The organism is Hymenobacter bucti (assembly GCF_042681145.1).
Taxonomy (GTDB): Bacteria; Bacteroidota; Bacteroidia; order Cytophagales; family Hymenobacteraceae; genus Hymenobacter; species Hymenobacter bucti.
Genome location: NZ_JBHUFD010000006.1, coordinates 1 through 57,005 on the forward strand (window position 1 = coordinate 1; position 57,005 = coordinate 57,005).

General features: G+C 61.3%; 49 protein-coding genes and 3 tRNA genes (1 of these 52 running past the window's edge). 28 read left to right on the plus strand and 24 right to left on the minus strand.

What is annotated here, in order from left to right:
• Positions 1-99 precede the first annotated feature (99 nt).
• The 5 genes from ACFSDX_RS16470 to ACFSDX_RS16490 all read right to left on the minus strand — a co-directional run bounded on the left by ACFSDX_RS16470 (position 100) and on the right by ACFSDX_RS16490 (position 5,687).
• Positions 100-957 (minus strand): nuclease A inhibitor family protein, encoded by an 858-nt coding sequence (locus ACFSDX_RS16470; RefSeq protein ID WP_382315487.1) that lies wholly within the window; start codon positions 955-957, stop codon positions 100-102.
• A gap of 151 nt (positions 958-1,108) precedes the next feature.
• Positions 1,109-1,582, minus strand: a complete 474-nt coding sequence (greA, locus tag ACFSDX_RS16475; RefSeq protein ID WP_382315489.1) for a transcription elongation factor GreA — start codon at positions 1,580-1,582, stop codon at positions 1,109-1,111.
• Between the two features lie 245 nt (positions 1,583-1,827).
• Complete coding sequence (locus ACFSDX_RS16480; RefSeq protein WP_382315491.1) at positions 1,828-2,769, minus strand: NAD(P)-dependent oxidoreductase; 942 nt, start codon at positions 2,767-2,769, stop codon at positions 1,828-1,830.
• A 375-nt stretch (positions 2,770-3,144) separates the two neighbouring features.
• Complete coding sequence (gene rsmA / locus ACFSDX_RS16485) at positions 3,145-3,921, minus strand: 16S rRNA (adenine(1518)-N(6)/adenine(1519)-N(6))-dimethyltransferase RsmA (protein ID WP_382315493.1); 777 nt, start codon at positions 3,919-3,921, stop codon at positions 3,145-3,147.
• A gap of 104 nt (positions 3,922-4,025) precedes the next feature.
• Complete coding sequence (locus ACFSDX_RS16490; RefSeq protein ID WP_382315495.1) at positions 4,026-5,687, minus strand: M1 family metallopeptidase; 1,662 nt, start codon at positions 5,685-5,687, stop codon at positions 4,026-4,028.
• A 119-nt stretch (positions 5,688-5,806) separates the two neighbouring features.
• On the opposite strand from ACFSDX_RS16490, the gene ACFSDX_RS16495 reads away from it, so the two are divergent.
• From ACFSDX_RS16495 to ACFSDX_RS16560, 14 genes are all read left to right on the plus strand, one after another.
• Positions 5,807-7,264, plus strand: a complete 1,458-nt coding sequence (locus ACFSDX_RS16495) for a leucyl aminopeptidase family protein (protein WP_382315496.1) — start codon at positions 5,807-5,809, stop codon at positions 7,262-7,264.
• A gap of 6 nt (positions 7,265-7,270) precedes the next feature.
• Positions 7,271-7,528 (plus strand): Imm32 family immunity protein, encoded by a 258-nt coding sequence (locus ACFSDX_RS16500; protein ID WP_382315498.1) that lies wholly within the window; start codon positions 7,271-7,273, stop codon positions 7,526-7,528.
• 110 nt (positions 7,529-7,638) lie between these two features.
• Positions 7,639-8,787 carry an FAD-dependent monooxygenase gene (locus ACFSDX_RS16505; protein ID WP_382315500.1) on the plus strand — a complete coding sequence of 383 codons (1,149 nt, stop codon included), beginning with the start codon at positions 7,639-7,641 and terminating at the stop codon, positions 8,785-8,787.
• A 109-nt stretch (positions 8,788-8,896) separates the two neighbouring features.
• Positions 8,897-9,946, plus strand: a complete 1,050-nt coding sequence (pdxA, locus tag ACFSDX_RS16510; RefSeq protein WP_382315502.1) for a 4-hydroxythreonine-4-phosphate dehydrogenase PdxA — start codon at positions 8,897-8,899, stop codon at positions 9,944-9,946.
• Between the two features lie 77 nt (positions 9,947-10,023).
• Complete coding sequence (locus ACFSDX_RS16515) at positions 10,024-10,317, plus strand: type II toxin-antitoxin system HigB family toxin (protein ID WP_382315504.1); 294 nt, start codon at positions 10,024-10,026, stop codon at positions 10,315-10,317.
• Between the two features lie 20 nt (positions 10,318-10,337).
• On the plus strand, positions 10,338-10,706 hold the full coding sequence (locus ACFSDX_RS16520; protein WP_382315506.1) for a helix-turn-helix domain-containing protein: 369 nt from the start codon (positions 10,338-10,340) through the stop codon (positions 10,704-10,706).
• A gap of 123 nt (positions 10,707-10,829) precedes the next feature.
• Complete coding sequence (locus ACFSDX_RS16525; protein ID WP_382315508.1) at positions 10,830-11,393, plus strand: YceD family protein; 564 nt, start codon at positions 10,830-10,832, stop codon at positions 11,391-11,393.
• Between the two features lie 56 nt (positions 11,394-11,449).
• Positions 11,450-11,683 (plus strand): 50S ribosomal protein L32, encoded by a 234-nt coding sequence (gene rpmF, locus ACFSDX_RS16530; protein WP_144850195.1) that lies wholly within the window; start codon positions 11,450-11,452, stop codon positions 11,681-11,683.
• 122 nt (positions 11,684-11,805) lie between these two features.
• Positions 11,806-12,747 (plus strand): phosphate acyltransferase PlsX, encoded by a 942-nt coding sequence (gene plsX / locus ACFSDX_RS16535; protein WP_382315510.1) that lies wholly within the window; start codon positions 11,806-11,808, stop codon positions 12,745-12,747.
• 57 nt (positions 12,748-12,804) lie between these two features.
• Positions 12,805-13,797, plus strand: coding sequence for a beta-ketoacyl-ACP synthase III (locus ACFSDX_RS16540; protein WP_382315512.1), 993 nt, complete (start codon positions 12,805-12,807; stop codon positions 13,795-13,797).
• A gap of 97 nt (positions 13,798-13,894) precedes the next feature.
• On the plus strand, positions 13,895-14,458 hold the full coding sequence (gene efp, locus ACFSDX_RS16545; RefSeq protein WP_382315514.1) for an elongation factor P: 564 nt from the start codon (positions 13,895-13,897) through the stop codon (positions 14,456-14,458).
• A gap of 137 nt (positions 14,459-14,595) precedes the next feature.
• Positions 14,596-15,072, plus strand: a complete 477-nt coding sequence (gene accB, locus ACFSDX_RS16550) for an acetyl-CoA carboxylase biotin carboxyl carrier protein (protein WP_382316167.1) — start codon at positions 14,596-14,598, stop codon at positions 15,070-15,072.
• A gap of 183 nt (positions 15,073-15,255) precedes the next feature.
• Positions 15,256-16,599 (plus strand): acetyl-CoA carboxylase biotin carboxylase subunit, encoded by a 1,344-nt coding sequence (gene accC, locus ACFSDX_RS16555; protein ID WP_382315516.1) that lies wholly within the window; start codon positions 15,256-15,258, stop codon positions 16,597-16,599.
• A 78-nt stretch (positions 16,600-16,677) separates the two neighbouring features.
• Positions 16,678-17,034 carry a hypothetical protein gene (locus ACFSDX_RS16560; RefSeq protein ID WP_382315518.1) on the plus strand — a complete coding sequence of 119 codons (357 nt, stop codon included), beginning with the start codon at positions 16,678-16,680 and terminating at the stop codon, positions 17,032-17,034.
• Between the two features lie 5 nt (positions 17,035-17,039).
• Here ACFSDX_RS16560 and ACFSDX_RS16565 read toward each other — a convergent pair whose 3' ends face one another.
• Positions 17,040-18,725, minus strand: a complete 1,686-nt coding sequence (locus ACFSDX_RS16565; RefSeq protein ID WP_382315520.1) for an ABC1 kinase family protein — start codon at positions 18,723-18,725, stop codon at positions 17,040-17,042.
• A gap of 148 nt (positions 18,726-18,873) precedes the next feature.
• Between ACFSDX_RS16565 and ACFSDX_RS16570 the strand changes: the two genes are divergently transcribed.
• The gene (locus tag ACFSDX_RS16570) at positions 18,874-19,416 is read left to right on the plus strand and encodes a DinB family protein (protein ID WP_382315522.1); all 543 of its coding nucleotides are present in this window, start codon (positions 18,874-18,876) and stop codon (positions 19,414-19,416) included.
• Positions 19,417-19,440: 24 nt separating this feature from the next.
• Here the strand turns inward: ACFSDX_RS16570 and ACFSDX_RS16575 are convergent, their stop codons facing one another.
• Both ACFSDX_RS16575 and ACFSDX_RS16580 read right to left on the minus strand, forming a co-directional pair.
• Entirely contained in the window at positions 19,441-19,845 is a 405-nt protein-coding gene (locus ACFSDX_RS16575) for an acyl-CoA thioesterase (RefSeq protein WP_382315524.1), read from the minus strand.
• Positions 19,846-19,957: 112 nt separating this feature from the next.
• Entirely contained in the window at positions 19,958-20,695 is a 738-nt protein-coding gene (locus ACFSDX_RS16580) for a class I SAM-dependent methyltransferase (protein WP_382315526.1), read from the minus strand.
• Positions 20,696-20,799: 104 nt separating this feature from the next.
• On the opposite strand from ACFSDX_RS16580, the gene ACFSDX_RS16585 reads away from it, so the two are divergent.
• Positions 20,800-20,958, plus strand: a complete 159-nt coding sequence (locus ACFSDX_RS16585; protein ID WP_382315527.1) for a DUF2256 domain-containing protein — start codon at positions 20,800-20,802, stop codon at positions 20,956-20,958.
• 92 nt (positions 20,959-21,050) lie between these two features.
• Positions 21,051-21,446, plus strand: a complete 396-nt coding sequence (locus ACFSDX_RS16590; RefSeq protein ID WP_382315529.1) for a hypothetical protein — start codon at positions 21,051-21,053, stop codon at positions 21,444-21,446.
• Positions 21,447-21,513: 67 nt separating this feature from the next.
• On the opposite strand, the gene ACFSDX_RS16595 is transcribed toward ACFSDX_RS16590, so the two are convergent.
• From ACFSDX_RS16595 to ACFSDX_RS16645, 11 genes are all read right to left on the minus strand, one after another.
• The gene (locus ACFSDX_RS16595) at positions 21,514-22,359 is read right to left on the minus strand and encodes a molybdopterin-dependent oxidoreductase (RefSeq protein WP_382315530.1); all 846 of its coding nucleotides are present in this window, start codon (positions 22,357-22,359) and stop codon (positions 21,514-21,516) included.
• Positions 22,360-22,466: 107 nt separating this feature from the next.
• Positions 22,467-23,150: a cytochrome b/b6 domain-containing protein gene (locus ACFSDX_RS16600; RefSeq protein WP_382315532.1), complete on the minus strand. Its 684-nt coding sequence runs from the start codon at positions 23,148-23,150 to the stop codon at positions 22,467-22,469.
• Between the two features lie 35 nt (positions 23,151-23,185).
• Positions 23,186-25,978: an alpha-L-rhamnosidase-related protein gene (locus ACFSDX_RS16605; protein ID WP_382315534.1), complete on the minus strand. Its 2,793-nt coding sequence runs from the start codon at positions 25,976-25,978 to the stop codon at positions 23,186-23,188.
• Positions 25,979-26,244: 266 nt separating this feature from the next.
• Complete coding sequence (locus ACFSDX_RS16610; RefSeq protein ID WP_382315536.1) at positions 26,245-26,784, minus strand: GNAT family N-acetyltransferase; 540 nt, start codon at positions 26,782-26,784, stop codon at positions 26,245-26,247.
• Between the two features lie 108 nt (positions 26,785-26,892).
• A complete protein-coding gene (gyrB, locus tag ACFSDX_RS16615) occupies positions 26,893-28,914 on the minus strand; it encodes a DNA topoisomerase (ATP-hydrolyzing) subunit B (protein WP_382315538.1) in 2,022 nt (673 codons plus the stop codon).
• 273 nt (positions 28,915-29,187) lie between these two features.
• On the minus strand, positions 29,188-29,823 hold the full coding sequence (locus tag ACFSDX_RS16620; RefSeq protein ID WP_382315540.1) for a gluconate 2-dehydrogenase subunit 3 family protein: 636 nt from the start codon (positions 29,821-29,823) through the stop codon (positions 29,188-29,190).
• 14 nt (positions 29,824-29,837) lie between these two features.
• Positions 29,838-31,583 carry a GMC oxidoreductase gene (locus tag ACFSDX_RS16625; RefSeq protein ID WP_382315542.1) on the minus strand — a complete coding sequence of 582 codons (1,746 nt, stop codon included), beginning with the start codon at positions 31,581-31,583 and terminating at the stop codon, positions 29,838-29,840.
• A gap of 14 nt (positions 31,584-31,597) precedes the next feature.
• Complete coding sequence (locus tag ACFSDX_RS16630; RefSeq protein ID WP_382315544.1) at positions 31,598-32,284, minus strand: 3-keto-disaccharide hydrolase; 687 nt, start codon at positions 32,282-32,284, stop codon at positions 31,598-31,600.
• A gap of 617 nt (positions 32,285-32,901) precedes the next feature.
• Positions 32,902-32,978 (minus strand) — tRNA-Arg (locus ACFSDX_RS16635).
• 16 nt (positions 32,979-32,994) lie between these two features.
• Positions 32,995-33,068: transfer RNA gene (locus tag ACFSDX_RS16640), tRNA-Pro, on the minus strand.
• 93 nt (positions 33,069-33,161) lie between these two features.
• Positions 33,162-33,249 (minus strand) — tRNA-Ser (locus ACFSDX_RS16645).
• Between the two features lie 282 nt (positions 33,250-33,531).
• Between ACFSDX_RS16645 and ACFSDX_RS16650 the strand changes: the two genes are divergently transcribed.
• The 5 genes from ACFSDX_RS16650 (at position 33,532) to ACFSDX_RS16670 (ending at position 40,518) form a co-directional block, all read left to right on the plus strand.
• A complete protein-coding gene (locus tag ACFSDX_RS16650; protein WP_382315546.1) occupies positions 33,532-34,533 on the plus strand; it encodes a VWA domain-containing protein in 1,002 nt (333 codons plus the stop codon).
• A complete protein-coding gene (locus tag ACFSDX_RS16655) occupies positions 34,530-35,573 on the plus strand; it encodes a tetratricopeptide repeat protein (protein ID WP_382315548.1) in 1,044 nt (347 codons plus the stop codon). The genes ACFSDX_RS16650 and ACFSDX_RS16655 overlap by 4 nt, the downstream gene beginning before the upstream one ends.
• Positions 35,574-35,668: 95 nt before the next feature.
• Complete coding sequence (locus tag ACFSDX_RS16660; RefSeq protein ID WP_382315550.1) at positions 35,669-36,850, plus strand: acetyl-CoA C-acyltransferase; 1,182 nt, start codon at positions 35,669-35,671, stop codon at positions 36,848-36,850.
• A 127-nt stretch (positions 36,851-36,977) separates the two neighbouring features.
• Positions 36,978-38,444, plus strand: a complete 1,467-nt coding sequence (locus ACFSDX_RS16665) for a toxin-antitoxin system YwqK family antitoxin (RefSeq protein WP_382315552.1) — start codon at positions 36,978-36,980, stop codon at positions 38,442-38,444.
• 190 nt (positions 38,445-38,634) lie between these two features.
• Positions 38,635-40,518 carry a prolipoprotein diacylglyceryl transferase family protein gene (locus ACFSDX_RS16670; protein WP_382315554.1) on the plus strand — a complete coding sequence of 628 codons (1,884 nt, stop codon included), beginning with the start codon at positions 38,635-38,637 and terminating at the stop codon, positions 40,516-40,518.
• A gap of 72 nt (positions 40,519-40,590) precedes the next feature.
• Here ACFSDX_RS16670 and ACFSDX_RS16675 read toward each other — a convergent pair whose 3' ends face one another.
• The 5 genes from ACFSDX_RS16675 to ACFSDX_RS16695 form a co-directional block, all read right to left on the minus strand.
• The gene (locus ACFSDX_RS16675) at positions 40,591-43,170 is read right to left on the minus strand and encodes a type IA DNA topoisomerase (RefSeq protein ID WP_382315556.1); all 2,580 of its coding nucleotides are present in this window, start codon (positions 43,168-43,170) and stop codon (positions 40,591-40,593) included.
• 268 nt (positions 43,171-43,438) lie between these two features.
• Positions 43,439-43,897, minus strand: coding sequence for a hypothetical protein (locus tag ACFSDX_RS16680; protein ID WP_382315558.1), 459 nt, complete (start codon positions 43,895-43,897; stop codon positions 43,439-43,441).
• A gap of 91 nt (positions 43,898-43,988) precedes the next feature.
• Positions 43,989-44,906, minus strand: coding sequence for an EamA family transporter (locus tag ACFSDX_RS16685; RefSeq protein WP_382315560.1), 918 nt, complete (start codon positions 44,904-44,906; stop codon positions 43,989-43,991).
• Positions 44,907-45,159: 253 nt separating this feature from the next.
• Positions 45,160-45,555, minus strand: a complete 396-nt coding sequence (locus tag ACFSDX_RS16690) for a hypothetical protein (RefSeq protein WP_382315562.1) — start codon at positions 45,553-45,555, stop codon at positions 45,160-45,162.
• A 202-nt stretch (positions 45,556-45,757) separates the two neighbouring features.
• Positions 45,758-47,689, minus strand: a complete 1,932-nt coding sequence (locus ACFSDX_RS16695) for a TonB-dependent receptor plug domain-containing protein (protein ID WP_382315564.1) — start codon at positions 47,687-47,689, stop codon at positions 45,758-45,760.
• A 159-nt stretch (positions 47,690-47,848) separates the two neighbouring features.
• Between ACFSDX_RS16695 and ACFSDX_RS16700 the strand changes: the two genes are divergently transcribed.
• From ACFSDX_RS16700 to ACFSDX_RS16725, 6 genes are all read left to right on the plus strand, one after another.
• Positions 47,849-48,283 (plus strand): hypothetical protein, encoded by a 435-nt coding sequence (locus ACFSDX_RS16700; RefSeq protein ID WP_382315566.1) that lies wholly within the window; start codon positions 47,849-47,851, stop codon positions 48,281-48,283.
• A gap of 607 nt (positions 48,284-48,890) precedes the next feature.
• Complete coding sequence (locus ACFSDX_RS16705; RefSeq protein WP_382315567.1) at positions 48,891-50,567, plus strand: glycoside hydrolase family 28 protein; 1,677 nt, start codon at positions 48,891-48,893, stop codon at positions 50,565-50,567.
• A 128-nt stretch (positions 50,568-50,695) separates the two neighbouring features.
• Positions 50,696-52,606 carry a glycoside hydrolase family 88 protein gene (locus ACFSDX_RS16710; protein WP_382315569.1) on the plus strand — a complete coding sequence of 637 codons (1,911 nt, stop codon included), beginning with the start codon at positions 50,696-50,698 and terminating at the stop codon, positions 52,604-52,606.
• An 83-nt stretch (positions 52,607-52,689) separates the two neighbouring features.
• Complete coding sequence (locus ACFSDX_RS16715; RefSeq protein ID WP_382315571.1) at positions 52,690-54,378, plus strand: sodium/sugar symporter; 1,689 nt, start codon at positions 52,690-52,692, stop codon at positions 54,376-54,378.
• 80 nt (positions 54,379-54,458) lie between these two features.
• On the plus strand, positions 54,459-56,105 hold the full coding sequence (locus tag ACFSDX_RS16720) for a glycoside hydrolase family 43 protein (RefSeq protein ID WP_382315572.1): 1,647 nt from the start codon (positions 54,459-54,461) through the stop codon (positions 56,103-56,105).
• A gap of 60 nt (positions 56,106-56,165) precedes the next feature.
• Positions 56,166-57,005, plus strand: partial view of a pectinesterase family protein gene (locus ACFSDX_RS16725; protein WP_382315573.1) — the 5' portion only. 150 nt of this gene lie beyond the right edge of the window; the window shows 840 of its 990 coding nt (coding positions 1-840); it begins with the start codon at positions 56,166-56,168; its stop codon lies beyond the right edge, outside the window.

Genomic DNA, 57,005 nt, shown 5'->3' on the forward strand with positions numbered 1-57,005 from the left:
GCCCGGCGTTGTTGAGAATGCACCTGCTCAACAACGCCGGGCGGGGGCCAGCCCCGCACCCTATGCCAGGACGATTATAGTTGAGCGCAGAACCTCGCCCTAGCTCTCCGTCAACACCGTTTTGAACCCCGCCAGCCGGCCGGCCGCGTCGCGGCCCAGCGCATAGGCGTGCACCTGCGGCCCGGTGCCGATGCGGTACACCTGCGTGCCATCCAGCTCCTGCTTCATGTAGAGTTGCAGCGCTTTATAGCGGTTGGCGATGTCTACGCCGGCCTTGCCCGTATCAGCCGTTTGGTTGCGGAGAAACACCGTCAATTCCACCTTCTCGACTTTGGCTCCGGCCGGCTCACCTAGGGCTTGCAGCAGTTGCGCATCGGAGAGGTCGCCCACGGGGGCGGCGTAGCTCACGGCCTCAAGTGGCGCTTCCGATTCGCTGCTGAATATCAGGCCGTCGGTCAGCTTTTGCAGTTGGGCCAGGGTAGCATCGTTAGGGTCGGCGGGCGCGGCGCTGCTGCGGGCAGCCGAAGCGGTAGCCGCGGCGGGCGCGGGCAGGCCGCTACCGCCCGGCACCTGGGCCGCGATGGCGGCGGCCAGCTCCTGCATGCGCGCGGCGGGCACGGTTATTTTGGGGTTGGCGAAGTTCATGTCCGCCACCTTGTTCATCGGGATGAGGTGAATGTGGGCGTGCGGCACTTCCAGCCCAATCACGGCCACGCCGATGCGCCGGCAGGGCACGGCCGCCTGCACTGCCTTAGCCACGCGCTGGGCAAAGACGTGCAGCGCCGCCAGCGCCTGGGGCGTCATGTCGAAGATGTAGTCGATTTCCTTCTTGGGAATGACGAGCGTGTGGCCTTCGACCAGCGGCGTAATATCGAGAAAAGCCAGATGGTCAGCGTCTTCGGCAACCTTATAGGCGGGTAGCTCGCCCGAAACGATGCGGGAAAATATGGTGGGCATTGGGGGTTAGCCGTTGGCTTATAGCTGTTAGCCGTTGGCTCCCAGCAATGAATGATGCCGCTAATAACGACAAAAGGCCGCTGATTCGCTCAGCAGCCTTTTCCATACTATGCAGCTAACGGCTACTAGCCAAAAGCTAACAACCCAAAAACTACCGGCCTACTTCCAGAATCTCGAACTGGAGCTTACCGGCGGGCACGATGATTTCGGCCAGGTCGCCGGCTTCCTTGCCCAGCAAGCCTTTGCCGATGGGCGACTTGATGGAGATTTTGCCAGCGGCCAGGTTAGCTTCTTCCTCGGCCACCAGCACGTAGTCGAGCACCATGTTATTCTTGAGGTTCTTCAGCTTCACCTTGCTCTGAATGAGCACTTTGCTGAAGTCCATATTGGTCTCGTCTAAGACGCGGGCGTTGCCTACTACTTCTTCGAGCTTCGATATTTTTAGTTCTAGCAGGCCCTGGGCGTCTTTGGCGGCGTCGTACTCGGCGTTCTCGCTCAGGTCACCTTTGTCGCGGGCTTCGCGCAGGTCTTCAGCGGCCTTGGCGCGGCCCCGCACTTTGAGGTCCTGAAGTTCGTCTTTCAGCTTTTGCAGGCCCTCGGCGGTGTAATAATTAATAGTAGCCATAAGTGTTCAGGACTGTTTTCGCGGAGCGGGTGGGTCTGGTAAAAAAGAAAGAGAACGGCTGGCACTTGGCCAGCCGTTCTCCCCCATTGGTTAGGCAAAGATACGATAAAAGTTGGTGCTTGGTGCCTGGCGGGTAGTGCCTGGGGTATAGTGCTTGGTGCCTGGTGCTTAGCGCTGAACAGCTGATACTTGCTCGCCAAACCCCAAAGGTCAAGCCCCAAATACCGGGTACTAAACACCGCAAACTAGGCCCCAAGCACCGCCTGAATCTTAGCCACCAGCACCTCATTAATACGCTGGTAGCTCTGGTGCGTCCAGCCGCCGATGTGGGGCGAAAGCACCACGTTAGGGGCCGCGCGCAGGTAGTCGAAGCTGGCCTGCTGGGCGGGCGTGAGGGTAGCAAGCTTCTCGTTGGCGAGCACGTCGAGGGCCGCGCCGCGCACCTGGCCGCTTTGCAAGCGGGCCACCAAGGCGGTTTGGTCGAGCACCTCGCCGCGGGCCGTGTTCACGAGCCAGATGTGGTGCGGAAAGGCCGCCAAAAACGCCTCGTTCACGAACTCGTGATTGGCCTCAAAATACGGAATATGGATGCTGAGCACCTCGGCGCGGGCTTGCAGCTCGGCCAGCGGTACCAGCTCGGCGTTGCCGTCGGTGAGCACGGCCGGGTCGTGGTCGTGGGCCAGCACCGTGCAGCCGAAGCCGCGCAGACGCTTGGCAAACGCGCGGCCCATGTGGCCGTAGCCGAGCAGGCCTACGGTTTTGGTACCTAGCTCCTCACCGCGGTTGGCTTCGCGGTGCCACTCGGCGCGGCGCACCTCGGCGTCGGCCATCACGGTGTGGCGCAGCAGGGCCAGCAGCTGGCCCACGGCAAATTCGCCCACCGCGTCGCGGTTGCCCTCGGGAGCGTTCACGAGCGTTACGCCCGCGGCGGCCAGGGCCTCTTCGTCAATGTTATCGACGCCGGCGCCGGCGCGGGCTACGTAGCGCAGCTGCGGCCCGTGGGCCAGCAGCGCGGCCGTGATGCGCATTTTGCTGCGCACCATCAGGCCGGTGTAGGGCTTGGCGGCGAGGGCGGCGGGCACGTCGGCAACCGCCAGTTTAGGTTGATAATCACCCTCGACGCCGATGCTGCGCAGCATGGGCAAGAGCGAGGCGTGCATTTCGTCTATTATCAGGCAGAGGTTCATTAACTCAGTAATTATTATACAGTGACTTAAGCTGCAACGAGTCCCCTGTCAACTGAAACACTTTTTGCTTGCAAACAGATTCGGTCAAGGGGCCTATTCGGGCGCTGCGGGCATCTTCGGCCGTAACAGCAGCCACCGGAAATAGGTAGCAACTATCCTCATAAGATGCCACATAACCTTTGGCTATTCCAACTACTGAGGGCGCACCTAATTCTACAGGTCCTAGCTGTGGGTCATCAAAATATAGCCTCTCATCGCCATCTTCTGTAGGTGCAGTGTAGTAACGTCCTGCTACTAATGTCTTTTCAAGATGAGAACAGCTACTACTAGCCGCCAGTAGCAAGAGAGTACAGGCCCTTAATACCATCTGTATTTTTACTGTTGCGCCACCAGATTCGTCAGCATCACAAACTCCGCTACGCCCAGTTGCTCAGCGCGCTTATCAAAAATATCCCCGCTCATGGCCTCGCTCGACAGCCCTAGGGGCTTCAAGGCATTGCGCAAGGTCTTGCGGCGGGTCGAAAAGGCCTGCTTCACCACCCGAAAGAACAGCTTCTCGTCACAGTCCAGCTTTTCGGTGGCGTTGCGGGTGAGGCGCACCACGGCCGATTCGACCTTGGGCGGCGGGATGAACACGTGCGGCGGCACCGTAAACAGGTACTCGATGTCGTAGTAGGCTTGCAAGAGCACGCTCAGAATGCCGTAGGTTTTGGAGCCAGGAGGCTCGGCCAGGCGCTCAGCCACTTCCTTCTGAATCATGCCCACCACCTCGCGCACCTGCTGCCGGCTGGCCAGCACCTGAAAGAATATCTGGCTGCTGATGTTGTAAGGAAAGTTGCCGATAATGGTCAGCGGCGCGTCCGGAAACATCGTTTCGAGGTCCTGCTTAAGGACGTCGGTGGCGTAGATGCGCGGCGCCAGCGCCGGGTAGTGCTGCCCTAGGTAGGCCACCGACTCCGGGTCAATTTCGACCACGCTAGTCTGGTAGGCTGACTTTTCGAGCAAATACTGCGTGAGCACGCCCATGCCGGGGCCGATTTCGAGCACCTCGCGCACGCCATCGGGCAGGCGCAGGCTCTCCACGATGCGGCGGGCAATATTCGGGTCGGACAGGAAATGTTGACCTAGGTGTTTTTTGGGGCGTACAAGCATCGCAGATTTAACGGATTTAACGGATTGCGCGGATACGCTTGCTGCGCAAGCTGGCTATGCTGGCAGATGAGATGGGGTAATGGGTTTGGCTTGGACATTTTTAATCAATCCATCAGCACGCCCACGTAGTAGTCAAACGTGTCGACCTCCACATTGTCTTTGGTGGCGCCGGGCAAATCGAGCGGGGCCCACTTGGTAGTCGGCGTCACGAAGCGGTACTCGCCGCCCTTGGTGCGCAAGCGCACGGGCAGGTCAAAGCCCGGTACCGAGGCCACCCAGCGACCTAGAAGCTGGTTTTTCTCGATGCGCATTTCCAGCACCGGCAGCTCGCCGTGCTGTAAGTACTGCGCGAAAACCTTGCTGAAATCGTGGCCCGACTCCTTGTTGATGTAGTCGATAACCTGCTGGCCGGTCACGGTTTGGTGGTAGAACGTTTTGCCCAGGCCGCGCAAGATATTGCGCCACTTGGTATCGTCATTGATGGCCGTGCGCAGCATGTTGAGCAGGCTGGCGCCCTTGTCGTACATGTCGCCCGAGCCTTCCTTGTTCACGCCGTAGGGACCTAGGATGGAGCCGTCGTTTTGGATGTTGCGGCGCTGGCCGTGCAGGTACTCCTGGCCCGCCTGCTTGCCGTAGTGCGTTTCCACAAACAGGCCTTCAGAGTAGCAGGTAAAGCTTTCGTGCACCCACATATCGGCGATGTCCTTAGTGGTGATGTTGTTACCAAACCACTCGTGCCCGCTTTCGTGGATGATGATGAAGTCGAATTTATCGCCCCAGCCGGTATTCGAGCGGTCGCGCCCTAGGTAGCCGTTTTGGTACTTATTGCCATAGGCCACCGCGCTCTGGTGCTCCATGCCAAGGTGCGGCGTTTCTATCAGCTTATAGCCATCCTGATAAAAGGGATACGGCCCAAACCACGCTTCCATGCTCTTGAGCATGGGCTTCACGTTGGCGGCAAACTGCTTTTTGGCTTTCTCCAAGCTTTCGGGTAATACCCAATAGTCGAGCGTTAGCGGCCCTTTCTCGCCCTGGTACACGTCGGAGAAGTGCGCGTAGTTGGCCACGTTCAGGGCCACGTCGTAATTGTTGATGGGATTGCGCACGGCCCAATCGAAGCGGGTGTAGCCGCCGGCCAGCTTCTTGGTGCCGCGCAACCGGCCGTTCGACACATCCTTGAGGCCAGCCGGCACGGCCACGCTGATGAGCATACTGTCTACCTCGTCGGCCTGCTGGTCCTTGGTGGGCCACCAGATGCTGGCGCCCACGCCCTGGCAGGCGGTGGCTACCCAGGGCTGGCCCTGCGCATCTTGGGCGAAGACCACGCCACCATCCCAAGGCGCCTTTTTGGCAATAGTTGGGAAGCCCGAATACTCCACCGTAAACTCGTCGCGGCTACCCTGTTTGATGGCCTGCGGAAAGGTCACGAACACGGCGTTGGCTTCGCGTTTGTAGGGTAGCTCGCGCCCGTGGTACAGCACTTTACCCACCTCTAGGTTGGCAAACAGGTCGAACTGCAAGCGCGTAAAATCCTGGGTGGCGGTGAAGCGAAACAGGTTTGAGCCACTGAGAAACTTGCGCGCCACGTCGAGCTTCACATCGAGGTGGTAGTAATTGATGTCGTAGCAGGTGCGCAGCGCTGGCTGCCCGCCGCGCAGCGAGTCGGCGCGGGTAAAGGTGGCCTTGGGCTGCATCAGCTGAGCTGAGGCCAGCAATGGTAACCCCCAGATTAGCAGCAGTAATCGCCAGGTTTTTTGAGAAAACATAGAAGTTGTAAAACAGAGCGATGCTCCGTTAGGGCGTTTGGGCGCGGGCCATGCGAAAACGGAGTGCCACTCCGTTTCACATACCTTCACGCCAAAGTTACGTTTCTATTAGTCGCACTATGTCGCTCCAGCTCGCCCACGCCACTACCGCCCCGGCCCAGTCTACCCAGGTGTTTGTGCTCCCCCTAGGTGCCACCGCCCTGCCCGAGCCCGCCACTACCGACCTGCCCGCCGAGGCCCGCGCCTACGTCGATAGCGCCCTAGCAGCCGGTCAGAAGTTTGTCGCGCTCAATCACTTTTCGCACCAGCACTATTTTGTGGTGCTCGAAGAAAAGCGCACGCCCGACCTCACCCTCGAAGCCCTGCGCCAAGCCGGCCACCAGCTGCACGCCGCCCTCAAAAAGGAAAAAACCGCCGAGGTTTTTATCCAGAACCTGAGCTCAACTACCGGCGCCGCCCGCGCGCTGGCCGAGGGGTTGTTCTTGTCAGCCTACCAGTTTGCCGGCTACAAAACCGATGAGAAATCCCGCGCCGCCGCGTCGCTCACCACTATCACGCTAGTCGGCGACGCCCCCACCGAAACCCAGGTCACGGAGCTGCAAAACTTGCTGGAAGGCGTCGCCTTCGCCCGCGACCTCGTCAATGCGCCCGTCAACAAGCTCAACGCCCAGCAGCTAGCCGAGCGCCTAGCCGAAGCCGGCGACGCGTCCGGCTACCACACCGAAATTCTCGACCTGGTCAAAATCGAGAGCCTGCGCATGGGCGGCCTGCTCGCCGTGAACCTAGGCTCGCCCGAGCCGCCCACTTTTAGCATTCTGGAGTGGAAGCCCGAGGGCGCGCAAAACGAGCGTCCCTACGTGCTCGTGGGCAAAGGCGTGGTGTACGACACCGGCGGCCTTAGCCTCAAGCCCACGCCCAACAGCATGGACATGATGAAGTGCGACATGGCCGGCGGCGCGGCCGTGGGCGGCGTACTCTACGCGCTGGCCAAGAACAAGGTACCGCTCCACGTCATCGGCCTGGTGCCCGCCACCGACAACCGTCCCGGCGGCCTCGCCTACGTGCCCGGCGACGTGCTCACCATGTTCTCGGGCCTCACGGTCGAAGTCAAAAATACTGATGCCGAAGGCCGCCTGCTGCTGGCCGATGCCCTCAGCTTCGCCAAGAAATACCAGCCCGAACTGGTTATTGACCTCGCCACCCTCACCGGGGCGGCTGTGCGGGCCATCGGCACCGAAGCCGCCGCCGTCATGGGCACTGCTCAGACCGACACCACTGCGCAGCTCCTGGCCGCCGCCCACCGCGTGCACGAGCGCTTGGTCGAGTTTCCGCTCTGGGACGACTACGCCGACCACATGAAGTCGGACATCGCCGACCTCTCCAACTTAGGCAAGGCCGAAGCTGGCCATATCTCGGCCGCCAAATTCCTGGAGCGCTTCATCGAAGGCACGCCGTGGCTGCACCTCGACATCGCCGGGCCCGCGTTCCTCACCGCGCCTGATTCGTACCGCGGCAAGGGCGGCACCGGCATGGGCGTGCGCTTGTTGTATGAGTTCTTGACTAAGCAACTGGCTTAACTACTGATGGAAGTCACGTTAGACCTGCCCAACAATCCCTATAACTTCACGTTTACTTGGGTTGGTAATCATGAAATAAAGGTTGACTTAGGCCACGATGGGGTAATTATCACTGCCAATAAAGATGGCTTGATTTCCTTGGCTGCCCAACTACTGACCCTAGCTCAAGACGATTATGAGCATGGTTGTGATTTTCATTTAGATAAGTATGCTGGTCTGGAAGATGATTCTATTGATTTAATTGTCGTTAAGTCGATAGTATAACGACAAGCTAAATTCTTTCTGCCGCAGCTTAGAATTTACGCAAATAGACTGCTTCAATCAGTTGCGCTGCGCCTAAAACGGCCACGTTAGTAGTCCAATATCCTACTTCAATGGCTGACTTTCTCATCATCGGGGCCGGCATCGGCGGCTTGGCGGCTGCGCAGGCGCTGCTGCGGCTGGGCCACCAAGTGCGTGTGTATGAGGCCGCTGCCGAGCTGCGCGAAATCGGGGCCGGGGTGGTTCTGGGGGCCAATGCCATGCGGGCGCTCGACGAGCTGGGCCTGCATGCGGCCGTGCGGCCGGTGGGCACGCCGCTCACCACCGTGCGCCTGCTCGATGAGCACGGCCGGGTGCTTAATCGGGCCGATACGTCGGCCTTTACCGAGCGGCTGGGTTACGACAACCTAGGTATCCTCCGGGCTGACTTGCAGCGCGAACTGCTGCGGGCGCTGCCGCCCGGCGTAGTGCACCTAGGGCACCGGCTGGCGCGCTTCGAGCAGACCGAAACCCACGTAACCGCCTTCTTCGAAAACGGCGAACAAGCCACGGCCGCGGCGCTGGTAGCCGCCGACGGCATCCGCTCGCGGGTGCGGCAGCAGCAATTGCCGGCCAGCCAGCCGCGCTACGCTGGCTACACCTGCTGGCGGGCCACGGTGCAGGCCGATATTCCGGGTCTGCCCACCACCGGCACCAGCGAAACATGGGGCCGCGCCGGGCGCTTCGGGCTGGTGCCGGTAGCCGATGAGCGGCTCTACTGGTTCGCCTGCCTCACTAGTCCTGTCCCCAACGACCCCGCTTTGCGAGCCTACCGGGTGGCCGATTTACAGCGCCATTTTGCTGGCTTTCACGCCCCCATCCCGCAGGTGCTGGCCGCCACCACCGATGCCGACCTGCTCTGGGGCGACCTCTTCGACCTGGTCCCGCTGGCCAGCCTAGCCTTTGGCCGGGTGCTGCTGCTCGGCGATGCCGGCCACGCCACCACGCCCAACCTAGGCCAGGGCGCCGGCATGGCCGTGGAAGATGCCGCCGTGCTGGCTCGCTGCCTGCGCGCCGCCCCAGCCGACTTGCCGGCCGCCTTCCGGGCCTTCGACCAGCAGCGCCGGGCCCGCACCCGCCGCATCATCGCGCAGTCGCGGCAGCTCGGGATGCTGGCCCAATTTACCCCGCCCTGGCTGGCCCCGCTACGCAACGCAGCCCTGGCCGCCGTGCCCGATTGGGTTACGGCCCGCCAGATGGCCTGGCTTTATCAGGAGTTGTAACCATCGGCCCAGCCGCCCGCAGCTACCCGCCCGCACGGCGCTACTTTTGGGCACCGATTAGCTGCCCGGTGGCTTTCCGCTGGCCAAGCTGCCCTGGTTCTTCCTTTCTATGAGCCCCTCCCCTTCCAAATCTACTCTTCCTCGCCTCGGCTTTTCCGTGGGTGACCTCGCCGGCATCGGCCCCGAGGTCATCTACAAAACCCTGCGCGACGAGCGCCTGCTTCAACAGTGCACGCCCGTAGTTTACGGCACGGCCACCGCGCTCTTCGATGATTTTCCCATTGAGCAAGGCGCCGAGCCGCTCACCTTCCGCCAGTTGCGCGACGCGGCTGATATCGCCCCCGGCCGCCTCAACGCCGTGACCTGCTGGGACGAGGACTTCCACCTCACGCCCGGCCAGCCCTCGCCCGCCAGCGGCCAGGCCGCCCGCGAAAGCCTGCTCGCCGCCAGCCGCGACCTCAAAGCCGGGTTGCTCGACGCCATTGTGACCGCGCCTATCAGCAAGGAAAACACGCAGGCCGACGACTTCCGCTTCCCCGGCCACACCGAGTTTCTGGCCAGCTACTTCGGCGCCGCCGATAGCCTCATGTTTCTGGTTGATGAAAACCTACCGTTGCGCGTAGCTACCGCCACCGGCCACATCCCGCTCAAAGACGTGTCCACGCGCCTCACTGGCGACCTGCTCCGCACCAAAATCCGCATGCTGCTCAAGTCTTTGCAAAACGATTTCGGTATCCTCAAGCCTAAAGTCGCCGTGCTCGGCCTCAACCCCCACGCGGGCGAAAACGGCCTCATCGGCCGCGAAGAAAACGACGTCATCACGCCCGTCATCCGGCAGTTTGAGCACGACGGCCACCTCGTGTTCGGCCCCTACCCCGCCGACGGCTACTTCGGCACCGGGCAGTTCCGGCAGTTCGACGCCACGCTCTCCATTTACCACGACCAGGGTCTGATTCCCTTCAAGCTCATGGCCTTCGAGCAGGGCGTCAATTTCACGGCCGGCCTACCCGTCGTCCGCACCTCCCCCGACCACGGCACCGCCTACGGCCTGGCAGGTAAGTTTGTAGCCGACGCTTCCTCGTTTCGGGCGGCCGTGTACCTGGCCTGCGACGTGGTGCGCGCCCGACAGCAGGGCGCGGCCGACCCTAGGAAAGCGTGATAATTTCCAAAATTGAAATTTTCTTTCTACTTTTGAAACGCGGCTGGCAACGGCCGCGTTTCCTGTTTTAAGTATGCATGGTCATCATCAGCTACGCACCCATCCGCGATTTTACAGAAACTAATCCTGCGGTAGGAGATGCGCTGGATGAATGGTATTTCAAGTGCAAAGCCGCCGATTGGAAGAGCCTCGCTGACATGCGCCGTAGCTTCAACAACGTCGATTTTGTGGGCAACGACCGCTACGTTTTCAATATCAAGGGTAATCACTACCGCCTGGTAGCGATGATATTTTTCAGCCGCCGCACCATTTTTATCCGGTTCGTGGGCACACACCACGAGTACGATGCCATTGATGTCACCACCGTTTAATCCTCTGCAACCAAACCGCTATGATTATTAGCAATGAAGCCGAATGCAAAGAAGCTCTTACTCAGCTTGACCTATTGATTGCCGAAGGCTTTGAAGGCGTAGCCGAGCGTGAGCAGCAATTTGACGTATTGGCGAAGGCTGTTGAGAATTACCAGATTCGCGCTGGCTATTTTCCGGTTTACCCTAAGCCCACCACCCTGCCCGCCATGATTGAGCTCAAGCGCCAGCAGCGCCAGCTCAAGCAAAAGGACCTAGCGCAGCTGCTCGAAGTGCCCGCCGGCCGCCTCTCCCAAATCCTGAGCGGCAAACGGCGCGTAACGATGGACCTAGCCAAAAAGCTCTACGAGCGGCTCGACATCAGCCCCGAATTCATTCTGAAAACGGCGTAGTTCCAAGCTCCGGCTTGGCGAGTCGTTGAGCAGCCCGTTTTTCGGGCTAAGCCAACAATTCGCCGACCTAGGGCTCGGTGTTACACTTCAACTGCTTGATAAAGCCAACAAAAACCCGTACCTTTGCCCCCCGTTATCCGGACTACCGTGAAAAAAGACCCGCAATTTGATTTGCCCATCGCCAGGCTCTCGCTCAAGACGCACCAGTTTGCGTTTGAGCTGGGCCGCGCTTTTTTCGAGCAGTTCGACCCCACCGGCGAATTCATTGCCGATGGCGACCTGCACGCCGACGTAGAGCTCATCAAAACCGAGCGCGTTATCACCATCAACTCGCACATCACGGGCACCGTACGCCTCACCTGCGACCGCAGCCTCGATGAGTATGACCACCCGCTCGACATTGAGAACAAGCTACTTGTGCGCTACAGCGACGAGGCCAAAGAGCTCGACGACGATGTGCTGCAAGTAACGCCCGACACGCTGGAGCTCAATATCGCGCAGCACCTCTACGATTACATCGGCCTGGCTTTACCCATGAAAAAGCTGCATCCGCGCTTCCAAAACGAAGCCGATGATGACCCCGACGCTACCACCAAACTCATCTTCTCGACCCGCCCGCTGGGCGAAGGGCCGGATGATGATGAGCCTGCCGACCCTCGTTGGGCGGCGCTCAAAAACCTGAATTAGGACCCTGCTCTAATTCATCATTCCTAATTCTCAACTCCTAATTTTCTTCCAAGACCATGGCACATCCTAAGCGCCGGACCTCCACCGCCACCCGCGACAAACGCCGTAGCCACCACAAGCTGACCCCTAAAGCGGTTACTATTTGCCCCAACACGGGCGAGCTGCACCTGCGCCACAAGGCCTACGTAGTAGACGGTGACCTGTACCACAATGGCCAGCTGGCCATCAAAAATTACACCTCGGTAGCTGCTCCGGCCGCCGCTGGCGACACGGGTTCGGACGAAGAATAACCGAAAGCGTTGTTATTTCGCGGTACCATCGGGCCGGACTGCTCTACTCTAGATTGGCAGTCCGGCCCGGTTTGGTTTCGCGCGTTGCGCTTTTTGGCTGATTCTTTTCTATTCCCGCGTACATGAAAATTGCCCTCGACGCTATGGGCGGCGACTTTGCCCCCCAGGCTGCCGTGGCTGGTGCCGTGCTGGCTGCCCAGCGCTTAGCCGGCAAAGCTCAGGTAGTACTTATCGGCACCGAAGCCGAAGTACGGCCTTTCCTCCAACAGTATGGCTCGGCGGCCGATGCGCTGGAGCTAGTGCCCTCGACCCAGGTCATTGAGATGGGCGAGCACCCCGCCAAAGCCTTCCAGCAGAAGCAGGATAGCAGTATTGCTGTGGGCTACCGCTTGCTGCACAGCGGCGAAATCGACGCGTTTTGCTCGGCTGGCAACACGGGAGCCATGCTAGTCGGCGCCATGTTTACGGTGAAGCCGGTGGCGGGCGTCATGCGCCCCTGCATTGCCAACTTTGTGCCCAAGCTGGCGGGTGGCTACGGTATCCTGGTCGATGCCGGCGCCAATGCCGACTGCAAGCCCGAAATGCTGGAGCAGTTTGGCGAGCTGGGCTCGCTCTACGCGAAGTACGTGCTTGGCATCGAGCGCCCTAAAGTGGGTCTGATGAGCTTGGGCGAAGAAGAAGGCAAAGGCTCGGCCGCCACGCAGGCGGCCCACCAGCTCTTCAAAGTGAACCCGCACGTGCACTTCATCGGCAACATCGAGGGCCGCGACCTGTTTAATGACAAGGCCGATGTCATTGTCTGCGACGGTTTTGTGGGCAACGTGATGCTGAAAATGGCCGAGTCGATGTACGACATTATGGTGCAGAGCAACCTGACTAACGAATTTTTTGAGAAAGTAAACTACGAAAACACCGGCGGTTCGCCCATTTTGGGCATCAACGACAATGCCATTATCGGCCACGGAGTAAGCACGCCGCTGGCTATCTGTAACATGCTGATGCAGGGCTACCAGATGGCTCATGCTGGCATCGTGGACCAAATCAAAGACTCTTTCAAATCCTAACTCGAAAAAGCCGGACCTAGGTCGGGCTTTTTGCGTTTGGGCCGCACCTTTGCGCTCATGAAGATTACCGCCGCCATCACCGGAGTCGGAGGCTACGTGCCCGACTACGTGCTCACCAACCAGGAGCTGGAAAAGCTGGTCGATACCACCGACGAATGGATAACCTCGCGCACCGGCATCAAGGAGCGGCGCATTCTGAAGGGCAAGGACCAGGGTAGCTCGGTGATGGGCATCAAGGCAGTGCAGCAGCTGCTCGAAAAAACGAACACCCGGCCCGAAGACGTGGACCTACTCATCTGCGCCACCGTGACGCCCGATGTGCTGTTTCCGGCCACGGCCAACATCATTTCCAACGGCTGTGGCATCACCAAGGCGTTCAGCTACGACATGAACGCGGCGTGCTCAAGCTTCTTGTTTGCGCTGGCCACCGGGGCGCAGTTCATCCAAGGCGGCATGTACAAGAAGGTCGTCATCGTGGGGGCCGATAAAATGTCGGCCATCGTAGACTACACCGACCGCGCCAACTGCATCCTGTTTGGCGATGGCGCGGCGGCCGTAATGCTAGAGCCCAGCACCGAGGGCCTAGGTATCCTCGACCAGGTGCTGTGTACCGATGGCAGTGGCGAAGCCTACCTGCACCAAAAAGCCGGCGGTAGCCGCCGCCCGCCCTCGGCCGAAACGCTGGCCAACAAGGAGCACTTCATCTACCAGGAAGGGGCCACGGTCTTCAAGTTCGCGGTAAAAAGCATGGCCGACGTGGCCGCGCAAGTAATGACCCGCCAGCACCTTAGCCACGACGACATTGCCTGGCTGGTACCCCACCAAGCCAACAAGCGCATTATCGACGCTACCGCCCACCGCATGGGCGTGGGCCCCGAAAAGATAATGCTCAACATCCAGCGCTATGGCAACACCACCAGTGCCACTATCCCGCTGTGCCTCTGGGACTTTGAGAAGCAGTTGCACAAGGGCGACAACCTCATCCTGGCCGCCTTCGGGGGCGGGTTTACGTGGGGCGCCATGCACGTAAAATGGGCGTACAATTCTTAAGTTAAGAGTTAAAAGTTATGAGTTAAGAGTTGGCTCTTTAGCCACTAAGACCCATAGCTTCAACTCTTAACTCGTAACTTTTAACTCTTAACTCCAAATGGCTACCACCGCCGACTTCCGCAACGGGCTCGTGTTGATGTACAACAACGACCTGCACGTCATCACCGAGTTTCAGCACGTAAAGCCGGGCAAAGGCCCCGCTTTTGTACGCACCAAGATGCGTAACATTAAGACCGGCAGAGTATTGGATAATACTTTTAACGCCGGCGTGAAAATTGAAACTGCCCGGGTAGAGCAGCGTCCGCACCAGTACTTGTTCAAAGACGACTACGGCTTCACGTTTATGGATAACGACACGTTCGAGCAGATTGTGTTGCCCGAGACGATGGTGCCTTTTGCCGACCTCATGAAAGAAGGCCAGGCCGTGACTATCCTTATGCACGCCGAAACCGAGCAGCCCCTTACCGCCGAGCTACCCACCACCGTGGACCTCGTAGTAACTTACACCGAGCCTGGCCTGCGCGGCGACACCGCCACTAATACCCTCAAAGCCGCCACCGTCGAAACCGGCGCTCGCATTCAGGTACCGCTCTTCGTAGACACGGATACCAAAATCCGCATCAAAACCAGCGACTACTCTTACGTAGAGCGCGTTAAGTAAGTAGTAGCGTGGACTCTGCGAGTCCGCGTGTTCAGCGGCTGCTGTTTCAGCCTACGCCCGCGCGGACCCGCAGACTCCCCGCTACTTCCTCCCCCATGTCGAAAGATTCTACCAAAACGCCCAAAAAAGACGCTGCCATGAAAGCCAAAGAACTCCAGGAACTGCTCGACTTTATCGCCAAGTCGGGCCTCAATAAGGTCAATATTGAAACTGATGAGTTTAAAATCTCGGTGCAGCGCGAGCCCAATACCAAGCAGATTGTGAGCGTGGGTGCGGCTGCGCCCGCCCCGGCCCCAGCGGCAACCCCCGCTCCCGTGGCAGCCCCCGCGCCGGCCGCCGGCCCGGCTGCGGCTCCCGTTGCCGCCGAGGCTGCGGCCAGCTACACGCCCCTCAAATCGCCGATGATTGGCACCTTCTACCGTAGCAGCGGCCCCGATTCGCCGATGTTTGTGCAGGTGGGCGATATGGTGGAAAAAGGCCAGGTTATCTGCATCATCGAGGCTATGAAACTCTTCAACGAGATTGAGGCTGAGCAGAGCGGCCGCATCGTGAAGGTGCTCGTGGAAAATGCCACGCCGGTAGAATACGACCAGCCGCTGTTCCTGATTGAATAGTTGGTTTTACCTTCGTTATCCTCTTTCTCCTAATCTGTCATCCTGAGCTTGCGAAGGACCTTATCACGCTAGAACAAGTCGTTGGATTGCGTAATCCTGACGCTGCCAGCCGTGATGAGGTCCTTCGCAAGCTCAGGATGACAGATTTTTAGGGTAATTGCTTTCGCCCGCTCCCTCCTACCCATGTTTAATAAAATCCTGATTGCCAACCGGGGCGAAATTGCCCTGCGCGTTATTCGTACCTGCCGCGAAATGGGCATCAAAACGGTGGCCGTGTACTCGACCGCCGACAAGGAAAGCCTGCACGTGCGCTTCGCCGACGAGGCGGTGTGCATCGGGCCGCCCGCCAGCAGCCAGAGCTACCTCAACATCCCGTCGCTCATCGCGGCGGCCGAGATTACCAACGCCGACGCCATTCACCCCGGCTACGGGTTTTTGAGCGAGAATGCGGAATTCTCGCGCATTTGCGCCGAAAACGGCATCAAGTTTATCGGCGCCTCGCCCGAGATGATAAACCAGATGGGCGACAAGGCCACGGCCAAGGCGACCATGATTACGGCCGGCGTGCCGGTGGTGCCGGGCTCGGTGGGCCTGCTCGACTCAGTGGAGCAGGGCAAGAAAATCGCCAATGAAATCAAGTACCCCGTTATCATCAAAGCCACGGCGGGCGGCGGCGGGCGCGGCATGCGCATCATCAACGGCGACGACGAGTTTCAGAAGGCCTGGGACGACGCGCGCACCGAGTCGAAGGCCGCGTTTGGCAACGACGGGATGTACCTAGAGAAGTACGTGGTAGAGCCACGCCATATCGAAATCCAGCTGGTAGGCGACCAATTTGGCCACGTGTGCCACCTTTCGGAGCGCGACTGCTCCATCCAGCGCCGCCACCAGAAGCTGGTAGAGGAAGCTCCTAGCCCCTTCATGACCGACGACCTGCGCGAGCGCATGGGCGCGGCGGCCATTGCCGGGGCTTCGGCCATCGGCTACGAGGGCGTGGGCACCATCGAGTTTCTGGTCGACGCCAACCGCGATTTCTACTTCATGGAAATGAACACCCGCATCCAGGTCGAGCACCCGGTAACGGAAGAAATCGTGAACTACGACCTTATCAAAGAGCAGATTAAGGTAGCGGCCGGCATCCCGATTTCGGGCAAAAACTACTTCCCCAAGATGCACGCCATGGAGTGCCGCATCAACGCTGAAGACCCGCGCAACGGCTTCCGGCCCGCGCCGGGCCGCATCACCACGTTGCACATCCCCGGCGGCCACGGCGTACGTGTGGACACCCACGTGTATGCCGGCTACCAGATTCCGCCCAACTATGACTCCATGATTGCCAAGCTCATCACCGTGGCCCAAACCCGCGAGGAGTGCATCGTAAAAATGAAGCGCGCCCTAAGCGAGTTCGTGGTAGAAGGCGTGAAAACGACCATCCCGTTTCACCTAGCGCTGATGGACAGCGAGGATTTTAAAGCCGGCAACTTCACGACCAAGTTTTTGGAGACGTTTGATTTTTCGGTGGTTTAGTAATCACCTGATTACTTTAAAGGCGTCCTGGAGTTTTCTTCAGGACGCTTTTCTTTTGCAAACCAACCACATTAGACCATGAAAATTCTTGCTTCACTCATCCTATTCGCAGCAACTAGTTTACTTACCAACTGCTCCGAGCCCTGCAACGGCCACATCGAAGGCACCGTGCTTTACTTCGCCGAAAGCCCCACCCACCAGGGGCAGCTCGTGTATGCCAACGTGCTGAACAAGCCTAATATGGGCGTGCAGCACCGGCTGATGCGTGACGATAAAGAGTACGGCACGTTCCCTCACATCGTCATCATTCAAGACCCGCAAAATAAATTCAAAGGCCGTCGGAGTGTCTGCTTTGACGAGTTTAAAACGCTACCTAGGCCGGCCAATGCGAAGATGGACGAGCCGGATATTCCGTGGATTGAAGTGACTAAATAAGCTGGTTATTCCCGCGTGGGCCGGCGCGGCACCGTCAGCAGCAGTATCAGAAACGCGCTGAAACCCAGGCTATACCAGGTAATAACGGGTAGGCCCCGATAATACGGCATCTCAGAGGAGTAGTGGCCGAGCAGACTCAAACCCGAGAATAAAATGCTACCTAGGGCCAGCAGCGCCAGAATAGTCTGGCTAACCAGCTGGTCGGCTTTGCGCAGCAGGCTGAGGTATCCGCTCAGCTCGACCTTCACCCGCAGGTCGCCCTTGCTGACTTTGCGCATGATTTGGCGCAGGTCTACGGGCAGGGTTTGCAGGAGCGCCAGCAGTTGGGTGCCGGTGTACTCGGCTTCGCTGAGGATATTTTCGGGCGAGTACTGCTCGCGGATGATTTTGGCACCGTAAGGGCGCACAAAATCGAAGGTATTGAAATTGGGATGCAGCACTTTACCGATGCCTTCGAGGATAACCAGCGCCCGCAGAATGAGGAAAACCGCGCCCGGCACTTGCAGCTTGTAGCGGTAGATGATGCTTTGCAGCGAATCGGCTAGGTCGCTCATGCTCATGTCTTTGACATCGAGCACGGCGAAGTCTTCGATGAGCAGGCTGAGGTCAGCCTCAAAGGCGCGCATATCGGGGATGTCGCTGCTGAGGGCGAGGCGGCGGAAGTTGAGCGCCATGCTGCGGGCATCTTGCCGGGCCATGCCGATGAAGACGCCCGCAAAGGCGTATTTCTGCTGCTTGGTGAGCTTGCCCACCATGCCGAAGTCGATGAGCACCAGCGTACCGTCGGGGCGCACGAGCACGTTGCCAGGGTGGGGGTCGGCGTGGAAAAACCCAAATTCAAAAATCTGGGTCAGGTAGATGTCCATGCCGGTTTCGGCCACCTGCTCGGGGCTGAGGCCCCAGGCCAGCAATTGGGCTTTGTCGGTTATCTTACAGCCGTTTACGAACTCGATTACCAGGATTTTATCGGTACTCAGCTCGCGGTAGGGCTTGGGAATGTAGAAGGTCGAGTAGCTCTCGTAGAGCTTGCGCAGCTGCTCCATCGAGCGGGCTTCGGAGGTGTAGTCCAGCTCCTTGACCATGCTGCGCTCGAAGGCATCGACCACGTCCTGCGGGTTGGTGAGGCCTTGGTTGCGCAAAAAGCCGCCGGTGAGGCGCACCAGTTCGTGCAGCAGGCGCAGGTCGCCCTCTACCTTGTCGCGCACGCCGGGGCGCTGCACTTTCACCACCACTTCTTCGCCGCTTAGCAGCCGCGCCCGGTGCACCTGCCCAATGCTGGCCGAGCCGATGGGCACGTCGTCGAATTCGGTGAATATGTCGGCTATTGGGCGGCCTAGCTCCTGCTCGATGAGCTGGCGGGCTTCCTCCACAGGGAAGGGCGGCACGTTGCTTTGCAGCTTCTCAAATTCGTCGATGAGGGCCTCGGGCAACAGGTCGGCGCGGTTGCTGAGCGCCTGGGCCAGCTTGATGAACGTGGGACCCAACTCTTCGATAATAAGCCGAATACGTTCCCAACGCGTGGTTTCAAACACCGGGCGCTCGTCTTCTTCGAGCCAGCGCAGGCGGCGTTTTTGGCTGACGAGCCGGCGCAGGGGCGTGTTGGTTACGACGTCCTCGAAGCCGTAGCGCAGCAGCACTTCGGCCACCTGCCGGATGCGCGTGAGGTTGGAAAGCGTATTCTTAAAAAGCACCTGGCGAAGGTACTGCGGCGGCCGGCTTGGCCGTTCGCTTTCCAGGATGCTGGGCCTTGCCCGGCCAGCTTACGTATGTCAGGCGTGCTTTTTGCTATTGGCTGCGCTAACTTACCCTACCCTTCTCCTCTCCCACCCGCTGCCTCCCATGACCCACCGCCTACACCTGCTAGTCGAGCAACTCGACTTAGCTACCGAACACGCGCTGGCCTCGGCCGAAGCGCTGGGGCCCCGCGCCTACGTGCCGCCCGTGCCGGGGCAGTGGGCAGCGGCCCAGGTCATTCACCACGTGCTCACGGCCGAGTTCAAAATCGTCAATGCTTTGCAGAAAGCCTTGGCTACCGGCCACGATACCTGGCGGCTGGGCACGCTCAAGAGCCAGTTGCGCAGCGCTGCGTTACGGCTGGCCCTGCGCCTGCCGGGCCTCAAGTTTAAGGTGCCGCCCACGCTACCGCCTCCACCCGCGCCGGAGGACGTGCCCCCGCTTCCCAAGCTGCGCGAGGAATGGAGCAGTATTCGTCGCCGCCTAGAGCAGGTGCTCAACGAGTTTCCGAGCAGCAAGCTGAACCACACAGTATTTCGGCACCCTAGGGCCGGCTGGCTCACGGTGGGCCAAACGGTTACGTCGATTCTCGACCACACGCTGCACCATCAACAGCAGCTGAATCGGATTGCGAAGGTGCTGAAGTAGCGCGGACTGAAAGTTCGCGTTACTTTACTCCGCGCTCATTAGCGCCGCCAGCTCGGCCGGGGGCACGGTGAGCTTGCGGCGGTCGAGGTCAATCCAGGCGCCATCGACGGTAACGGTGGCAGCCACGCGGCCATCGGCTTTGTAGATGGTGTGCTCGATGGTCCAGCGCGCGCCGTCGGGCGTGCCGCTGGCTACGCGGCCTTCCACCCGGATTTCCTCGCCGGCGTGAATTTCCTTGAGGTACTTGGTTTCTTCGCGAAACAGGATGGGGCCGATGCGCAACTCGCCAAACTTGCGCAGGTCGAAGCCGTGGCTGGCCAGCCAGTGCACGCGCTGGTCGGCGGCAAAATCGGCGTAGGCCGAGTGGCGCATGTGGCCGTTGGGGTCGAGCTCGGCCCAGCGCACGGTGTAGGTCTGAGAATGGGGCATTTATTAGTGCTTGGTTAGTAGTGCTTGGTACTCAGTTGTCAATGTTCGGTAGTTAATGTCCAGCATAGGCAAGACAATCAGATGCTAAACCCTAAGCACCAAGCATTAACAACTAAGCACTAACCGCCAGCGTGAGGCGCACCAAGTATTGGCCGCTTTCGTCGTTATCCAGAAAATCAACCTCGTAGCCGGCCTGGCGGGCCGCATCTTCCAGCAGGGTGGCATCAATAAATAGCCACGGGAAAGGTTTGTCTTTCTGGTCTTTGTACTCAAAAGTGTACTCGACCTCGCCGTAGTACGGGCCGTTGAGGTCAAAAACCAGCGCGCCGTCCTCGTCTTCATAGAGGTAGCTGATGTCGGAGGAAGTAGCCAAAATCTGGCCGTCGGGGGCGAGCAGCGTGCGGGCGTGGGCTAAGAATTTGTCGAGGCCTTCGAGCGTGCTGGCCAGCCCTAGGCCGTTCATCAGCATCAGGATGGTATCGTAGGGCAATTCTTCGGCCGCGCGGGGGGCGAAAACGGACCGCTGGGTGAGCTGCTGCACACCGCGCGCCTGCATCACCTGCACCGCGCCGGCCGACTGGTCGAGGGCCATTACGTCGGTGAAGCCGCGGCTTTGCAGCTCCAGCGCATGGCAGCCGGCGCCAGCGCCTAGGTCGAGCACACGGCCCCGGCACTCGTCGAGGGCCTGGCGCTCGAGCTCGGGCATGGCCAGCAGGGTACGAAAAAAGTAGGCGGCGGGCAGTTGCTCATCGTCGGCGGCGCTGCACTGCACGGTGAGCGCGGCGGCGTGGTGGCCGTGCTGGTAGTCGAGCAGCGCCTGGCCGAGCAAGTCGGGAGGAGTGGTGGGCATAGGAATAACTAGGTGGGCGGCATGGCCGGCAAGGAGCGTTTAAACGTAAACGGGGCTAGGCCGGCGGCAAAGGTCCGGCCGTTTTGCCTTTTCTTCTTTTCTATATGGCTACTGCGCTCAAAAAAGGCCAGCTTCCCACCAAAATCTGCGTTACCTGCGGGCTACCTTTCGAGTACCGCAAGAAGTGGCGCAACAACTGGGAAGCCGTGAAATATTGCAGCGAGCGCTGCCAGCGCAACAAGGATTCGGCTGCTGGCTCCTAGGTGGTGGCTAGTAGCTTCGCGCCAGATTTCATTCTGTTCATCCTCCTTATCAAGCTATCAGCCAACGGCTAGTAGCCAAAAGCCAACCCAAAATGGCCTCCAATCTCGACTATCTCGACCCCTCCCTGCAACCCCTCGTTGACAAAGTAGAAGCCTACCTAGTGGCCAAGGAGGATTTGCGCAAGCTCACCATCGCGGAGCGCAACGAGCCGCTGCACGACGCCGAAGTCGAAAAATCGGCCGCGGCATTTGAGCAGCGTCCGCCCACCGGCTCCTTCGACCAGCACCACGACGAGCTACAGCAGCAGCACCAGGATGCCCTGGACGACCTGCACCGCCTCGAAGGCGAAATCCTGCACCTGCTGCCCACCCGCGACGAGTGGGTAAAAGTGAACCTAGGCTACGGCCCCAGCCGCGTGGGCGCCTGGCGCGTCCCAAATGCGGAGGGTGCCAAAGAAGAGCACTACGAAATTCGGGTAGTGTTTTAATTCAATGAGCAATTAATAATGAACAATGAGCAGACTGTTAATTCGGTCTGCTCATTGCTCATTGAACTCAATGTCCCGAATCCCAGTCGTAGCCTAGTTCGGCCCAGTAGTCGGCGGGGCGCTCATCGGCGAAGGAGATGGTGCCGATACGCTTGAGGTGCTTGATACCGTATTTGAGGGGCGTGACCATGCGAAGCGGTGCGCCGTGCGCGATACTTAGCGGCTCGCCATTTATCTCGTAGCAGAGCAATGTTTGGGGATGAATGGCGCTGGGCATGTCGAGGCCCACGTAGTACCCCTCGTCGGGCGTGACGACGCTGACGTAGGGCGCCAAGTCGGTGGGCGGGTTAGCGATATCCTTGATGGGCTGGCCGCTGCGGCTGGCCAGCGGGTATTTAGCCAGAAAATCGGCGAAGCGAACGCCGGCCCAGTTCACCACGATGCTCCAGCCCTCGATGCACTTTAGCTCGGTGTTCATTTCCACGCGGGGCAGCGCTTTGATGTCGGCCAGGGTAAATTCCTGGGCCTGGCCACCACCGTAGGGCTGCACCACCATGCGCCAAGCCCCTAGGTCGATAGCCGAATCCAAGCCAGCACTACCGTTGGTGCGGACTTGCTTCGCGGCCTGGCTCCTAGGAAACTCGCGAGCCAGCCGCGTTTCGCGGAAGTAGGCGGCCGAAAGGCGGCCGTTGGCGTCGAGCACGCGCCGGAAGGGCAGCGGCGTGCCCTCGGCATCGGGGCGCTGCAGCAGGTAGCGCCAGCCCAGCACACCCCCCAAGGCAGCCAGTCCACCCACAATAAATGAGCGCCGCGTGCGCCGCGCCGCTTCCTGCTGCAACGGCGAGCCGGGCGGCAAGGTCAGGTCTTCACCATCAGGCGAGGGGTGCGGAGGAATGGGATTTTCTGGTTGCATAACTTAGTAGAGCGTGTTTCCCGCAGGGTTTCGCAGGGTCAGGCGCAGAGTTTGGGTTGCTCTGCCAAACCCTGCGCCTGACCCTGCGAAACCCTGCGGAAATCAAATTAATTCTGCTTGATTTCAGCTTCACGGGCTGGCACCTCCGCGACCTCAAACCCGGCTACCATCGAGCGGAAGTTGTTCCAGCCGGCGCGCACCACCTGGGCCACGTGCACCACAAAAAACAGCACGTAGCCGATGGTGAGCACAAAGTGCTCGATGCGCGCGGCCTCGTAGCCGCCCAGTAGCCGCGTGAGCCAGCCAAACTGCACCGGCTTATAAATGGCCAGGCCGGTGAGCACCGACCCTAGGCCCATGAGAATCACGGCGGTGTAGGCGATGCGCTGCGCACCATTGTACTTGCGCACGGGCGGCGCGGTTTTGCGCAGCCCTAGGTCGTGCAAAATCACTTGCCCGGCTTCCCGGAAGGAATGGCGGTCGGGCAGCAGGTAGCGCCACTCGCCCGAAACAAGCGTGTAACCTACGTAGAGCAAGCCGTTGAGGAAGAAAACCCACATCAGCAGGAAGTGCCACGACATGCCCTGCGCCAGCTTGTGGTCGAGGTGAAAGGCCTGGTAAAACGACTGCGGGAAGAATTTGAACAGCGTGGTATTACCCCAGCCGAGGCGGTAAATATCGTTGGCCCAGTATATCCAGAGGCCGCTCCAAATCATGAGGGCCAGCACCGGAAAGTTTAGCCAGTGAAACCACCGAATGGCCAGCGGGTGCTTCTCGACAAGTTGCTTCATAGGGGGCAATTACTGCTAAAGCCTAGGGCTCGGTTTTACTTTATTTTTTGCACGCGCAGGTAGTCGAGCATGGCTTGGTTCACGGCGCCGTTCATGTTGGCGTTGGCGGGCTCGTAGGCCAGCGTGAGTTGGGTTGTCCCCTTGGGCAGCGGCACCAGCACGGCGTTGGTAAAGCCCCAGTTCGACCATTCCCCTACCCCACGCTGCGGCAGCACAATGGTACCTAAGGACTTGCCGCCTAACCGCAGCGTGCGGATGCCGCACTTATTATCGGTATTGATGGGCCCATTGCCGTTGGCGTAGCGAAAATCTACGGCGTACAGTCCTGCTTCTGGCACCGTAACCGGAATAGTGAGCGTCCGGTTCTGGGTGGTGCTGATTTCGACAAAGCCCTGGCCTGAGTAGCCCTGGTAGGGCTGGGTAGCTTTGACAGCCACCGTTTCGAGCTGCACCTGGTGGACGGAGCCTAGCTCGCCCACTGGCAGCGGCTCGCTGGCAAACGACGCCAGCCTGCTCCCGGCCACGGCAATCACCTGGTACTCGGCGTAGGGACCGGCCGCCACCGCATATTCGGTGGCGGCAGTTGTGGCGAGTAAACGGCCATTTCGCAGCACTTTATATTGCTGCACATCGGGTTGCGCAGCCCAGCGGAGGCGGTCATCGGCCAGCGTCACCACCGGGGTTTCGGGTGAAAATAGATTAGCTATTTTATTGGTGGCCGCCGCGGCCGGTGCCTGGCTACTGAGCACAATGCGCAATGCGTGGCGGCCGGTGAGCGTGGCGGGTACAGCCGCATCGGCCAGCGGCTGGCCATCTAGGGTGATGGCCTGAATGACATTGCCAAAACCCTGCAAATCGATATCCAGCACCGCCTGGCGATATTTAAAATTAGTCAGCCGGCGGTTGCCCTGAAACGCTTGCGGCACGAAGGGGCGGAAAACCAGCCGGTCGGTTTCGTAGTGCATGCCGAACAGGACTTTATAGACCAAGCTCAGGCTACCCGACAGGCTCCAGAGCATGTTGCTGGAGTTAATTTGGGTGCCGGCGTAGTCGCCGTTTTGGGCCACGAAGTTTTCCTTGTTGGTCAGAAACAGCGCGGCGGGGCGATAAATGGCGGCCATGCTCTCGGCGAGCGCGGCCTCGTTACCGACCTTGGCGGCGGCCAGCGCCCAGTAGCTCTGCACGAAGGGCCACACGGCGTTATTGTGGTAGGGCGGGATGCCGGGAATCTGCGGGTAGATGCACGGAATGCCAAATTCGGTGGTGGGCGTGCGCGCCACTACGGTTCTGGCCCGCGCCTCGTCGGCCACGCCGAACAGCACGCTCAGCGCCTCGCCCAGTGCCTCGGCGCGGGGCGAAAGTGTGAGAAAATTGCGGCCGTAGAGGTACTGGCCGTAGTAGCCGGCGCTTTCCTGCCACAGGTGCTGGTTGATACCGGCCTTGATGGCGACGGCGGCTTGCTCATGCGCGGCAGCCACGGCGGCTTCGCCCAGTTGGCGGGCCATTTGGGCCAGCACCACGTTGGCCTGGAAATGGACGGCGTTGGTCCCTAGGTTCTGACTCTGGTAAATGTCCACCGGCTGCATCCAGCGCGGGTAAGTTTGCTCGCGCCAATCGAGAAACGACGACTCGCCGCGCACCAGGCCGGTGGCCGGGTCGTAGGCATTGGCCCTATCATCGGCAATCGACTGTTTGACAATAGGGTACACTTTGCGTAGCCACGCCTCATCACCAGTCACCTGGTAGATTTCCCAGGCGGCTACTGCCCAAATCACGCGGTCGGTCGAGCACGGGTAGGCGCCACCGGTACCGGTGTCCTGCACGATGCGGCCCTCGGGCGTCACCTTGCGCAGCAGGCTGGTCATGGCCACCTGGGGCTGCAAGGCGGCCTGCGCCAAGATAATGGAGTAGCTCACGTCGCGCGTCCAGACGCCGCCCCACTCTTTGCCGGTGCGCAGGGTGCCGTCGGGCTCCACGGCCCGGCGGGCCTCCTCCAAGGCCAGGTTGTAGAGCGCGTCTTCCAGCAAATGACCAGAGCTATACTGCGGAAAATCAGCCGTATCGAGGCTTTTTTGCCAACTGCTGGCCGTAGTTTTGGCGGCCGCGGGCTGGTTAAGCATCAGCGTTACTTCGTAGATACCGTCGCCGTCGGGGTCGTGCAGCTCCAGCTCGGGCTTGTTGGCCAGGTTGTCGAAGTCCCAGCTCAGCGGCGCGGTATTACCGGCCACGAATACCTGCTTGAAATCCTGCTTGTAGATTTTGTCGCCCTTGGAGGTGACATAGTAGCCCTGCTTTTTAAAAGCGTCGAGCACCGGCCGCATATCCAGCCGGATTTTTAGCGGCGTGTTGGGCGCTAAGTACACGTCGGCCGGCGCGGGCCGGGGGTCCACGTAGCGTTGCCCAAACACGAGCACCGGCGTTTCGAGCGCGCCGCCACCTTCCTTAGGTAGTGCTAAAAACAGATTGTCTTGACCTATCGGCAGCTCGTTGTCCTTGCCATTAGTGCTGAACTTGAACGCCACCTGCGGGCTCAAAAACGCATTGGCCGGGCTCTGGTAATTTGAGGTGAGCGCGGTGGCCGACTGGGCGCGGGCGTGGTACGGCCCCTGCACCACGCTATCGGGGTAAATGCTGTAGGCCGCCGACTGCCACAGGGCGCGGCCGGCTGGGGGTACATGCGCAGCAGCATCGGTAGTTGACCTAGGCGTTTGGCAGGAGGAAAGCATAAGAATACCGGCTAGCGTGCTGGCCGAAAACCGCAGGTAGTGCATAGAACGCTGCCGCGCTACGGCAGCTTGGGTGGGGTGAAACCACGAAAATAGGGGCATGAAAAAAGACCTGCTCCATGGGAGCAGGTCTTTCCAACCAAAACACCTTAAAAACTATTCTTTCACGCCTATACAAACAGCGAGAAGGGTAAAAGATTCCAGGGTTTACTCAGATTCTTGATTTATTTCTACCTGAGAATTAATTATCAATAGATTACGCTGCGCATCCTGCTTACTATATCTAGGATTTGGCCCGATAAATTGGCGGGGCGGGGCGAAATAGTGGCTAGCGCTTACCTAGGTACCTCAACGTGAACAGCTGCCCCCTACCCTTCTACGGGCAGCTCAAACAGGCTCACGGTGGCGTTGTGATAATGGGCTGGTAGACCCACCGTGTCGGTGAGCGCGCTTAGCCCGAGGTAGGTAAAACCGCACGCGGTGTAATGAGCAATCAGCCCGTGGTTTTCGCCGATGGTGTCCAGGCGCACAAACTTTTTCTGGTGCTGCCGGGCGTAGTCCTTGGCCCACTGCACAATGGTAGCCACGAACCCCTGACCCCGAAAATCGGGGTTGGTGGCAATGCGGTGCACGTACACTGCAGGGTCGGCATTGCGAGCGCCCCAAATCTGCGGGTCGTCGAAGGTGATGGCCCACACGCAGGCAATGGTATCGCCTACCATGAGTTTCCACTGGCGACCTTCGACTAGTTCCTGCGCTACTAGTTCCCGCTTAAAATCGGGCCATACCACGGTAGCCCTGGAGGTAGCGGCCTGGTACGCGGCTGCTAGCCGGTAGAGCCGGAAAATCTCGTCAATGTCGGCCGGCGTGCTAGATAGTATTTGCGGGGCGGTATAAGAACTTGCCATGCGGGCAGTTTGGGAAAGGGGGTTGTAAAGCGGCTAGAATGCAAAGCGCCCGCCACCCTCAAATTGGGATGGCGGGCGCAAGCTACTCAGTGGCCTATGGGGCCGTACTTACACGTCGAGCTTGGCGTACTTGGCGTTCTGCTCGATGAAGTCGCGGCGGGGCGCTACTTCGTCGCCCATCAACATCGAGAAGAGGTGGTCGGCATCAGCGGCCGACTCTACTGATACTTGCTTGAGCGAGCGGGTGGCGGGCTGCATGGTGGTGGTCCAAAGCTGCTCGGCGTTCATCTCGCCCAGGCCCTTGTAACGCTGCACGTTCACGGTTTCGGGGCGGCCGCGGCCGAGTTCCTCCGTAGCGGCGGCGCGGTCGGCTTCGGTCCAGCAGTAGCGCTCCTCTTTGCCGCGCTTCACGAGGTAGAGCGGCGGCAGAGCGATGTAGATGTGCCCCTGGTCAACCAGCTGGCGCATGTAGCGGAAGAAGAACGTGAGAATCAGCGTGCGAATGTGCGAGCCGTCGATATCAGCGTCGGTCATGATGATGACCTTGTGGTAGCGCAGCTTGTCGAAGTTCAGCGGGCCAGTTTCGTTGCCGTCATCATCGGTGCCGAAGGCCAGCGACTTGCGCTCGTTAAACGTGACCCCGAGGGCGGTAATCATGTTCTTGATTTCCTCGTTCTCCAGGATTTTGTGCTCCTGGGCTTTCTCCACGTTCAGGATTTTACCGCGCAGCGGCAAGATGGCCTGGAACGCCCGGTTGCGGCCCATTTTGGCGGTGCCACCGGCCGAGTCACCTTCGACGAGGTACAGTTCGCACACCTCGGGGTTCGAGTCGGAGCAGTCGGCGAGCTTGCCGGGCAAGGAGTTGGAGCCCAGCACGTTTTTGCGCTGCACCATGTCCTTGGCCTTGCGGGCGGCAATGCGGGCCTTGGCGGCCAGGATTACCTTGTCCATGATGCGGTTGGCCTGGCCGGGGTTTTCCTCCAGGTACTGCGACAAGATTTCGCCCACCGCGGTGTTCACCGCGCCGCTCACTTCCGAGTTGCCCAGCTTGGTTTTGGTCTGGCCCTCAAACTGCGGCTCCTGCACCTTCACCGAGATAACGGCCGTGAGGCCCTCGCGGAAGTCGTCGCCGGTGATTTCTACCTTGGCTTTCTCAAACAGCTGCCGCTTATCGCCATACGCCTTCAGCACCCGCGTCACGGCCGAGCGGAAGCCGCCCACGTGCGTGCCACCCTCGATGGTGTTGATGTTGTTGACGTAGGAATAGACGTTTTCCTGGTACGAGGTATTGTACTGCATCGCCACTTCCACAGGCGTGCCACCCTTCTCGCTTTCCACGTAAATGGGCTCCGAGAGCAGCGACGGCCGCTCGGTGCCATCGAGGTACTGCACGAAGTCGCGTAGGCCGCCTTCCGAGTAAAACTCCTCGTAGCGATAGCCTTCGGCATCGACGTGGCCCACGGCCGCGTCGCCCACGGGCTTCTCGCGGCGGTCGGTGAGGGTAATGCGGATGCCTTTGTTCAGGAACGACAAGTCGCGCAGACGGCCCGCGATGGTGGCGTAGCGGTACTCAGTTTCCGAGAAGATGCTGGGGTCGGGTAAGAACTGCACCTCCGTGCCGTGCTCGTCGGTATCACCAATTTCTTTCACCGGGTACAGCGGGTGGCCGATGGTGTACTCCTGCTCGTAGACGTGGCCCTTGCGGCGCACGGTTACTTTCAGCTCGGTGCTGAGCGCGTTTACGCAGCTCACACCCACGCCATGCAGACCACCCGATACTTTGTACGAGTCCTTGTCAAACTTGCCGCCGGCGTGCAGCACGGTCAGCACCACTTCGAGGGCCGAGCGGCCTTCCTTGGCGTGCCAATCGACGGGAATACCCCGGCCGTTGTCGCGGACGGTAACCGAATTATTTTCGTTAATCGTGACCTGAATCAGGTCGCAGTGCCCGGCCAGGGCTTCATCAATGGAGTTATCGACTACTTCCCACACCAAGTGGTGCAGGCCCTTGACACCCGTGTCGCCGATGTACATGCTGGGGCGCTTACGCACCGCCTCCAGCCCTTCCAGCACCTGAATGCTATCGGCCGAGTAGTCGGCGGGGGCTTTCTTTTCTACTACTTCACTCATGCGAGAGAGGGGGTTAAGCCGACCGGAAATACGGTCAGACAGAGAACATCCAAAGGTACCAGTTGCATTCCATTTTGCCTATTTTATGGCCCTCTTTTCCTCAGTATTTTCCGGTATTAAAAAAGCCCTTGCCAGCGATGGCAAGGGCTTTTTTAACGCTACCTAGGGCGCAAGTTGGCCGCTCGAAAGCAGGGCTTTTTCAGGGCCGCCGCCCATTGCCTCCTACTTGCGCAGCGGGAGCTAACTAGCTGATTGGGCCGCCGCGAATTGCCCCTAGGCCTGCTCCATGCCGTACTGCTTCAGCACATCGGCCGGCACGCCGGCCCAGCGGTTGGGCGAGTTGCCGACGTAGCCGATATCGGCCATGCCCATTTTGCTGCTAAAAAAGCCGCTGGCCGTGAGGTCACGCATCCGGTTGAAGAATGCCACGCCGGCCCGCATATCGGGCGTCGCCTTTTTCGGATAGGCGATTTTGGTAACCAGCTCCAGCTGCTGCGGGCTGGTGCACGCCACAAACGGCTGCCCGTAGCGCGTGGCGCTCTGCAAATCGAGCCAGCGTAGGCCGCCGCGCAGGGGCAACTGGTGCTCAGGCATGTCCTTGGCCATGAACTCGATAAACTCGGGTACCTTGGCCTCAGACGCGCTGCCCGAATGCTCATCCTTGGGGATGATGATGTCCACCAAGGTGGTTATCGTGGCCATCTCGTGCGGGGTGAAGAAGGTGGCGGCGTGCAGCTTCTTGTCGCGCGCTATTTCGTGGGGCTGCCGACCCGCTTCATCAGCTGCTTTGGCGGGCATGACTTCGGCGGCGGCCGGGGCCTGGGCCGCGTCGGGGCGGCAGCCATCAAGCAGCAGCCCGGTGCTGAGGGTAGCTAAGCCGATGGCTTTTAACGAATCACGTCTTTTCATGATACCGACTGAATTTAGGACAGGATGAGGCGCTTGCGTTGGTCCAGGATGTACTCGCTGGTGCGCATCGAGAGCGCCAGGATGGTCCAGGTGGCGTTTTTGTCACCTTGCTGCACGAAGGGCGAGGCATCGACCACGAACAAATTGCGGCAGTCGTGGGCCTGGCACCACTTGTTGAGGGCCGATTTCTTGGGGTCGTCGCCCATGCGCACCGTGCCCACCTCGTGAATAATTTTGCCCGGTGCCTCGAGGCCATAGTTGGTGTCGGCACCGGGTATTTTGGAGGTGATGATGCCGCCCATGCCGTGCATAATGGCCTGGAAGGTTTCCTGCATGTGCTTGGCCTGCTTGATTTCATCGCCGGTCCATTTGTAGTGAAAGCGCAGCACCGGAATGCCGTATTTGTCCACCACGTCGGGGTCGATTTCGCAGTAGTTGTCTTCGCGCGCGATAGCAGTGCCCCGGCCCGCCATGCCCACCTGCGTGCCGTAGAAGCGCCGGTAATCGTCCTTCAGCGCGGCGCCGAAGCCGCCGGCTTCCCGAGGCTTGCCGTCGCGACCAGGCACCAGGCCGTTGAGGTTCTGAATGCCTTTGCCGAAGCCGTAGGCCGGCATGTGCATGCCGCCGCCGTACTCGATGTGGTAGCCGCGTGGGAAGTCCAACTTCTTATTATCCAACCACCAGGGGCTGTAGATGTGCACGCTGCCCACGCCGTCCTCGTTGTAGCGCTTGCGGTCCATGAGCTGGGGCAGGAAGCCGCTCAGGCTGGCCCCCGTCGAGTCGTGCAGGTACTTGCCCACCACCCCGCTGTTGTTAGCCAGGCCGTTGGGGTGACTCACTGACTTAGAGTTGAGTAGCAGCCGCGCCGACTCGCCGGCGCTGGCCCCCAGAATCACGATTTTGGCCTTCACCTCGTATTCCTGCAAGTCGGTCTTGTCTACGTACGATACGCCGGTGGCCAGGCCGTTGGCCCCGGTCAGCACCTCGCGCACCATGGCGTTGGGAATGACTTTCAGGTTACCCGTTTTGAGGGCCGGAATCACGAGGCACGACGACGCCGAGAAGTCGCCGTAAATTTTACAGCTCCGGCCGCACTGCCCGCAGAAAAAGCAGACGCCCCGGTCCTTGTTGCCCGGCAGAGCCTCGGTCAGCACCGAGCCGCGGCCGGGTATCACCTTCACGCCGGCTTTGCTTGCCCCCTGCTTGATAAACAGCTCGTTGAGCCGGGGCTTGGGCGGGGTCAGGAAAATACCATCGGGCTCGTTTTCCAGGCCTTCCACCGTGCCGTACACCCCAATGAGGCGGTCTACCTTGTCGTAGAAGGGCTTGACCTCGTCGTAGGTGATGGGCCAGTCGTCGGTCAGGCCATCGAGGTGGTGGCTCTTAAAATCATTGGGCCCCATGCGCAGCGAGATGCGGCCCCAGTGGTTGGTGCGGCCGCCCAGCATGCGGGCCCGAAACCAGTTAAACTCGGTTTTGTCCTTAGTGGTGTAGGGCTCGCCCTCCAGTTCCCAGCCCCCGTAGGCGGCGTCGAAGTCGCCGAAGGGGCGGGTAGTCGAGGCGCCCCGCCGCGGCGACTCATACGAGAATTTCAGCTGCTGCGCATCCGTCCTAGGGTCGAAAAACGGGCCGGCTTCCAGCATCAGCACCTTCAGGCCGGCGTGGGCCAGCACGTAGCCCGCCATGCCGCCCCCGGCCCCCGAGCCCACCACGATGGCATCGTAGACCGTTGCCGACTTCTTAATCTGAAAAGTATCCATACCTAGGGCGGGGCTTAGAGCTGCTCGATGGTGATGGCCCGGAAGGCTACCTGGTGGCCGTGGTCTTGCAGCGCGATGTGGCCCTTGGGGTAGGCGGCGAAATTTTTCCAGGTCTTGAACTTGCTGTTTTCCAGCAGCGCTTTCCACTCGGGGCTGCCCATCTGCACGTCCACTATTTTGGCGTTGTTGAGGTAGAACGTGAGGTGGCCGTTTTGCTTGCGCAGCTTCACCAGGTTCCACTCGCCGGCGGGCTTGGCCACGTCCTTGGCCGGGGCCTGCATGTCGTAGAGCGAGCCGGCTAGGTGGTTGGCTTTCTTGTTGTCTTCGGCGCCTTTATTGTCGAGCACCTGCATCTCGATACCAGTGTCGTAGGTGGCCTTGAAAGCCGGGTCTTCGTGCACGCCGAAGATGATGCCGCTGTTGCCGCCCGGCGAGATTTTCCACTCCAGCTGCAGCTCGAAGTTTTCATACTCGCCATCCGTCACGAGGTCGCCCTTACCAGAGGCCTGCGGGTTGAATTGCAGCGCGCCGTCGACTACTTCCCAGGCCGACCCGGCCGTGGGCTGGAGGTAAGTATGCCAGCCTTTGGTGGTTTTGCCATCAAACAAGGATTGGGGTTTGGCCTTGGCCAGTGGCGCGGCGGTGAGCACGGGCTGACCAAGGCTGGCCAGCGCCACGAGGCTACTCAGGAAAACATTCATTCTTTTGGGGTGGGATTAGATGACGGAATAAGCTATTCGCGTCTAAATATATACCACCCGGCGCCACCCCAAAATTGCTAAAAAAAGCGCTGCCGTTTTAGCAAAAACTAGCTGGCAAACCGGCTATGCTGTGCAAGCAGCAGGCGGCCACGCAGCTCGCCCGCGCAACTGGCAGTCGGAAACGACCCCGCGCCAGGGTAGAAGGTTCAGTCTGCCCTAGGGCACGGGGGAAGAAAAGTAGTAACCATCGGCTTGGCATAACCACCCGACTGCTAGTGCTGTTGGTTCGATGACCCGTCGCGTTTAATTCTTCGTGCCAGCAGCCCCTAGCGCGACGCCAGCCGCCGCCTGCTGGCTGCCACTGGTGGGCCCGTCGGCTGCCATCGGCGCCACAGCTTCAGCGCTTTACCCACCCCTTCCCCTAGCTTTAGCGACCGCGGCAACGTGACAATAATTTTTTCACCCGTCGTCAGCAAAGTCTTAGCTACAGCACAGTTTTGCCCTTCTGCAATGCCAATGCAAAGCCGGGCAGCCGCAATACCCGGCTGGCTCTGCGAATCAATAGCAACAAAAAAAGCCTCTCTGCTTGCAGAAAGGCTTTTTTTGCTTGGGTCACGTGGTGGCCCCAATTGGATTCGAACCAATGACCGGCTACTTAGAAGGTAGCTGCTCTATCCAGCTGAGCTATGGGGTCAAATCCATTAAAAATGTCGGGGTGGCAGGATTCGAACCTACGACCTCCTGGTCCCAAACCAGGCGCGATACCGGGCTACGCTACACCCCGAGGTGTTTTTTTAATTATGAATTAAAAATTATGAATTAGAAACTGCGGTTAGGCAATTCAAAACTTATAATTTTCAATTCATAATTCAATATGCGGAGAAGGGGGGATTCGAACCCCCGGTAACCTTTAGAGCTACGGCAGTTTAGCAAACTACTGGTTTCAGCCACTCACCCACTTCTCCGTACAAGTGGCTTGCTAGGGTCCGGTTAACCTTAGCGGGTGCAAAGATAGGACAGCTTATCAATTTTTCCTTAAAATTAAGAACTTTCTGCTAGCTATTTTCCACTTACCATGCGCTTATGGTTGGTTAAGCGCGGGTTAGGTTTTTATAGCAGCAGCCTTTAGGCCGCCAATCGGACCGCAAATGAGGGCTGCTGCGCACGGCCAGCCCTAGCTTTGCTTCGTAATCGCCGACCTCGGCGGGTACCTCGGCGCCTTTCTCACCTTCCCACTGCCTGCCCTTATGCTCACCTGGGCTTATCCTGATTTTGCTTCGGCGGCGTTGGGCCTGGGGCTACTGGTGCTGCTTTTGGCCTTGCAGTGGCAGCGCACGGTGCGCCTCGGGCGGCAGCTGGGCCAAGGAGCCGGCCGCCTGGGCTGGAAGCTGCCCCTGCGGCTCACGGCGGGGGCGCTGCTGCTGCTGGCGTGGCTGGGGCCGGCCCTAGGGATGCGCCAGCAAGCCGTGCGCACCAACGGGCTCGACCTCTGGCTGCTGGTTGATGTGTCGCACTCGATGGACGCAGCCGACGTGGCGCCCACCCGGCTGCTGCGCACGCAGGCCGCCCTAGTCGAACTGGCCACTGCCTTCCCCGCCGACCGGCTGGGCCTGATTGTCTTTGGGCCGGAAGCCAGCGTGCAGTGCCCCCTGACGTATGACCAAACCGCGCTGCAACTATTTCTGACCACGCTTAGCACCCGGCTGCTACCGCCCGGCCCCACTACGCTGCGCGCCCCGCTCGACCTGCTACTGACCCGCCTAGGTTCCGCCGATGGCACGCCGGCGGCTAGTGGCGCGCCGCCGCGGGCCACGGCGGCCGTCGTCATCAGCGATGGCGAAGACTTTGGCGAGAATCTGGAGCCCGTGCTGCGCACGCTGGGCCGCACCGGAGCCCGCGTCTACGCCGTGGGGGTGGGCACGGCCGTCGGGGCGCCGGTGCCCGCGCCGGGGGGCAAAGTGGGCCTGCGCGACGCCCAGGGCCGCCCCGTCATCAGCCGGCTGCGGGAGGCCCCGCTGCTGCAAGTAGCGGCCCAGACCGGCGGGCAGTACGTGGCCCTCAACGACCGCGAAAATGGCCTCCCCACGCTGCTGGCCAGCCTGCACACCATTCCGCCCGCCAGCAGCAGCCAAACGCGCCGCCTGGTGGCCGTGGCCGATAACCGCTACCGCTACCCGCTGGGCTTAGCGCTGGCTTTACTATTGCTCGACAGCCTTTTAACGGTGCGCGTGCTGCGCCCTGACCAATGAAAATCGGGCTTCTCATTCTACTGCTCCTAGGGGCCGGGGCACCGGGGTGGCACTGGCTTTTGCGCGTGCGCGAGCACAACGAGGCCCAGGTGCAGGGGCAGGCGGCGGCCCGGCGCGGGCGCTCGGCCGAGGCAGTGTACTTCTACCAGCAGGCCGTGACGCTGGCCGGGCGCAGTGGCCCGGCCCCTACGCTGCTCCTAAATTTGGCCCAGGCGCAGGTGCAGGCGGGCCAGTTAGCCGCAGCCCGCGCCAGCTACGGCCGGCTGCTGGCCCCGGCCGTGCCCGCCGCCATTGGCAGCACGGCCCGGCAGCAGCTGGCGGTGCTGCTGGCCCGGCAGGGCCAGGCAGCGCAGGCGGTGGGTTTGCTGCGGCAGGCGCTCGTTCTTAACCCCCGGAATGCCACGGCGCGCTATAACTACGAGCTACTTAGCCAGTATCTGGCGGGGCAGCGGGCGGCGCCGCTGCCACCGCCCACCCCAAGCCAGGCGTCGGCACCGACCCCACCCCGCTCCAAAACGCCGCGCGACTCGACCCAACAGCCCGACCAAGGCCGCGAGCCTAGCCCCGGCACGCGCGCCGGCACCGACCGCGCCGGCGAAGCGCCCACCCCCGATGCCCCACCCCGGCCCGATGCTTCGCCAGCCAGCCCAACGCCCAGTGCCGATGGCCAGCCCGACAACCAGCGGGCCACGCCCAATGCCGGCACGGGCGCCCAGGGTGGCTTCCGGCCCGGCAGCGGCGAGGAGCGCCCCGTAGCCAGCGGCACGCAGCCCGGCCGGCAGCGCGGCCTCGACGCTAGCGCGGCAGCCACCGGGGCCGCCGCCCCCACCGGCCGGGGCCAGCGCCCGGGCAGCGCCAGCGCCACCGATGCCGACCTGCAACTGCAAACCCAGCGCGAGCGCCTCAAGGCTATGAGCCTGACGCCTGCCCAAGCCCAGCAGCTACTCGATGCCCTGCGCGCCAGCGAGCAGCAGTATCTGCAGCAACGGCCCCGCGACCGGCAGGGCAAGGCACCCGCGCCGGGCACCCCCACGTGGTAGTACCCCTGCCGAGCGCTCGGGCGTACTTTTGAACCGTCAAGCTAGGCTAGGTGTCTAGTCTTGGCAACTCTCTTCCCCTCCCACCCCAAGCAGTTATGCAAGTAAAAGAAGTAGTTATCGTAGCCGCGGTGCGCACGCCCATCGGCTCATTTGGCGGGGCGCTGGCCTCGCTCACGGCCGTTGAGCTGGGCGCCATTGCCCTCAAGGGAGCTTTGGATAAGGCCGGCGTGGCGCCCGAGCTAGTTGAGCAGGTTATCATGGGCAACGTGATTTCGGCGAACCTAGGGCAGGCGCCGGCCCGGCAAGCGGCCAAAAAGGCCGGCCTGCCCGACACCGTGGAGTGCACTACCGTGAACAAAGTATGCGCCTCGGGCTCAAAGGCCATCATGTATGGTGCCCAGGCCATTATGCTAGGCCAGGCCGAGGTCATCCTGGCCGGCGGCATGGAGAGCATGAGCAACGTGCCCTACTACCTCGACAAAGCCCGCTTTGGCGCCAAGTACGGCAACGGCCAAATGATTGACGGCCTGGTGAAAGACGGCCTCTGGGACCCCTACCACGACTACGCCATGGGCAACGCCGCCGACGCCACGGCCGCCCACTACGGCATCACCCGCGAGGAGCAGGACGCCTTTGCGCGCCAGAGCTACGAGCGCAGCGCCGCCGCCGCCCAGGCCGGCAAAAAGAAGGATGAAATCGTGCCCGTCACCATTACGGTGCGTGGCAAGGAAACCGTGGTCAGCGACGACGAAGAGTACACCAAAGTACAGTTCGAGAAGTTCGCGGGCCTCAAGGCCGCCTTCACCAAGGAAGGCACCGTAACGGCCGCCAACGCCTCGACCTTGAACGACGGTGCCGCCGCCGTGCTGCTGATGAGCCGCGAAAAAGCCGACGCGCTCGGCCTCAAGCCGCTGGCCCGCATCCTGGGCTTTGCCGATGCTGAGCAGGCGCCCGAGTGGTTTACCACCACACCCGCGCTGGCCATTCCAAAGGCGCTGAAGCACGCCGGCGTAGACGCCAAGGACGTGGATTTTTACGAAATCAACGAGGCCTTTTCGGTCGTTTCGCTGGCTAACAACAAGCTGCTCAACCTCGAAGGCACCAAAGTCAACGTGTACGGCGGGGCCGTGAGCCTGGGCCACCCCCTAGGGGCCTCCGGCGCCCGCATCGTGACCACGCTGCTGAGCGTGCTAGCGCAGGAAGGCGGCAAAATCGGCGTCACTGGCATCTGCAATGGCGGCGGCGGGGCTAGCTCCATCGTACTCGAAAAGCTGTAACGCAAAGTAGCGCAAGGTTAAAAAAGGGTTCGCAAGGCTTGGGCTATGACTGCACGTCTGGCCTGAACCTTGCGAATCCTTTTTTAACCTTGCGCTAAAAGCGGGGGCGTTTGCGTTCTCTTCCTCTATGAAATACCTGTTGCTTATTAGTTTGCTACTCGGCACCGTGGCAGCCCACGCCCAGCGCCAGCAACGCGTCGTGGTTTATTTTGACTCTACTAAAACCCGTCCGCGCGAGATTTTTCGGGCGCTCGTAGCGCGCGATACCGTGATGCAAGGGCCGTACAAACGCTTTTACCGCAGCGGCCGGCTGGAGGCCCAAACCCGTTACACCGATGGCAAGCGCGACTCGCTCTACGTCGAGTTTCACACCAATGGCCAGCGGCGGCTAGAGGCCACCTACCGCGCCGGCGAGCGCCAGGGGCCATTCAAGACCTATTACCCCGGCGGGCAGGTAGCGCAGGCGGGCACTTTCGTGGATGACCAGCCCAGCGGCCCGCTCACCACCTACCACCCCACCGGCGAAATCAAGCTCCAAACCACCCTCGACGGCAAGGGCCAGCCCACCGGCGCGGTGCGCGAGTTATACGCCAGCGGCCAGCCCGCCGCCGAGGTCACCTACCTCAACGGCCAGCCCAACGGGCCGGTCAAGTTCTTCTACCCCAATGGTAAAGTACAGAGCGAAGGTACGTTGCGCGGTGGCTTGCTGAGCGGCTCGTACAAAACCTACTACGACACCGGCCAGCTCGAAAGCGAAACCGTGCTCAATGACCAGACCGGCAAGGGCACCTACCGCTCGTACTACGCCACCGGCCAGCTCCAAACCGAAGGCACCTACGCCCCCGCCGCCGTGCAGGAGCGCGCCGTGACCAACAAGCTTGGCGACGACCTCACCAAGCGCGTGGCCCCGCGCACCGGCACCGCCGCCCTCGATGGCCTGGCCACCTCCTACTACCCCAGCGGCAAGCTCAAAAGCAAGACCACCTACCGCCTGGGCGTGCCCACCGGCCGCGCCCTCGACTACTACGAGAGCGGCCAGCTGAAGGAAGAAACCGACTACTCGGCCCAGGGCCGCGACCACAAAACGGTGCGCTACTACGACGCGGCCACCCCCACCCGCCAGGCCGAGGAGCAGTACCGCGCCAACCACCCCGTGGGCACCTGGCACGAGTACTACCCCGACGGCAAAACGCCCCGCAAAGTCGAAACCTACGCCCCCACCGGCCGCCTGCAGGGCGAGCGCCTCACCTACTTCGATAACGGCCAGGTGCAAACCCGTCAGCAATACGAGCTTGGCCTGCAAACCGGCCTAGGGCAGCAGTATTTCGCCTCGGGCAAGCTCTGGAAGGAAGGCACGTACCTCAAAGGCCTGCTTTCGGGCCCCTACCGCGAGCTGCGCGACGATGGCACCCAGGCCGAAGCCGGCCAGTATAAAAACGGCAAAACCAGCGGCGAGTGGACCTACTACAAAGCCGACGGCCAGGCCATCGACCACCAGGTCACGTTCCGCGACGGCAAGCCCCTGGGCACCGCCACCCGCACCAAGCTCAACGGCAAGCCCTACGTGGCGCCTAAGCCCAAGGCGAAGAAATAGCGTGTAGTATATATTATTTATAAAGTCAGATTTTCAGCGGTAAATACTGCTGAAAATCTGACTTTTACACTTTTTACCGGCGGTTGGTACGCGTCGGTTTTTGCTCGAAATCGCGCGGCATATCGAGTGGGGTACTTAGTAGCTTCGGCTACCCGCTTGCCACCCCGGCAGGATGGTTACCCACCGCGCCATGGCCCACGTTTACACCTTACCAAGCTCGCACGGGCACCCGTACTACGAGCTCAGCCAGCTAGCGGCCTTTGCGGTCTACGTGGCGCTGCTGCTGGCCCAGGGCCAGCGGCGCGGCTACCCCTGGCGCCAGTGGCTGCCGCTGGTAGCAACCTCGACCCTGGCGCTGATAGTAGGCTGCCAGCTGGTGGCCTTGGCGCCGAGCAACTGGCTAGGCTGGCTGCGGGGCGATGCGGCCCTGGTGGCCGCCGTGGCCGACGGGCCACGCTCCATCCTGGGCGGCGCTACGGCCAGTTTGCTAGCGGTAATGGCGGTGCGGCGGGCCCTAGGCTTCCGTGGGTGGGGCGTGCTCGATGCGTTTGGGGCGCCGCTGTGCTGGGCGCTGGCCGTGCAGTGCGTGGGCTGCCTACTGGTGGGTTGCTGCTGGGGCGAGGCTACCCTAGGCGCAAGCTGGGGGCTGGCCTACGGCCCCGGCACGCTGCCCTACGTGGTGCAGCAGGCGCGCGGGCTGTTGCCCCTGGGGGCGGCGCATTCGCTGCCGCTGGTGCCGGTGCAGCTAGTGGCGCTGCTGCTGTGCGCGGGCGCGGGGCTGGTGCTGCACGCGGTGCGGCGCCGGGCCGGGTGGCCGCCCGGCAGCCGCTACCTACTGGCGCTGGGCTTGCTGATGCTAACGCGCTTTACCATTGACTTTTGGCGCGACCCGGCCAGCGAGCCCCTAGGTGGCGTGGCACTCACGGTGGCGGGCTGCACCCTGCTAAGGGTGCAGTGGCTCATGCTGCTCGGGACTACGCTGGTACTGGGCGGCTGGGCCTGGCTGGTCCGGCAGCCGCGGGTGGCGCCCACCCCGCCAGCCTGGGCTGGGCCGGGGCAGCCGACACTGGTGGCACTCGGGCTGCTGGTGGCTAATACCCGGCTGGCGCCCAGCACACTCTCGGCCGCTGAAACGCTGCTGCTGCAAGCCCTTTTATTGGCGGTGCTGCTGGCCGAGGCCCGTGCCTGGCTAGTGGCCCTAGGGCAGCAACTGCCGCGCCTGGCGGGCTTGCCCCTGGGCGCCTTGCTAGCCGTAGCGCTGGTGGGCAGCACGGCGCAGGCCCCGGCGCCGCAGCAGCCGGTGACGTCTTCAGAGGATGCGCCTACCAAAACCATCACGCTCAGCGGCGGCGTGCTGGGCAATTACCACGAAGCGCAGGAGGATATTCTGGAGAGCAACCAAGGGTGCAGCGGCAGCCAGCCGCTGGTACTGCAGCAGCGCGTGCGCGCCGCGGGCGCCGAAGTGGCCATTACCACCGCTAGCTCGCCCACGCACAGCAGCACCTGGGGCGGCGGCATCTGGCTGGGCGAGCAGCAAGTGGCCATCCAAACGCTGCCCAATTCTACGCGCCGCTTTATCGCCAACGACACTACCATCCGCTACTTTATGAGCGATATTCACTTGTACAAGGAAGGGCATTTTGGCCACGATTGGCTTTCGGCTGGGGTGCGCCTAGGTGCGCACCTAGGCTCCCTAGGGTACTTCAGCTACTTCGATAGCGGCAATGCCCGCGGCACCACCTTCCTGATGCCCGAGCTCATGCTGAGCCTGGGCAACCCACGGTTGCTCTACGGGCAAGCGGACTTTTGCTACGGCGCTGAAAATACGCTCGGGGCCTACACCACCCGCATAAGCCTCGGCTCGGGCCTGGGGCAAACTGGGGGCAGCACCGTGCTAGCCGGCTACGCGCACTCGCCGCACTACCCCAGCCCGAGCCTCGCCTTTGTAAGCGCCAGTTTACGCCTACCCAGCGGCACCGGGCTGAGTGCCGTCAGCCTGGAGCCTTACTTCGCCACGGACTTTGCCAAGCATAATATCTTCAGCCTCAAAGCCAGCTACCGCCTAGGCAAATAGCACCAGGCGCAGGCTCTTGTACTCGTCAGGTAGGGTGCGGGGCCAGCCCCGCACCCTACCTGACGAGTACGATTAGCTAAATACCGGCACCACGCGCCCTTCATCGACCTTCAGCGCCGCGTCGTATTTCTTACCGGTTTTGGCCGAGAGAAAACCTTTGATAACGCCCGTTTCACCGCGGCGCAGCAGCTGGCGCAACTGGGTGTCGGTCAGCTTCTTGCCGCCCCACTCGAAGGGCACCCGAAACTGACAGTCTTCGCGGAAGCGTGAGCAGCCAAAGGCGCTGCTGCCCTTGAGCATGGTGCCGAGCTTGCACACGGGGCACGGAATCTGGCCGGGGTCGGTGGCGGTAGTAGGCTTGCTTTCGGCGGCGGGCACCAGTTCGGGTTGCAGCTTGGCATCGAGCGTGAGCGCCCCATCCAGCTTCTCGCCCGCGCCCGTCACGAAGCCCTTGATGAGCTGCGTGCGGCCCTTACTCAGCAAGGCTTTCACCTGCGAGTCGGTCAGCTTCTTACCCATGATTTCGGCTGGCAGCCGGAACTGGCAGCCTTCGCGGAAGCGGGCGCAGCCGAAGGCCGTTTTGCCCCGCAGGATGTGGCCGGTTTTGCAGGCCGGGCAGAGGCCGAGTGAAGAGTTAGGAGTTAAGAGTGAAGAATTATTCTTATCGGCCGGACTCGTTGAGGAAATGCTTTTTTTACTCGTCGCCGGTTCACTCTTCACTTTTAACTCTTCACTCTTAACTGATGAAACCGCCCGCCCGCTGCGGTCGGTTTTCACTTCCTGCACCATCTCGCGCACCAAGCCCTTCAGCTCTTCCAGGAACTGGTCAGAAGGTAATTCGTTGCGCTCAATCTGGCGCAATTTCTTCTCCCACTGCCCCGTCAGTTCTGCCGATTTCAGGGTCGGATTGCGGATTAAACCAATCAGCTCGACGCCGGTGGGGGTGGGCAGCAGGCGCTTTTTATCGCGCCGAATGTAATTGCGCTTGAACAGCGTTTCGATGATGGCGGCGCGGGTGCTGGGGCGGCCGATGCCGTTTTCCTTCATGGCCAGGCGCAGCTCGTCGTCGTCGATGTTGCGGCCGGCCGTTTCCATGCCGCGCAGCAGGCTGGCCTCGGTGTAGTCCTTGGGCGGCTGCGTCATCTTGCTTTCCAATCGCGGCTGGTGCGGGCCGCTCTCACCCTTCGTGAAGCTGGGGAGCAAGGTGCTCACCATGTCGTCGTTGTCTTCGGCGCCGGTGGCAGCCTTATCAGTAGCTGCGCCGGCCGGAGCGGCGGGCTTGGGCGCGGTCTGCTGGGCGGGGTCGCCGTAGATGACGCGCCAGCCGGGGCTCAGAATCTGGCGGCCGCGCACCCGAAACAGGAAGCCTGCCGCCTCGGCCAGCACGGTGGTGTTGCTCACCTCGCAGTCGGGGTAAAACGCGGCGATGAAGCGGCGTACGATGATGTCGTACACGCTGGTTTCCATGCCGCCGCTCGGCCGCCCGCTGCCCGTCGGGATAATGGCGTGGTGGTCGGTTACCTTGTTGTTATTAAATACCTTGGGCGTCTTCGGAATCTTCTTTTCCAGCAGCGGCCCGGTGAAATTCTCGTACCCAATACCGCGCAGGATGGCCGGAATTTTAGGGTACACGTCGTCGGGCAAGAACGTGGTATCGACCCTAGGGTAGCTCACGGCCTTCTTCTCGTACAGGGCCTGCACAATCTTGAGCGTGTCCTCGGCTGAGAGGCCCAACTGGTTGTTACACTGCACTTGCAGCGAGGTCAAATCGAAGAGCCGCGGCGGTGATTCGCGGCCCTTCTTAATCTCGACGCTCGTGACGGTGAGCGGCGCGGGCCGCACGGTTTCGAGGGCTTTGTTGGCCTCATCCTCCTTCACAAAATACCCTAGGGCTCGTAGGCGCGACTGCTCATCGGGCGCATCCTGGGCCTCCTTTTGCTCAGCTTCGGTGTTGATGCGAGTGAAAGTGGTATCGCGGTACTGCGTCTTCAATACCCAATAAGGCTCAGATTTGAAGTTGGCGATTTCGTGGTGGCGGGCCACCAGCAGCGCCAGCGTAGGCGTTTGCACCCGCCCGATGCTCAGCAGCTGCTTGTCCTGGTAGGTGGTGTATTTGAGGGTGAAAAGGCGCGTAGCATTCAGGCCCAGCAGCCAGTCGCCCACGGCACGGCTGCGCCCGGCCTGGTACAGGCTGTCGAACTCTTTGCCATCGCGCAGGTTGGTAAAACCCTGGCGAATAGCCTCTTCGGTGAGCGACGAAATCCACAAGCGCTTGACGGGCTTGCGGCATTTGGCTTCGTGAATCACCCAGCGCTGGATGACCTCGCCCTCCTGCCCGGCATCGCCGCAGTTGATGACTTCAGTGGCCGCGTCGAGCAGGCGCTTGATGGTGTTGAACTGCTTGACCACGCCGTCGTCGCGGCGCATGAGCTTAATGCCGAACTGGTCGGGTATCATGGGCAGGTCGTGCAGGTTCCAGCGCTTCCACTCGGGGCGGTAGTCGTCGGGCTCCTTTAGCTGGCAGAAGTGGCCGAAGGTCCACGTCACTTGGTAGCCGTTGCCCTCGTAGTAGCCATCCATGCGCCGGTCGGCCCCGATGACCTGGGCTATTTCGCGGGCTACACTGGGCTTTTCGGCAAGACAAACCTTCATCGCAGATTTAACGGATTTAACTGATTTCGCGGATACGCCCGCCTGTGGCGGGCTGACCTTTTTAACAAAAATACGGGGCGAAAAGGTCGGGCGGCGTTGGTGGCGTTGGGCTTTTCTGGAGTACCCCGGTCGCCGTTTGCAGGTTCTTGCACTAGGCCAGGCATTTCTGGCGGGGCCGGCTATCTACTCCATTTAGATTACTCAGGGCCCTTTCCACTAAAGCTGACCGTCTGCCTAGCTCTAGCCAACTTGTTTTCTGCGCGCTGGGCTATCGTGCAAGCGGCACGGGCTGAAAGTACTTTGGCTTCAGCTGCTCTCGCACGCTGCGGCGCAACTGATGCGCTTGAAAATCCTCGATGGCGTGTCGTTCCTGGCGCTTGCTGTAACGGGTATAATAAAGAGCCTCAGCACCCAAAACCGTTACCCCCAACGCCCCGGTAACGAGCGGCGCCAAGGTGTCACCTAACTTTTGCGTCTGCCCGTAGGTGGGCGTAGACGAGAAAACCTCATGGGCGAAAAGAGTGACCGCAAAAAGCCCGCCCGTGGCAAGTAACATCCGCGGCAGGGCGCGCCGTTTATGCTTATAAAAATTGTGCAGCGCCGCCACGGTATCAGGGGCTGCCGATTCGCTACCAACCAGCGGCAGCGGGGTAGCCGGCGCGGGGGCCTGTGCCCTCCCTAGCAATGTGGCTAGCAAAAAGAACCCAAGCAGTAGAAAGTGCCGCATCAGTAAAAAGAGTGGTTAGCAGGTAGGCACGCAAGTAGCACCGCCCTAGCGAATACTGCGCCACGCTGCTTGCTCGCCAAAAACAAACTCCCTACCCCACCTTTTTGGCGGGCGTGGTAATAAGCACCACCGAACCCACCACAATCACCGCGCCCACCAGCATCTGGGCGGTGAGCGCCTCGCCCAGCATCACCCAGCCCAGCAGCACGGCCACCACGGGGTTGACGTAGGCGTAGGTGGCCACGCGGGCCGCCGGGGCGTTTTTCATCAGCCAGCTATAGGCCGTGAAGGCCACCAGCGAGCCAAACACCACCAGGTAGCCGAAGCCCAGCCACGAGGCCCGCGACACTTGCCCTAGGTGCAGCCCACGCCCCTCGCCAATGAGCAGGCCCAGCAGCAGCAAGAGCAAGTCCCCGGCCAGCATCTGCATGCCCGCCGCCTGCGCAGCCGACCTAGGGCTGGGCGCCCGCAGCCCGTAGAGCGAGCCCGCCGCCCAGCAAAAAGCCGCCCCGATAACCGCGCCCGCGCTCAGCAGCAGCTGCGGTCCCGAGCCAGCGCCCAGCTGCTCGCCCACCAGCAAATACACGCCCCCAAAACCCAGTAGCAACCCCAGCAGCACCCGGCCGCCGGGCCTAGGCTGGCGCAGCCACAGCCAGCTCAGCAGCACTATCCAGAAGGGCTCGACGGCTACCAGCAGCGCGGCCAGGCTCGACGGAATGTAGCGCTCGGCCAGCACCACGCCGCCGTTGCCGCCCACCAGCAGCAGGGCGCCCACGATGAAGCTGGTGCGCCACTGCGCGCCGGTGGGCTTCTCATACTCGCCCGAAGCTCGCCCGATGGCCGACATCACCAGTCCCGCCAGCAGAAAGCGCGCGCCCGCCATCAACAGCGGCGGCAGCGTGGCAATGGCGTACTTCACCGCCAGGTAAGTAGAGCCCCAAACCAGGTACACCGCCGCGAAAGCCGCCAGCAACAGCAGGCGGCGAGGGGCTAAGGTGGGAGCAGGCATAAACGTAGGCTACAAAAGATTTCGGATTAATGCGCGCCGCCAAGACGTGTCCTGGCGCCTTTGCACGAGCCGAACTAATCAAGGATAAGCCGCCAGAAAGCGTCTTTACCCTGACCCGTGCAAGGCGAGGGCACCGTGCTTGCTACTGCCCTGCCCTACGCATTGTTTCACTACCCCTGTAGCGGCGCGGGTGCTTGGGGCTAGGTGCATCGGGCAGCCGTGGGCAGGCTGGGGCAAAAGCTACTGCGGCGAGCTAGCGGAAATAACGCGCTTTTAGGCGCCGCCGCAACGCCCTAGGTAGCTGATGCGCCTCAAAAGCAGCAACGGCCCGCTGCTCCCGCTTCTGGCTGAAGGCGTTGTAATATAGTAATTCGGCCCCCAGCACCGGAATACCTAGAAACAACACCGCCACGCGCTGCGAGATAATTGCCCCGGGTGAGCTGTCTGGAATGAGCCCGGCCCCCACGACTACGGCCGTGACGCCCACTACGTAGCTGCGCTTGCGGCGCTGCGACGCGAACAGTCGGTGCAGAGCCGCCACCGTATCCGTGTCGGCGGCCAGGGGCGCCGCCAGCGAGTCGGCAGGTGAAGCAGCACCTAGCGCCAGTGCTTGCGCGCAAACCGAGTGGCTGCCAGCCACCAGGAGCAAGAGTGCGAGAAGGAGCCTCAGCGTCTGAAACATAGGAACGAGCGCGTAAAGTATATTAATTACAATATTACTATGTTATCACCTGTCGCACCTAGATTTTCCTTGCTCAGCGTTAGCTCCTACATCTACCACCTACTAACCTAGGCTGAGTCGGTTATCACGCTCGCCTGCAAAGCACGGCGACCAGCCGATAAGCCTGCCCCTACCGTCGCAGCGCCACGCGCACGCCGGCCATGAGCCAGCGGGTGGGCATTTGGGCACCTAGGAGGTCAGCGTACTTGGCGTTGAACAGGTTTTGGGCCTGGCCCGTGAGCCAGAGGCGCTCGGGCAGCAGGGCCACGTCGAGGCGGGCGTTGAAGACGGCGTAGCTCGGCGTTAGGGTCTGGTTGATGGCGGCCGCCGCCTGGGCGTCGCGCTGCTTGTAGAGGCCGCTGAAGGTGAAGGTGCCGCGGCGGTGCGTAACGCTCACGGTGCCGGCCACCAGGTGCCGGGCCACGTTGGAGAGGTACTGCGATACCACGTCGCCCTCGGTACGCAGGTGCACGTAGGTGTAGCCCACCGAGCCGTCGAGGCGCAGGCCGGGCGTGAGCTGGGCGCGGGTGGTCGCCTCCGTTTCGAAACCCTGGGTGGTTACCGCAAACAGGTTTTGGGCCAGCCGGTAGGTCGCGTTTGGGTTGAGGTTGGTAAAGCCCGTGGCTTCTATCGCCTGGTTACCCGACTGGTTCACGTAGTCAATCAAGTTCTTACCATAGCGATTGAAATACGTGCCGCGCAGCGTCAGGGCTGGCGTGGGCTGGTAGTCGAGACCCGCTTCGTAGTTGATGGTGCGCTCGGCGGCCAGGCCAGGGTTGCCCACGTTGAAGCCCGAGGGCACGGTGCCGGGGCGAATGGCCGAGTTGTACTGCTCCGTAAAATTGGCCGCCCGGATGGCCTTGCCCACCGCCCCGCGCACGGTGAGGCGGTCGCCCAGCCGCTGGCTGGCGTTGAGCTGCGGCACCAGCTCGGCACCGTAGTTCTGGTCGTGGTCGAGGCGCAGCGCGGCCGTGATGTTCAGGCCGGGGCTCGGAGCCACCACCGCCACCGCGAAGGCGCCGGTGTGCCACACGGCGTGGTCGCCGCGGTCGTTGCTGCGCACGGCGCGGCGGTCGGCCTGGCCGCCTAGGGTAGCCCGCACCTTGGGTGAAAGCTGGAGCTGGTGCTGGCCCTGCACATTGAGGTAATGCATGAGGTGGTCGCTGGCCACCGAGGTCGGCGTGTACACGTAGAGGTCGGTGCTGGCGGTGCCCACCACTTGCAGCTCGGTGCGGGCGCGGGCGCTCCACTCGTAGCGCAGCTGGCCCTGGTACCAGTCGCGGGAGGTGGTTTCGCGGGCGCGGTCGCCGGCGTTGGTGGTGTAGAAATTCTGGGCGTCGAAGTCGCGTCGGTCGAAGCTGGCGCGGGCCGCGGCGCTCAGCTTATCGGTGATTTCGTAGGCCGCCGACAGCGAGTAAGTGTTCAGCTTTACATCATTGCGGCCGCCGCCCGGCAGGTCGCGCTGCTGGCCGCTGGCCGTGTTGTTGAGGATGCCGCCCGCCAGCCGCAGGCCCTTGTCCTGGCCATAGAAACCAACATTGGTGCTTTTCAGGCCATACTCGCCGGCCATAAAGGTGCCCGCCAACTCGGCGCCGTCGGGGCGGTGGGTGGCGGCGAAGGTCTTGGTGACGATGTTGATAAAGCCACCCACCGCGTCGGGTCCGTAGAGCGCCGCGCCCGGCCCGCGCACGATTTCAATCTGCTCAATCTCGCTGGGCGCAATGGGCAGGTAGCCCGCGAAGTGGCCGGTCAGCGGGTCGTTCAGGCGCATGCCATCCAGCAGCAGCAGCACTTGGTTGAAGGTGCTGCCGCGCAGCGTGATGTCGGCCTGGGCGCCCATGCTACCGCGGCTCTGCACCTCCAGGGCGGGCAAAAAGCGCAGCAAGTCGTCGAGCGAGGTCACGGGGTAGCGGCTCAGCGCGCTGCCGGGCACCACGGTCACGTAGCGGCCGGTTTGGCCCGCCAGCTGCCCTAGGCGGGTGGCGTACACGGTTACTTCCTGCAAGCGCTTGGTGGTGTCGGCAGGGGCGGCAAGCTGCTGGGCCTGAGCGGCCAAAGGCAAAATCAACGCAAAGCTTGCGGCAAGTGGTAAAATTCGGGGCATAAAGAGGACGTAAAAACGGCCGCAAAGGTAGCCTCACCCTGGCCCGGCGTGCACCCTACGCCGGATTACTTCGTATAAGCAAACCGGCGCCGTGGCCGTTTCCTGGCGCTTTTTTCCGTGGCCGACACCATTTTACATGCCCAGCCCTACGGGGCCCTGCTGCTCGCTCCCGAAGTGCCGTGCCTGATGGTGGCCTGGTACGGCTTCGCCAACAGCGAGCAATTTCGCGAACTCATGAACCGGGGCCTGGAGCTGTATCGGGCCGAAGCCCAGCGCACGCAGCCCCTAGGGTGGCTCGCCGACACCCGCGGCCACAGCGCCATCCGCACCGCCGACCAGCAGTGGCTGGCCGCCGACTGGAACCTGCGGGCCTATCAGCTCGGCATTCGGCACGTGAGTTTCGTGGTGCCCGAAAGCGTGATTGGCCAAATCACCGTGAACACGTCTTCCAGCAATGCGATGGCCAGCGCTGACCACCCCATTACGGCCAGCCAGCACCGCACCCTGGCCGAAGCTAAGACCAGGCTGCACGCCACCTTGCTGGGCCGGTAGCCCTCGCAAACCCTACCTAGGGGCCGTAGCAGCCCGCTCGCGGCTGAGCAAAATGCCCCCCCCAATAGCGCACCAGCGCCGAGTCGGCGGGGTAGTCTACGCCGCAGCCGGTAGGGTGCCGGCTGAGGTAGCCAGTAGCGTAATCATTTTTTCTATGACGTAGATGAGTAAAGGGCCGAGGCAAAAGTAGTTGTGTCCTCGTTCCGCTTTACCTCGCCGGTAGGCAACCTAGGGCCGGCTTTGGTTCCTGCTTGCCCGGTAGCAGCCAGCCTTACTTTTCCGGGCTGGCGGGAGCCCGGCGGCGGGTAGCTGTCTTTGTATCGTGCTACTTTTTGCGTTTTCAATCACCCTGGGTCCGGTTTGGCGGGCGGGCTTTGTCGTGGCTTCGGGGCCTTGCCCCCGGCTGGCAAGGGCCACCGATAACGTTACCGGCAACGATGCCGCAAATAAATAAGCCTCCGGGCTTGCACCGCCGTCGGCCGCCCGCTAGTATTCCTCGGTCAACTTCCGGCTGAGCTTACTAGTCCGGCCCGGAATTGTTTTACTTTGCGCTGCTCCCACCCCACCGCGCTGGCTTTTTACGAGGCCAGGCCGTTTCTCGTCGTTTATGAAGCACTTGCTGCTTGTTCCGGGTGCCTTGCTGGCGCTCGCCGCTGCTCGTCCCGTGGCTCCTACCCCTGCTGCCCTACCCACCACTGCCGCCGAGCTGCCCGCCGTGCGGCAAGCGCAGTTCAGGAAGGACACCTTCAGCCTGCGCCAGTACGGGGCCGTGGCCGATGGCCAAACCCTGAATACGGAGGCGTTTCAGAAAGCCATTACGGCCTGCGCCACCAAGGGCGGCGGCACGGTGCTGGTGCCGGCCGGGCTGTGGCTCACGGGCCCCATCGTGCTCCAAAACAACGTGAACCTGCACCTCGCCAACGGCGCGCTGGTGCAGTTCACGGCCGACCGTAGCAAGTACCCATTGGTGAAAACTACCTGGGAGGGCGAAGATGCCGTTCGCAGCCAGGCGCCCATCTCAGGCGTTGATTTACAGAATATTGCCATCACTGGCCGCGGTACGCTGGATGGCAACGGCGACGCCTGGCGGCCCGTTAAGAAGAGCAAACTCAACGAGACGGAGTGGAAAAAGCTGGTGGCCTCGGGCGGCGTACTCAACGATAAGAAGGACTACTGGTACCCCTCGGCCGCCTCTTTCAAAGGCAACCAGCTGGCCGCCGCCGGCACCCCGCGCAAGAGCATGAACCTCGGCGACTTCGACGACATTCGGGACTTTTTGCGGCCCAACATGCTCAGCCTCACGCGCTGCAAGCAGATTTTGCTTGAAGACTTCACCATCCAAAACTCGCCAGCCTGGACCATCCACCCGCTGCTGTGCGAGGACATCACGCTGCGCCGCGTGACGGCCAAAAACCCCTGGTACGGCCAGAACACCGATGCGCTCGACCTCGAGTCGTGCCGCAACGGCTTGGTCGAAAACTGCACCTTCGACGTGGGCGACGACGGCATCTGCATCAAGAGCGGCCGCGACGCCGAGGGCCGCAAGCGCGGCGTGCCCACCGAAAACTTTGTGTTTCGGGGCTGCAAGGTGTACCACGCCCACGGCGGCTTCGTGATTGGCTCCGAAATGTCGGGTGGCGCCCGCAACCTGTTCGTGAGCGACTGCTCCTTCCTAGGTACCGACGTGGGCCTGCGCTTCAAAACGGCCCGCGGCCGCGGCGGCGTGGTCGAGAACATCTACGTCGATGGCGTGGCCATGACGGACATTGCCGGGCAGGCCATCCTGTTTGATATGTACTACGCGGCCAAAGACCCCGTGCCACTGGCCGGCGAGTCGAGCGAGCCGCCGGTCATTGCGGCGCAGCCGCTGGGCGAAGGCACGCCGCAGTTCCGGGGCTTCTACATCAAGAACGTGGTGTGCAAGGGCGCCGAAACGGGCATCCTGGTACGCGGCCTGCCCGAAATGAGCATCAAAGACATTAGCCTCGAAAACATCACCCTGGAAAGCAAAAAGGGTATGCTGTGCCAGGAAGCTGAGAACATTCGCCTTAAAAACGTGACCCTACTCTCGACCGAAACCAAGCCGGTGCTCGAAGTCCAGAACAGCAAAAACATCAGCTTCGACAACCTACGCTACGCCAGCGGCGCCGACCTGCTGCTACGCGTGACCGGCGACCGCAGCCAGGACATCCGCCTCACGAATACCAATACCAAGCTGGCGAAGAAGGATGTGGAGCTGGGGCAGAAAGTAAGTAAGAAGACGGTAGTTGTAGCTACGCGGTAGCTGCTCCGACTACTCAACTAAGCCTGTCCTTGCGAGCGCAGCGAAGCAATCGTACCCAAACGGCTCGTTCTGATGCGATTGCTTCGCTGCGCTCGCAAGGACAGACGACTTTGAAGAACTATCAATCCATGAACTTTCCCACCCTCCTGCTCACCGCCGCCCTCGCCACTCCCCTGCTCGCCCAGGCCCAAACGCCGCCTATGTCGCAGCGCATGGCCGATGCGTTTATGACCCGGCAGCCCGACTCCATCGTGGTGGGCGACCGCAAAACGGCCCGCTGGGACTACGAGCAGGGCCTGATGGACCGGGCGCTGGAACGCGTGTGGCAGCGCACCGGCGACCCTCGGTACTTCACGTATATCAAGAAGAACATCGACCAGTTTGTGAATACGGACGGCAGCATCCGCACGTACAAGATGGACGAGTACAACCTCGACAACCTGGCCGTGGGCCACACCGTGCTGCTGCTGGCCCAGACCTCGGTGCCTGAGCAGGAGAAGTACCGCTTGGCCGCCGCCACGCTGCGCAAGCAGCTCGATGGGCAGCCGCGCACCAAGGCCGGCGGGTTTTGGCACAAGCAGCGCTACACCAACCAGATGTGGCTCGATGGCCTCTACATGGCCGAGCCCTTCTACGCCGAGTACAGCGCCCTCACCAACGACAGCAAAGGCCTCGATGACGTGGCCCAGCAGTTCGCGCTGATTGAGAAAAACCTCGTGGACCCCAAAACCGGCCTGCTCTACCACGGCTACGATGAGAGCCGCGAGCAAAAGTGGGCCAACAAAACCACCGGCCAGTCGCCCCATTTCTGGGACCGCGGCATCGGCTGGTACGCCATGGCGCTCGTGGACGTGCTCGACTACCTGCCCGCCGGCAACCCGCACCGCGCCGAGCTCATCAAAGATATTCAGCGCCTGGCCCCCGCGCTGGCCAAGCACCAGGATGCCAAAACCGGCACTTGGAGCCTCGTAATGGGCCAGGAAGGCCGCAAGGGCAACTACGCCGAAGCCTCGGGCTCCAGCATGTTTGTGTACGCCCTGGCCAAAGGCGCCCGCCTAGGGTACCTCGATAAGAAATACGCGGCCGTAGCCAAGAAGGGCTACGACGGCTTGGTGAAGAGCTTCGTGGCAACTGAGAACGGCGCGCTGGCTCTAAACGGCACCGTGAGCGTGGGCGGCCTAGGGGGCTCGCCCTACCGCGATGGCACCTACGAGTACTATCTCAGCGAGCCGCTGCGCAAAAACGACCTCAAAGGCGTAGGGCCGTTCATCCTGGCGAGCGTAGAAATGGAGATTACGGCGGAGAACGCCGTGGGCCAGGGCCAAACCGTGGGATTGGATTATTACTTCAACCACGAGCTGCGCAAGAATGCCTTCACGGGCCAGCCTGAGCAGTGGCACTACACCTGGGAAGAACGCACGCACGGCGGCTTCTGGCTGTGGGGCAACCAGTTGCGCGAGCTGGGCGCCAAAACGGTGGCCGTGCCCGGCGCCCCCACCGCGGCGTCGCTCAAAGGCCTGAATGTCTACATCATCGTGGACCCTGATTCCAAAAAGGAATCGCCGAGCCCGCACTACGTGCAGCCGGCCGACAGCAAGGCCATTACCGACTGGGTAAAAGCCGGGGGCTCCTTGGTGCTGCTGGCCAACGACACGGCTAACTGCGAAATTCGCCACTTCAATGAGCTGGCCCGCAATTTCGGGGTGCAGTTCACCGATAAGAGCATCAACATGGTGCAGGGCAGCCAGTTCGAGCAGGGCCGCGTGGACCTTACCGGCGGCAAACCAGTATTTGCGCAGGCCAAAACGGCGTACGTCAAAGAATTAGCGGTGTTGAGCTTACAAGCGCCCGCCCGGCCGCTGGTGAGCAATGCCGCGGGTCAAGTCATTATGGCGACGGCGACCCTAGGCAAGGGCAAAGTCTTCGTGCTCGGCGACCCGTGGCTGTACAACGAGTACACCGACGGCCGCAAAATACCGGCCGTATATGAAAATTTTCAGGCTGGCAAGGACTTGGGCCGCTGGCTACTGGCAAAATAAAACCTGCCGATAGGTGGCCGGACTGCGGCGCAGCGCTACTTTCGCTGTCAAACCTGCCATTCCAAGCCTTTTAGTTTCCCACCTTGAACAAGCTCGCTACCCTCGACTACGTCGTCTTTTTCGTCTACTTTTTGATAGTAGCCGGCTACGGCATCTGGATTTACAACCGCAAAACCGGCCACGACGGCACGGCCGAAGGCGATTCGAAAGACTACTTCCTCGCCGAGGGGTCCTTGACGTGGTGGGCCATCGGCTCGTCGCTCATCGCCTCCAACATCTCGGCCGAACAGTTTGTGGGCATGGCCGGCTCGGGCTTTAAAATCGGCCTCGCCATTTCGGCCTACGAGTGGATGGCGTCGGTCACGCTCATCATCGTGGCCACGTTCTTCATCCCGGTATATCTGAAGAATAAAATCTTCACTATGCCGCAGTTCCTGCACCAGCGCTACAACGGCACGGTGGCCATGATTATGGCTATTTTCTGGCTGGCGCTGTACATAGTCGTGAACCTGACCTCGATTCTGTACCTAGGGGCCATTGCCGTGAGCAGCGTCTCGGGCCTCAACCTGACGTTTTGCATGTACGCGCTGGCCATTGCCGCCGTCATCATCACGCTGGGCGGCATGAAGGTTATCGGCTTCACCGACGTTATTCAGGTGTTCTTCCTCATCCTGGGCGGCCTGGCTACTACCTACCTGGCCCTCAACCTCGTATCGGAGCACTTCGGCACCACGGGCGTCGTCAACGGCTTTAACATCCTGATGGGCGAGGCCAACAATCACTTCCATATGATTGTGAAGAAGGACGACCCCAACTACATCGACCTGCCCGGCCTGACGGTGCTACTCGGCGGCCTCTGGATTGTGAATCTCAACTACTGGGGTTGCAACCAGTACATCACGCAGCGCGCCCTCGGCGCCGACCTGCCCACCGCCCGCGGTGGCTTGCTCTTCGCGGCGTTTTTGAAAATGCTGATGCCCGTAATCGTGGTGCTGCCCGGCATCGCGGCCTACGTGCTATACAAGGAAAACGTGTTTGGTGCCACTGAATTTGGCTCGGGTGCCGACCTCAACCCCGACCGCGCTTACCCGGTGCTGCTCAACATCTTGCCCGTGGGCTTGAAAGGCCTGTCGTTTGCGGCCCTCACCGCCGCCGTGGTAGCCTCGTTGGCCGGCAAAGCCAACTCGATTGCGACCATCTTCACGCTCGACGTGTACAAGAAGGTACTGAACGTGAACGCTTCGGAGAAGAAGATGGTGGCCGTGGGCAAAATCTCGGTGGTCGTGGCCATGCTGCTCGGTATCCTCATCGCACCGCACCTAGGTATCGATAAGAAGGGTGGCTTCCAGTTCATCCAAGAATACACGGGCTTCGTGTCGCCGGGCATTTTTGCCATGTTCATCTTAGGCTTCTTCTGGAAGAAAACCACGTCGGGCGCCGCGCTTTTCGCCACCATCGGCGGCTTCCTGTTCTCAATTGTGCTCAAGTTCCTGCCCGGTGTTATGGACCTCTCGTTCCTGGCGCCGCTCGGCTTCGCCGTGAAGCCTGAGGGCTCGAACATCTACGAGATTCCGTTCCTCGACCGCATGGGCTTCGTGTTCGTGTTCTGCATCGTGGGCATGGTGCTCATCAGCCTCATCCAGGGCAAGGGCCAAGCCAGCCCCAAGGGCCTCGAAATCGACTCGAGCATGTTCCGCCCCAACCGCAGCTTTGCCATTGGCTCGGCTATCGTGCTGGCTATTATCACGACGCTTTACATTACTTTCTGGTAAGCTCCGCGCGGCTCCGGGGCCCGGTAGGGCCTGGGGAAGCGCGGGCTCATCGGCCTCGCTTTTCCACCCTACCCCTTGCCATGCCGCGCATTGCTAATACTTCGTTGTTGACACTTTTCGGGCTCTGCACCCTGGCTTTCGTGGCCAGGGCGCAGAGCCCGACTGTTTCCGGCCTGTCCCAGGTCTGGGTACCCGACCTAGGGAACGGGATGTACAAAAACCCGGTGCTCTACGCCGATTACTCCGACCCCGATGTGGTGCGGGTGGGCAACGACTACTACCTCACTTCGTCAAGCTTCAGCTCGGTGCCAGGCTTGCAGATTCTGCACTCCAAAGACCTGGTAAACTGGACGATAATTGGCACCGCGCTGCCCGTGCAGCTACCCCGCGCCCGCTACGACCAGCCGCAGCCCGGCAATGGTGTGTGGGCGCCCGCACTGCGCTTTCATAAGGGCGAGTTTTACCTCTACTACCCTGACCCCGACCTAGGTATCTTTGTGGTGAAGACTAAAAACCCGGCTGGCCCGTGGTCAACGCCCGTGTGCGTGAAGCAAGCCAAGGGCTGGATTGACCCCTGCCCGCTCTGGGATGAGGACGGCCGCGCCTACCTCGTGCACGCCTTTGCGGGCAGCCGGGCGGGCATCAAGAGCGTCATCCACGTCAGCGAAATGGCGCCCGACGGGTTGAGTTTGCTGGGTGAGGACAAGCTGGTTTTTGATGGGCACCAGAACCACCCGACCATCGAGGGGCCGAAGTTTTACAAGCGCCACGGCTACTACTACATATTCGCGCCGGGCGGCGGCGTGCCCACCGGCTGGCAGGTGGCGTTGCGCTCAAAAAATGTGTTCGGGCCTTACGAAGACAAGATTGTAATGGCCCAGGGCAAGTCGAAAACCAACGGCCCGCACCAAGGCGCGTGGGTCGATACGCCCGACGGCAAGCAAGACTGGTTTTTGCACTTTCAGGACCAGGAAGCCTACGGCCGGGTGGTGCATTTGCAGCCCATGAGCTGGCAAAACGACTGGCCCGTCATCGGCCTCGACCCCGACGGCGACGGCACCGGCGAGCCGGTGCACACCTATCGCAAGCCCGCCGTGCCGGGCAAAGCAGCCCTGGCCACGCCCGCGACTTCCGATGAGTTTGCGGCCAAAACCCTAGGCTTGCAGTGGCAATGGCAGGCCAATCCCCAGCCAGCCTGGTATTCGCTCACGGCCGCGTCGGGCAGCGTGCGCCTGGCCGCTGCGCCCCGCCCCACTGACTACCAGAACTTCTGGCAACAGCCCAGCCTGCTGCTGCAAAAGCTACCCGCTGAGTCGTTCACCGCCACCACCAAGCTCAGCTTTGCGCCCAAAGCCGAGGGCGAAAAAGCTGGCCTGGTGATGATGGGCATGGACTACGCCTACCTGGCCGCCACCTACCGCGGCGGCAAGCTAGAGCTGGCGCAAACCGTTTGCCTGAAAGCCGACAAGGGCGGGACCGAAACGGCTTCCGCTCCCGTGGCGGTGCCCGCCGGTCAGCCGCTGTACCTGCGGGTGGCGGTGCGGCCGGGGGCCAAGTGCCAGTTCAGCTACAGCCTCGATGGGCGACAGTTTACGCCCCTAGGTGCCGAGTTTCCGGCCCGCGAAGGCAAATGGGTCGGCGCCAAAATGGGCGTGTTCTGCCTCAGCCCCGGCCCGGCCACCACGGCTGGCTACGCCGACGTGGATTGGTGGCGCGTGGCGCCGTAGCCCTGGAATACGCCAGATGAGCATGACGACCGTGAATTAGTTATAATCAATAGAAAAGTCATGAAAATAAGCAATCTACGGCTAGCGCTGAGCTGGCTGCTACTTCTCGCCGGCCTTGCGCCAGCCCAGGCCGCCGCGCCGGCTGGCCCCGTCGGCACTTTCACGGTGGCGCAGGATGGGTCGGGCGACTTCCGCACGGTGCAGGAGGCCATCAACGCGGTGCCTGATTTGCGGAAGAAGGAAACGACCATTTTCATCAAAAAAGGCACCTACAAAGAGAAGCTGGTGCTGGCCGGCAGCAAGCAGCTGGTACGCCTGGTGGGCGAAGACCGGGATAAAACCATCCTGACCTACGACGACTACAACCAGAAGAAAAACCGCTTTGGCGAGGAGGTAGGCACCTCGGGCTCATCGAGCATCTACATCTACGGCACCGATTTTTCGGCTGAAAACCTGACGTTTCAAAACTCGGCCGGGCCGGTGGGGCAGGCCGTGGCCGTGTGGGTGGCCGGCGACCGCGCCAAGTTCAAGAACTGCCGTTTGCTGGGTTTTCAGGATACGCTTTACACTTTCGGGCCGGGCAGCCGGCAGTATTACAAGGACTGCTACATCGAGGGCACGGTCGATTTTATCTTCGGCGCGGGCACGGCGTGGTTCGAGGACTGCACCATTTTCTGCAAGCGCGGCGGCTTCGTCACGGCCGCTTCCACGCCCGACACGGCGCGCTACGGCTACGTATTCCGGCACTGCCGCATCACGGGTGACGCGCCCAAGGGCTCGTTTTTCCTAGGTCGGCCCTGGCGGCCCTACGCCAAGGTAGTGTACCTGGGCTGCGAGCTGGGCGCCCTCATCAAACCCGAGGGCTGGGATGAGTGGGGCAAGGAAACCAACAAGCAAACG

Excerpts from the sequence above, each read along its gene's own strand:
- greA (WP_382315489.1), bottom strand. The coding sequence starts at position 1,582 with ATGGCTACTATTAATTATTACACCGCCGAGGGCCTGCAAAAGCTGAAA.
- ACFSDX_RS16480 (WP_382315491.1), bottom strand. The coding sequence starts at position 2,769 with ATGAACCTCTGCCTGATAATAGACGAAATGCACGCCTCGCTCTTGCCC.
- ACFSDX_RS16505 (WP_382315500.1), top strand. The coding sequence starts at position 7,639 with ATGGCTGACTTTCTCATCATCGGGGCCGGCATCGGCGGCTTGGCGGCT.
- ACFSDX_RS16580 (WP_382315526.1), bottom strand. The coding sequence starts at position 20,695 with ATGCCCACCACTCCTCCCGACTTGCTCGGCCAGGCGCTGCTCGACTAC.
- ACFSDX_RS16515 (WP_382315504.1), top strand. The coding sequence starts at position 10,024 with ATGGTCATCATCAGCTACGCACCCATCCGCGATTTTACAGAAACTAAT.
- ACFSDX_RS16625 (WP_382315542.1), bottom strand. The coding sequence starts at position 31,583 with ATGGATACTTTTCAGATTAAGAAGTCGGCAACGGTCTACGATGCCATC.
- ACFSDX_RS16680 (WP_382315558.1), bottom strand. The coding sequence starts at position 43,897 with ATGCGGCACTTTCTACTGCTTGGGTTCTTTTTGCTAGCCACATTGCTA.
- ACFSDX_RS16585 (WP_382315527.1), top strand. The coding sequence starts at position 20,800 with ATGGCTACTGCGCTCAAAAAAGGCCAGCTTCCCACCAAAATCTGCGTT.
- ACFSDX_RS16600 (WP_382315532.1), bottom strand. The coding sequence starts at position 23,150 with ATGAAGCAACTTGTCGAGAAGCACCCGCTGGCCATTCGGTGGTTTCAC.
- plsX (WP_382315510.1), top strand. The coding sequence starts at position 11,806 with ATGAAAATTGCCCTCGACGCTATGGGCGGCGACTTTGCCCCCCAGGCT.
- gyrB (WP_382315538.1), bottom strand. The coding sequence starts at position 28,914 with ATGAGTGAAGTAGTAGAAAAGAAAGCCCCCGCCGACTACTCGGCCGAT.
- ACFSDX_RS16605 (WP_382315534.1), bottom strand. The coding sequence starts at position 25,978 with ATGCCCCTATTTTCGTGGTTTCACCCCACCCAAGCTGCCGTAGCGCGG.
- ACFSDX_RS16500 (WP_382315498.1), top strand. The coding sequence starts at position 7,271 with ATGGAAGTCACGTTAGACCTGCCCAACAATCCCTATAACTTCACGTTT.
- ACFSDX_RS16655 (WP_382315548.1), top strand. The coding sequence starts at position 34,530 with ATGAAAATCGGGCTTCTCATTCTACTGCTCCTAGGGGCCGGGGCACCG.
- rsmA (WP_382315493.1), bottom strand. The coding sequence starts at position 3,921 with ATGCTTGTACGCCCCAAAAAACACCTAGGTCAACATTTCCTGTCCGAC.
- ACFSDX_RS16630 (WP_382315544.1), bottom strand. The coding sequence starts at position 32,284 with ATGAATGTTTTCCTGAGTAGCCTCGTGGCGCTGGCCAGCCTTGGTCAG.
- ACFSDX_RS16470 (WP_382315487.1), bottom strand. The coding sequence starts at position 957 with ATGCCCACCATATTTTCCCGCATCGTTTCGGGCGAGCTACCCGCCTAT.
- ACFSDX_RS16560 (WP_382315518.1), top strand. The coding sequence starts at position 16,678 with ATGAAAATTCTTGCTTCACTCATCCTATTCGCAGCAACTAGTTTACTT.
- ACFSDX_RS16720 (WP_382315572.1), top strand. The coding sequence starts at position 54,459 with ATGCCGCGCATTGCTAATACTTCGTTGTTGACACTTTTCGGGCTCTGC.
- ACFSDX_RS16575 (WP_382315524.1), bottom strand. The coding sequence starts at position 19,845 with ATGCCCCATTCTCAGACCTACACCGTGCGCTGGGCCGAGCTCGACCCC.
- ACFSDX_RS16705 (WP_382315567.1), top strand. The coding sequence starts at position 48,891 with ATGAAGCACTTGCTGCTTGTTCCGGGTGCCTTGCTGGCGCTCGCCGCT.
- ACFSDX_RS16590 (WP_382315529.1), top strand. The coding sequence starts at position 21,051 with ATGGCCTCCAATCTCGACTATCTCGACCCCTCCCTGCAACCCCTCGTT.
- pdxA (WP_382315502.1), top strand. The coding sequence starts at position 8,897 with ATGAGCCCCTCCCCTTCCAAATCTACTCTTCCTCGCCTCGGCTTTTCC.
- ACFSDX_RS16675 (WP_382315556.1), bottom strand. The coding sequence starts at position 43,170 with ATGAAGGTTTGTCTTGCCGAAAAGCCCAGTGTAGCCCGCGAAATAGCC.
- ACFSDX_RS16570 (WP_382315522.1), top strand. The coding sequence starts at position 18,874 with ATGACCCACCGCCTACACCTGCTAGTCGAGCAACTCGACTTAGCTACC.
- ACFSDX_RS16710 (WP_382315569.1), top strand. The coding sequence starts at position 50,696 with ATGAACTTTCCCACCCTCCTGCTCACCGCCGCCCTCGCCACTCCCCTG.
- ACFSDX_RS16670 (WP_382315554.1), top strand. The coding sequence starts at position 38,635 with ATGGCCCACGTTTACACCTTACCAAGCTCGCACGGGCACCCGTACTAC.
- ACFSDX_RS16665 (WP_382315552.1), top strand. The coding sequence starts at position 36,978 with ATGAAATACCTGTTGCTTATTAGTTTGCTACTCGGCACCGTGGCAGCC.
- ACFSDX_RS16620 (WP_382315540.1), bottom strand. The coding sequence starts at position 29,823 with ATGAAAAGACGTGATTCGTTAAAAGCCATCGGCTTAGCTACCCTCAGC.
- ACFSDX_RS16660 (WP_382315550.1), top strand. The coding sequence starts at position 35,669 with ATGCAAGTAAAAGAAGTAGTTATCGTAGCCGCGGTGCGCACGCCCATC.
- ACFSDX_RS16685 (WP_382315560.1), bottom strand. The coding sequence starts at position 44,906 with ATGCCTGCTCCCACCTTAGCCCCTCGCCGCCTGCTGTTGCTGGCGGCT.
- ACFSDX_RS16495 (WP_382315496.1), top strand. The coding sequence starts at position 5,807 with ATGTCGCTCCAGCTCGCCCACGCCACTACCGCCCCGGCCCAGTCTACC.
- ACFSDX_RS16490 (WP_382315495.1), bottom strand. The coding sequence starts at position 5,687 with ATGTTTTCTCAAAAAACCTGGCGATTACTGCTGCTAATCTGGGGGTTA.
- efp (WP_382315514.1), top strand. The coding sequence starts at position 13,895 with ATGGCTACCACCGCCGACTTCCGCAACGGGCTCGTGTTGATGTACAAC.
- accC (WP_382315516.1), top strand. The coding sequence starts at position 15,256 with ATGTTTAATAAAATCCTGATTGCCAACCGGGGCGAAATTGCCCTGCGC.
- ACFSDX_RS16650 (WP_382315546.1), top strand. The coding sequence starts at position 33,532 with ATGCTCACCTGGGCTTATCCTGATTTTGCTTCGGCGGCGTTGGGCCTG.
- rpmF (WP_144850195.1), top strand. The coding sequence starts at position 11,450 with ATGGCACATCCTAAGCGCCGGACCTCCACCGCCACCCGCGACAAACGC.
- ACFSDX_RS16540 (WP_382315512.1), top strand. The coding sequence starts at position 12,805 with ATGAAGATTACCGCCGCCATCACCGGAGTCGGAGGCTACGTGCCCGAC.
- ACFSDX_RS16595 (WP_382315530.1), bottom strand. The coding sequence starts at position 22,359 with ATGCAACCAGAAAATCCCATTCCTCCGCACCCCTCGCCTGATGGTGAA.
- accB (WP_382316167.1), top strand. The coding sequence starts at position 14,596 with ATGAAAGCCAAAGAACTCCAGGAACTGCTCGACTTTATCGCCAAGTCG.
- ACFSDX_RS16610 (WP_382315536.1), bottom strand. The coding sequence starts at position 26,784 with ATGGCAAGTTCTTATACCGCCCCGCAAATACTATCTAGCACGCCGGCC.
- ACFSDX_RS16520 (WP_382315506.1), top strand. The coding sequence starts at position 10,338 with ATGATTATTAGCAATGAAGCCGAATGCAAAGAAGCTCTTACTCAGCTT.